At 40.5% G+C, this 57,671-nt stretch carries 22 protein-coding genes (1 of these 22 running past the window's edge); 6 read left to right on the forward strand and 16 right to left on the reverse strand.

What is annotated here, in order from left to right; genetic code table 11:
- The first annotated feature begins 617 nt into the window (after positions 1 to 617).
- Entirely contained in the window at positions 618 to 2,018 is a 1,401-nt protein-coding gene (locus tag H6G14_RS22025) for an AAA-like domain-containing protein (RefSeq protein ID WP_190569635.1), read from the forward strand.
- Positions 2,019 to 2,719: 701 nt separating this feature from the next.
- Complete coding sequence (locus tag H6G14_RS22030; protein WP_190569637.1) at positions 2,720 to 6,250, forward strand: WD40 domain-containing protein; 3,531 nt, start codon at positions 2,720 to 2,722, stop codon at positions 6,248 to 6,250.
- Here H6G14_RS22030 and H6G14_RS22035 read toward each other — a convergent pair.
- From H6G14_RS22035 to H6G14_RS22110, 16 genes are all read right to left on the reverse strand, one after another.
- A complete protein-coding gene (locus tag H6G14_RS22035; protein WP_190569639.1) occupies positions 6,247 to 7,935 on the reverse strand; it encodes a GUN4 domain-containing protein in 1,689 nt (562 codons plus the stop codon). The genes H6G14_RS22030 and H6G14_RS22035 overlap by 4 nt on opposite strands.
- 181 nt (positions 7,936 to 8,116) lie before the next feature.
- Positions 8,117 to 9,952, reverse strand: coding sequence for an ABC transporter ATP-binding protein/permease (locus H6G14_RS22040; protein WP_190569641.1), 1,836 nt, complete (start codon positions 9,950 to 9,952; stop codon positions 8,117 to 8,119).
- A 150-nt stretch (positions 9,953 to 10,102) separates the two neighbouring features.
- On the reverse strand, positions 10,103 to 10,510 hold the full coding sequence (locus tag H6G14_RS22045; protein WP_190569643.1) for a hypothetical protein: 408 nt from the start codon (positions 10,508 to 10,510) through the stop codon (positions 10,103 to 10,105).
- 154 nt (positions 10,511 to 10,664) lie between these two features.
- Complete coding sequence (locus H6G14_RS22050) at positions 10,665 to 12,755, reverse strand: patatin-like phospholipase family protein (RefSeq protein WP_190569645.1); 2,091 nt, start codon at positions 12,753 to 12,755, stop codon at positions 10,665 to 10,667.
- 86 nt (positions 12,756 to 12,841) lie between these two features.
- A complete protein-coding gene (locus H6G14_RS22055) occupies positions 12,842 to 13,819 on the reverse strand; it encodes an MvdD family ATP-grasp ribosomal peptide maturase (protein ID WP_190569647.1) in 978 nt (325 codons plus the stop codon).
- A gap of 7 nt (positions 13,820 to 13,826) precedes the next feature.
- The gene (locus H6G14_RS22060) at positions 13,827 to 14,810 is read right to left on the reverse strand and encodes an MvdC family ATP-grasp ribosomal peptide maturase (protein WP_190569648.1); all 984 of its coding nucleotides are present in this window, start codon (positions 14,808 to 14,810) and stop codon (positions 13,827 to 13,829) included.
- 285 nt (positions 14,811 to 15,095) lie between these two features.
- Positions 15,096 to 15,239, reverse strand: a complete 144-nt coding sequence (locus H6G14_RS22065; protein WP_104009901.1) for a microviridin/marinostatin family tricyclic proteinase inhibitor — start codon at positions 15,237 to 15,239, stop codon at positions 15,096 to 15,098.
- Positions 15,240 to 15,618: 379 nt separating this feature from the next.
- Positions 15,619 to 17,628, reverse strand: a complete 2,010-nt coding sequence (locus tag H6G14_RS22070; protein WP_190569650.1) for an ABC transporter ATP-binding protein/permease — start codon at positions 17,626 to 17,628, stop codon at positions 15,619 to 15,621.
- A gap of 203 nt (positions 17,629 to 17,831) precedes the next feature.
- Positions 17,832 to 18,662 carry a pyrroline-5-carboxylate reductase gene (proC, locus tag H6G14_RS22075; RefSeq protein ID WP_190569652.1) on the reverse strand — a complete coding sequence of 277 codons (831 nt, stop codon included), beginning with the start codon at positions 18,660 to 18,662 and terminating at the stop codon, positions 17,832 to 17,834.
- 200 nt (positions 18,663 to 18,862) lie between these two features.
- Complete coding sequence (locus H6G14_RS22080) at positions 18,863 to 19,969, reverse strand: zinc-binding dehydrogenase (protein WP_190569654.1); 1,107 nt, start codon at positions 19,967 to 19,969, stop codon at positions 18,863 to 18,865.
- A gap of 55 nt (positions 19,970 to 20,024) precedes the next feature.
- Entirely contained in the window at positions 20,025 to 20,822 is a 798-nt protein-coding gene (locus H6G14_RS22085; RefSeq protein ID WP_190569657.1) for a 2OG-Fe(II)-dependent halogenase WelO5 family protein, read from the reverse strand.
- Positions 20,823 to 20,947: 125 nt separating this feature from the next.
- Complete coding sequence (locus H6G14_RS22090) at positions 20,948 to 31,423, reverse strand: non-ribosomal peptide synthetase (RefSeq protein ID WP_190569659.1); 10,476 nt, start codon at positions 31,421 to 31,423, stop codon at positions 20,948 to 20,950.
- A 51-nt stretch (positions 31,424 to 31,474) separates the two neighbouring features.
- On the reverse strand, positions 31,475 to 35,746 hold the full coding sequence (locus H6G14_RS22095) for a type I polyketide synthase (RefSeq protein WP_190569661.1): 4,272 nt from the start codon (positions 35,744 to 35,746) through the stop codon (positions 31,475 to 31,477).
- A 136-nt stretch (positions 35,747 to 35,882) separates the two neighbouring features.
- Positions 35,883 to 45,830, reverse strand: a complete 9,948-nt coding sequence (locus H6G14_RS22100) for a non-ribosomal peptide synthetase (RefSeq protein WP_190569663.1) — start codon at positions 45,828 to 45,830, stop codon at positions 35,883 to 35,885.
- A 2-nt stretch (positions 45,831 to 45,832) separates the two neighbouring features.
- Positions 45,833 to 49,267, reverse strand: coding sequence for a non-ribosomal peptide synthetase (locus tag H6G14_RS22105; protein ID WP_190569665.1), 3,435 nt, complete (start codon positions 49,265 to 49,267; stop codon positions 45,833 to 45,835).
- Between the two features lie 98 nt (positions 49,268 to 49,365).
- Complete coding sequence (locus tag H6G14_RS22110; protein WP_190569668.1) at positions 49,366 to 53,607, reverse strand: SDR family NAD(P)-dependent oxidoreductase; 4,242 nt, start codon at positions 53,605 to 53,607, stop codon at positions 49,366 to 49,368.
- Positions 53,608 to 53,928: 321 nt separating this feature from the next.
- Here H6G14_RS22110 and H6G14_RS22115 point away from each other — a divergent pair, with 321 nt between their 5' ends.
- The 4 genes from H6G14_RS22115 to H6G14_RS22130 form a co-directional block, all read left to right on the forward strand.
- Entirely contained in the window at positions 53,929 to 55,104 is a 1,176-nt protein-coding gene (locus H6G14_RS22115) for a sigma-70 family RNA polymerase sigma factor (RefSeq protein WP_190569669.1), read from the forward strand.
- Positions 55,105 to 55,229: 125 nt separating this feature from the next.
- Entirely contained in the window at positions 55,230 to 56,393 is a 1,164-nt protein-coding gene (locus H6G14_RS22120) for a DUF1822 family protein (RefSeq protein WP_190569671.1), read from the forward strand.
- Positions 56,394 to 56,464: 71 nt separating this feature from the next.
- Entirely contained in the window at positions 56,465 to 56,932 is a 468-nt protein-coding gene (locus H6G14_RS22125) for a DUF4870 domain-containing protein (RefSeq protein ID WP_190569673.1), read from the forward strand.
- Between the two features lie 343 nt (positions 56,933 to 57,275).
- A protein-coding gene (locus H6G14_RS22130) for a DNA polymerase III subunit alpha (protein ID WP_190569675.1) crosses the window boundary here: on the forward strand, positions 57,276 to 57,671 show its 5' end (the start). Its footprint extends 2,238 nt past the window's final position; only the first 396 of its 2,634 coding nucleotides appear in the window; its start codon is at positions 57,276 to 57,278; the stop codon falls past the right edge of the window.

Genomic DNA, 57,671 nt, shown 5'->3' on the forward strand with positions numbered 1-57,671 from the left:
TGCAAAGGAACTTATTCACTTTAGTTTTGCGTGATTACATTGTAGAAAATCTTACCCATACTTGTGTTGCTTAGTACACATGAATGAAATTTTTTGTCAATGCGTAAGTCCTATAGTCATTATTATTCCCTAACTGTAAAAATTATGACAAGAGGGAACTGTTATTGCAGGAAATAAATTGAAATAGAAAATTTGGAGCTAAACAAAGACTAAAGTAGCTTAAATATTCACTATCAAGGTTTTTAAGGATTAGTGAAGAACTTTCAAGTAAAAAAATATTCTATTGGGATTGCTGACCGTTGACAGTTAACAGCCAATGGTCAAAAAAATTTAAACGGAATAATTTATTTTTTGGAGTTCTCTGAAATTAAGTGTTTATTTAAATTTCAGCTTTTTAGCTTGTTTTGCTACCATTTTTTTGCATAACTGAACTGAACCAAATTTATTGAGTTATTTCCCGCAAATAATAATTTGTTTAGGTTCAAAACATAAAATTTGACTCTTTGATGATAAATGCTCAAGTTTAATCAGTTGTTACCTGAAAATATCGGCGTAATTTAATGATCACAGCCAGCTAATTACTGCTGTGAAAGCAAAACAACATTGTCACAAAATTCATGAAATTAAAGCAAAATAAAACGAAGAGAAGAAGAGGAGTTATCTTAACTCCCAAGGGATTAAAACGGTTACAAGAAGCGATTCTGTCTTGGGAGATATTACAAAATAAAGGCGATCGCTTAACTTTAGAACAACTGAGCAGACAAATCAACGTTTCTACTAAAACTCTGAGTCGGTTGTGGTCTTTGAGTGCTAGTGTAGATCACAGGACTTTAAAGCTGTGCTTTGGAGCTTTTAACTTAGAAGTAGATGAAGAAGACTACACAATTTTAACAGAAGAAAATGAAACAGAGATGTCTGATTTGCTGACAGATGTTGTATCTGAAAAAGCAGAACATTTATCTCCGTTGTCTACAAAACAAGTAGGAAGTTCTTTGTCATATCCAGATGGGGCTGTACCCTTAAATTCACCTTTTTATATTGAGCGATCGCCCATAGAAGAACTAGTATATCGAGAAGTAACTCAACCTGGTTGCGTAATTAGGATTCGCGCCCCCAGACAAATGGGTAAATCTTCTTTGGTACTGCGTCTTTTGTCCTTTGCAAATACGCAAAACTATCACACGGTTAATCTCAAATGCAACCAGATTGATGAGCAATGCTTCACTAACTTAAATAAGCTTTTACGTTGTATTTGTTGGCAAATCGCCACACAATTAGGGCTTGATCCTAGTCTTGATGACAAATGGGATGAGGAAATTGGTTGTAAGTTGATCTGTAGCTTATATGTGCAAAACTATATTCTTAAACAATGTCATAATCCTATAGTTTTAGTCTTGAATGATGTTGATCGCCTGTTTGAGTATCCACACATTGCTAATGATTTTTTTGCTTTATTGCGTTCTTGGTGCGAAGAAGCACGGCAAAATCATAATTGGCATAAATTAAGATTGGTAGTGGTTTACTCTACGGAACAGTATATTTCTCTAGATATCAACCATTCTCCGTTTAATGTTGGGCTACCTATCCGCCTGCATGAATTTACCCAGCAACAGGTAGAAGATTTAGCCAGACGATATGGACTAAAGTGGACGGATGGTAAAGAATCGGCTCGGTTGATGTCTCTTGTTGGCGGTCATCCGGCACTGGTGCAACTGGCATTATATTATCTTAGTTCTGGGACTATGACTTTATCAGAACTGATCCAAGAAGCGATCGCCAATGGTGGGATTTATCGCCATCACTTACAGAGACACTGGGCAAAGCTACAAGTTAATCCTCATTTAGCTAGAGTATATACTGAGCTGGTGACAACCAAACAAAGCACTCTTCTTGATCCTATGGATGCTCATAAACTCGAAAGTTTAGGATTGATTTGTTTTGAAGGCGATCGCGTACTACCTCGTTGTGAACTCTATCGCACCTATTTTGTCAAGCAATTATCCACAACTGCTTCATGAAATCACCTATTCAAGTGGATTTAAAAGTAATAAATCTACTTGAATATTTCTTTGATTGTAAATTTAGATAATTTCTTACTTCATGATTGCCAGGAAGTTTTCTAACGATTCACTTAGTAATATCATCCTATCTGTTGATGATGAAGTCAAGGACAGATAAGACACTTAAAGATTCATTGAAAAAATTGATAGACAATTAAGAATTTTAAGACATTTAAGATATTTCAGCCATAAAAAACGGCAGATAATACGCCAAAATTATCATAATTTTCTAGTAAGATGCTAATGTAAATATTTTATTACTCACTCTTACACACAGGACTACTATTTGATTTCTGAAATATATGTAGTAGGGTTGGGCATTGCCTACCCTACAGATACTTAAATATTTTCAATAATCAAATTTTATGCCTATATAAGAAGTAATTAATGCCGTGTACAACTTGCTCTCAGACCTAACCCCCAACCCCTTCCCTACAAGGGAAGGGGAGTAATAATTAAAGCCTCTACGCCACTTGCTACAACGCGGGGAACCCGCGCAACGCAGTGGCTCCTCCTTGCAGGGGAGAGGTACCCTGCGGGTACTCCTACGGAGAACTCGTAGAGTAGCAAGCTATGGAGAGGGGTTTTAAGAATAAGTCGCACATCGCGTTAATTATAAAAATCATAAACTCTCTTCTGTTAAAGCTGCCTAAAGTAACATGAAATATCAGGTTGGTGGTAGTCTCCCTAGTGATGATCCTAATTATGTTATCCGTCAGGCGGACAAACAACTCTACGCCAGCCTCAAAGCTGGTGATTTTTGTTATGTCTTAAATTCTCGCCAAATGGGGAAATCATCTCTACTACATCGCACAAGCAACCATCTGACAAAAGAAGGTCATATTTGTATCTATATAGATGTGACACGCTTGGGTAGTGAGGATACAACAACTGAACAATGGTACAAAGGGATTATTATTAGTATTTTTTACAGCTTAAATTTGTCTGAAAAAGTTAATTTTCAGCAATGGTGGAAGATGCAGTCTGGTCTTTCCCCCATACAGAAGTTAAATCAATTTGTAGAAGAGGTGCTATTGCCGCACAATCAAAGTGGGCGTATATTTATTTTTATTGATGAGATTGATAGTTTATTGAGCTTGAACTTTTCGGTTAGTGACTTTTTTGCCTGGATTCGTCATTGTTACAACCAAAGGGCCTATGACCCCAAATTTCAACGTTTAGGATTTGCCGTATTCGGAGTGGTGAGTCCATCTGAACTGATTACCGATAAGCGTCGTACACCCTTTAACATTGGTACAGCAATTCAGTTGTATGGTTTTACACTCGATGAAGCAACACCGTTACTCAAAGGGTTAGAAGAAGTAATTAGTCAACCCCAAGCAGTATTACAGAAGATTATTGATTGGACAAGTGGACAACCATTCCTAACCCAAAAACTTTGTCAATTAGTGGTGCAGACTGCATGGAACACACCAAACCGCAAAATTGATTTACCTCCAGCCACAGCCGGGTATTGGGTAGAACAACTGGTACAAAAGCAGATTATTCAATATTGGGAAGCAAAAGACGAACCAGAACATCTACGCACCATTCGCGATCGCCTCCTGTTTAACGAACAACGCGCCGGCAGGTTGTTAGGCATTTATCAACAAATACTCCAAGCTGAGTCCGGTCATTTACCCGTGGAAATCGATGATAGTCAAGAACAAAAAGAACTATTATTATCTGGTTTAGTTGAGAAACAGCAAGGCTATCTCAAAATTAAAAATCCCATTTATAGGTATGTTTTCCATCATGAATGGGTAATCAGACAGTTAGATAATCTCCGCCCTTACTCACAAATTTTCAACGTTTGGGTAGCCTCTGGTTATCAAGATGAGTCTCGTTTACTGCGGGGACAGGCGCTCAAAGACGCTCAAGATTGGTCTCAGGGCAAAAGTCTGAGCGATTTGGATTATCGTTTCCTCACAGCCAGCCAAGAATATGAACAGCGCGAAATCCAAACAACATTAGAAGCAGCACGAGTCAAAGAAGTAGAAGCAAGACTAGCGCAAGAGAAAAAAACTGCTAAATTACAAAGATTGCTGTTGATTGCTATGTGTGTGAAGTTTCTGCTCTCTAGCAGTTTGGCTATGGGAATTTACATTTTGTACCGCCAAGCTAAAAACAGCGAAATTCAAGCCAAAAACAGCGAAATTCGAGCGTTAATATCTTCTTCTGAAGGAATGTTTGCCTCAAATCGCCGATTAGATGCACTCATAGAAGCAATTAAAGCCAAAGATCGGCTCAAAAAACTAGAAAAACCGAACGCAGATATTCAAAATCAAGCAAGCAACGTACTGCGGCAAGCCGTTTATGGGGCAGATGAGTACAACCGTTTTTGGGGACACACAGCAGCCGTGATGGCAGTAGATGTCAGTCCCGATAGTTCTCTAATTGCTTCGGCTAGTATAGATAGAACCATCAACATTTGGCGACGTGATGGAACTAAAATTGCCACGCTCAAAGGTCATCAAGGAGCAGTGAGATCAGTTAAATTTAGTCCTGATGGTCAGAAGGTGGCTTCAGCGAGTGAGGATGGTACTATTAAACTTTGGAAACTCAATGGCACTTTGCTGAAGACCTTTAAAGGTCACACCGCCTCAGTCTGGGGAGTAGCCTTTAGTCGGGACGGTCAATTTCTCGCCTCTGCTAGTTGGGACACAACGGTCAGACTGTGGAAACGGGATGGTACTTTACTCAACACTTTTCAAGAATACACAGAGGGGTTTTGGGGAGTTGCATTTAGTCCAGATGGTCAAACTGTGGCAGCTGCCAATCTAGACGGGACAGTAAAACTCTGGCAAAGACAGGGTTCTGGGTGGCAGAAAGCCAAACCTTTACAACCGCTCAAAGGTCACACAGCTTGGGTTGTAGGAGTAGCTTTCAGTCCTGATGGACGGACACTTGCTTCCAGCAGTGAAGACAAAACTGTCAAACTTTGGCGGCGAGATCCCATAGATGGTAATTACCGCCTTGATAAAACTTTCAAACAAACGGCTGGGATTGCCGGAGTCGCTTTTAGTCCCGATGGTCAAAAGATCGCCTCTGCCAGTCTAGACAAAACCATTAAACTGTGGAACATTGATGGTACAGAACTGAGGACACTGAGAGGACATAGCGCTTCTGTTTGGGGTGTTACTTTTAGTCCAGATGGCAGTTTTATTGCTTCTGCGGGTGCTGAAAACGTTATCAGACTCTGGCAAAGTCAAAATCCCATACAAAAGAGTGTAATTGCCCATAGCGCGGGTATTTGGTCGATAGCAATTACATCAGATAGTTCTACCATTGGCACAGCTAGCCATGATAATACTGCTAGACTTTGGAGTCGCCAAGGCGGATTGGTGAAGACTTTCACCCAAGAAAAGGGGGGAATTATCGCCATTTCTTTTAGTGCGGATGGCAGGTTAGTTGCCCTCCCCACTTATAATGAGACAGTTTTACTCAAAAAGCCAGATGGTTCTGATGTGGCGAGTTACAAAAATACTCAAGGCAAAATTACAGCCGCCGTTTTGAGTCCCGATGGTCAAGCGATCGCGATCGCTAATGTTCACACGATTGCTCAAATATGGCGGCGCAATCAGCCTACATCCCAGGTTCTCAAAGGTCATCAAGCTGAAGTTTGGCAGGTGGCTTTCAGTCCTAATAGTAAAATCGTGGCTTCAGCCAGTGGTGATAGTACAGCTAAGTTATGGACTCTCGATGGTAAGTTGCTGACAACCCTTGCTGGACACTCTTCGGTAGTCTGGAGTGTCGCCTTCAGTCCTGATAATAAAATGGTAGCTACTGGCAGTGGTGATAATACAGTTAAGCTGTGGACTATTGATGGCAAGCTTTTGAGAACATTTACAGGTCACACAGCTGCGATTTGGGGAGTAGCATTTAGTCCCGACGGCAAAATACTAGCCTCTGGTAGTGTGGATGCTACCGTCAAGCTGTGGAAAATGGATGGTACAGAACTAACAACTCTCACCGGACATACAGCAGCCATTAGGAAAATTGCGATCAGCCGGGATGGCACGATTCTAGCTTCTGGGGGTGATGACAACACCCTAATTTTGTGGAATTTACCCCAGATTCTCAGTCTAGATGCCCTAACTTATGGTTGCAATCTAGTCAAAGATTATTTGCAAACTAACACAGGCTTGGAGGAAGGCGATCGTCATATATGCAATCATCTCGAAAATTAAACTATGGGAAAGTTTTCACGACAAATTTTTACACGAGTAAAAAATAAGTGCATCTGCCATACTAGCCAAGAACCGACTCGCCAAGCCCCCATTGACATCGGTTCCGCCGATAAATTTGGGCAGATATCAAAAATATCTCCGTCGTAATGTAACCATTTGACTGGTAGGTGTCCTATCGGTGTATTTGGTGATAATTTAAAAGTTATTTGGTCGTAATTTAACCAGTTTCCCTCTTTTCTCCAACCCAGGCGATCGCCAAGTCTCTTTTCCGTTTCGTAATCTATTTGTCCACCCATTTCTTCCCAAATACTTTGCTGAACACTAAAGCCAAAATAGCCATGACTATATTGTTGCCAAAGTTGATCAATTTTATGTAATTCTTGACAAGAAAAAGCGAGAATATCTGCTTTATAAACTTCATGCCAATAATTCTTACCCATCACTCGCAACATTAATTTAGCAGTTTCCATATCAGCATCTTGCCACTTATATTGTGCGAGGAGATTTTGCAGTGTGCTGTAATCTATATTTTTATTACTTTTAAATTCACTGAGATAATCAATATCATGATTATCTGGTTCTGTCCCTGCTGTGTGTTCAGCAGTAACTTGAGAATCGGAATGCACAACATCTATTTCTACTATCTCCAGTACTTTTTTTTGAGCTACCAGTTGAGTAGACATATAATTGGATATTAAACAAATTGCTTGATTTGCAGTTATGTCATCTTGACTAAAATCCGAGTCTTGAACTCGCCAATCTAATATTTGTGACTTTAAAAAAGCTTCATTTAGTCTATCTTTTTTTTCATAACTGGCAACCAATAAGTTGAGCAGATTATGGGAAACAGTATTATTGTCTTGTATAGTGAATAAATTTGGTTGATAATTTAAATCATTAGTAGCTAAATTTTGAATCTCTCCTACAGTTGCGTAAAAATCCGCATCAATTTTGACTACCTCATCTATTAAAGACTGAAACGGATTAAAGCAATCTTTCAGAGAGTTTTCAACATTCATTGCTGTTTCAGCTATTTTCGCTATTTCTTGACGAACTTTTGTAGCTCTGATTTGATATTCATAAACTTCTTGATATACATTTAAATCCTTAACTATTTGCTCAATAGATTGCCTTTGATTTTGCGTATCTTCGGCTAGTTGCTTAATACCCTCACTAAGCAACTCTATCTTTTCTAAAATCAAAAGGTTAGTTTTACTCAACAATAAAATTGATTTTAAATTCTCTTGTTTCTCCTGTGTTAATTTTTCAATAATTTGAGTATTACCATTATGTTTTATTTCTAGCTTGTTTCTTTCATCATTAATCTTTCTAATTTCAATGTATTTCTGATTAAATAGATTTTTCCAGTCATCTATGAATTTCAATAAGAAACTTTGATAGCTATCTTTATAGTTATCTAATGAATCAATAATTTGAATATATTCACTAATTAATAATTTAACTTCTGCAAAAACTTTTTCTTGAGTAACTTCCTGTTTTCGCTTAACTATTCCCCAAAAATAAGAATTAGATTTACCACCTACTTGAATTAATTCTTGACATTTGATAATTTTTTTTTGAACTTTTTTTAATTTGGGATTTTTAAAAATAGGAAATCTATAAGTTTTTTCATAAATCGTAATTGATTCATAAGTAATTAATTGTTTGTGCTTTCTAGCTAGCATCACTGATTCTATCTAAAAAATTCTTATTATCTGTAGGGTGCGTCAGTATGAATAATTTCTGAGTATAGTTAGGTTCTATGGCACTGACGCACCCTACTAAACTTTAATTTTGAATTTTGAATTGCTAATTTTTGTGGTTCCCTAGTTACTAAGCCTTTTCTCATAGGAAAGTCCTATAATTTTACAACTTGCTAATGACGGTTCTTTTTTTTGTCGGTAGGTTATTTTCGGGAGAAATATCTGCTGTCTTTATTCCCTTTTGCCGGCGATAATCTTCTATAGACACAAGTTGCCAACCAGATTCTTGTGAAAGTTCTAATACCCATTGATGATAATTAAACAAGCTTTCTCTATGACCAACACTGATGAAAGTTGTTTTAGTTGCTTGTAGTTGCTGATATAAGTTGCCTTCGTTATTTAAATCTAAAGCACTGGTCGCTTCATCTAAAATAGTGAAACTAGGATGTGTAATCAATAGTCGCGCAAAAGCCAGGCGTTGTTGTTCCCCTAAAGACAATATGTTTTCCCAAGGAACTTCTGTATCAAAGCTATTTACGCGGGTAAGCAAGTGTTGTAAGTTAACTTGTTGTAAAATTTCCTCAAGTTGGCGATCGCTCATTGTCCGTTCTGTATGGGGATAGAGTAACTGTTGACGCAGAGTACCCAAAATGATGTAAGGCCTCTGGGGTAAGAATAAAATGTCTTTTAGGGGAGGACGCACTAAACGGCCAGTTCCTGTGTTCCACAAACCTGCGATCGCTCTTAACAAAGAACTTTTACCCCTACCACTCGGCCCTACAATTAATAACCCTTCTCCAGGCTGAACGGTAAGCGACAAATCTTCAACAATTACCTGCTCATGATTTGGTGTTTTTAAAGTAACATTCTCAAAAGCCAAGCGTTTCTCTTCTAAAACTTTAATAGTAGCTAGATTCTCTGTTTTTTTACTAACATCCCTCAAAGCATCTGAAAACTCAGCTAAACGCTTTACATAGCTAGAAAATCGCCCTGAAGCGCCAAATTGAGCTATTAATTCTCCCAGAGAATTAGAGAACATAAAGCAAGCAAAACTAACTTGGTTAATTTCCCCAAAATCAATTTTGTCTTGAATAAATAAAGGAGTCAAAATAAACATAGAAAACACCCCAATAGCTGACTGATATGCTCTGCCAAAAGCATCTTGTCCCCTCTCCCAATTCAGCCGGCGTTCAGCAGTTTTTATAACATTATTAAATCGGCGCTGAATTATATTTAATTCTTCCTCCTCTCCTTGAAAAAAAGCAATCGATTCCGCATGATTACGAACATGAGTTAGGCAATAAGCAAAATCTGCTTTAAACTGTATTTCTTCTTGATTAATTTTATTTAATGCTTGGTTTAAATAAACAGCTATCAAATTACCTATAATGGTGTAAATAATTAAATAAATTGCGATTTCTGCGGAAACAGTCCAGAGAATTATCAAAGCACTCCCCATTTCCAGAACTTTTTCTAGAAAGGTCGTAGAAAAACTCAAAGCAATACTAGTAATAGGTTCTATTTCTTGGGATAGGCGCTGATCTGGATTATCTATATCAGATTTAAAATTGATTTTATAATAAGCTTGATTGCTTAAATATTTTTCTAAAATATGACTATTTAACCATTTATACCAGTCAAGGGTGATTTTTTTTCTGATATACCTCAAAGAAGTAACTAAAATCACTATTGTTACAACAATGAGACTAGATAGCCATAAGGTACTATTATATTTATCAATATCTCTCTCTTCAATTACAATATCAAGTACATAGCGGTTCCAGTAGCTATTTGCAGCACTTAAACCTACAATTCCAGCTATTAATGATACTAAGAGAATGAGCATTCCCCATGAGCGAATGACATCTACAAATGCTCGTCCTTCTGCTTTTGTAGGATACCAATAAGGTTGAGCTACTACTTTCACATCTTCCCAAAATTGAGTAAAGACTGAAAGAGGATTTTTTGCGTTTTGTTGATGCACAGACGGAGTTTGCATATTAAAAAATACAGCCGTTATTAATTAGACTAGTAATTTGAAAATGGCCTTTGAGAATTAGATTAGACTCAGAGGCCATTTTTACTTTTAGAGATTAAAGATGTTTTAATATCCCTAAAAATAACTGTTATGAGAATTACATCGAATAGACTAAATTATTGGTTCTTCATCAACAATTTCGATGTTTTTTGGCACAGGAGGTTCTTCTCCAAACTCGGTAACAACTACTGAATCAAGATGATGTTCGAGTTTGAGTTTTAAGTCATCTGTAATAGGTAATTCTTTAATTTCTTTGAGCAGAAATCTCACAGATTCAGTTTTGCTACGTTCTTTATAAATGAGCTTGAGAACGTTTTCAACTCCAAATTCTGCAATATATTCCCCTAGAATACCTACCAGACCAAGTATTCCCAAACCTCCTAATAAGCCGAATGGCCCTCCCAACGATGAGAGTAAAGTTACAACGGCGGCGACACTACCCCCTGATGTAGCAGTTGCAACTACAAAAATGATCCCAGGAAGACCTAAAGCAGCAATTTTTTTGACTAGTTCATCCATTGTATTTACCTACGATCCTTATAAGGTGAAAAATGACTAAGAAAGTCATGACTAATTTCTTCAAAAAAGAAATTACAATCTTACTTCCCGCACATAACATTGGCAATTACAAAATGTATACCAGTTGTTTAGTGCAAGATATAAGAAACCTGATTTAGCCCAACAAAAGCTCACAAAGTTCATCGATTTGTTGACTTTTTTCAGAAATCATTCTGTGGGCTACAGCTTGTAGCTGACGAGTATTTTGTAGTTTGGTATTATCTATTGCTTCTAGCTCACTATCTAACAAAGTTTGAAAGCGATAATAAAAACTTTTAGCTTCTTTATTGCTAGGTTCAAACAACTGTTCTAATTCTCCAGATACCGCTCCGCTACCACCGTCAAACACAATATTTAAAAGTGGTCTTCCCCATTGTAAGAGTCCCCAATTTTTGACTTCTTTATAAGGGTAAGCACTTGTTGGTGAACCTGTACCTAAAGAAACTACTAAAATATCTTCTTGATTGAGGACTGTTTGGGCTTTTCGTTTACTACTAATTTGCGCTTCTAAAATAGCTAAATGGGCCGGATTATTCGCAAATACTCCACCATCAATTAAAGTATAAACAATAGCACTATTTTCGGGACTAACAATACGATGAGGCGCAAAATAAGTCGGGGTGGCACTAGTGGCTAATGCTACATCTAAGAGGGATAAATTACCACACAATTTATGAAAATTCTTAGATTCTATTTGCTGTTTTTCTAGTTGGTTTGTAAAAAATACCGGAATTCGCTGCTCAATATCGTAACTAGTTACAAAAACTTTTTTAAGATTATTTTCTAGAGGGGTGTTCCCCAAATATTGCCTTAAAATTTCTTCTTTGCTTTTGGAAGGATATTTTGGCTGGAGAAATATATCCTCTAACGGGCCAAGTAGTCTTTCAAATAATGGCTCATAAAATATTTCTACTCCATACTCAAGAAATAACTGTACAAGGTCTTCAGCAGTATATTCAGATAATGGCAATTCTTCAGATGAATTTAATCGGGGTTTAGTTAGTCCCAGTGCTAAAATTCCGCCGCTTGAGGTACCAGCAATTAAATCAAATAAACTAAATATAGGCTGTTGTGTCCGCCGTTCAATTTCCGCTAGGAGTAATGCAGGAATAATGCCCCGAATACCGCCTCCATCAATGGAAAGTATTTTATATTTGGGACTTGATTTTGTATTCATAATTTCTGGTGATTCTGCCTGAATGAATGTTTGTAATTGTTGGCTATTTACAAGCACTTCATTTTGGTCAATTTTGCTTGCTTCTTCAGGTGATGGAAGATTGATTAGAGTTGCAATAATTTCTGATTCTTCGCTGTTTATTTCTGTCTGTTGAATTTCTGTTGTTTGGTCTTCGTTGTTACTAACTAACGGTACTGTTGCTGCCAATAAATCTGTGGTTAATGTTGAAATACTTGTTTCGGCAATAATTCCTATCTCAAATTGGACATCTTCCTGGATATCGTCTTGACTGGATAATTGTGCTGCAAATGGAACTGGATTAGATGATGGTGTTGCAAATGGAATTTGCGCTAAATCCCAGCTAGGATTACCCCGAAAATTTCCTTGATAGGATTTTCCAACTCTGTTTTTAACAGTTGTTCCTTGCCCTTCATCTAATTTCCAATAAGCCACTAATCCTTGTTCATCCCCGACGATTAGCCCACAATGATGGGTCTTAATTTGTGTCTGAGTACATGGATAATTCCAGACACTAATGTTTGCTAATTGCCCTGTAAAATAGACTTGCTTGTGTAAGGTTGCACCCAAAGTTATGGAGCTTGTTGCTTTGTTTAAAGATGAACCTCTCAGAGAGTCATTGTACTCATGATCATCAAGATATACTGTGATTTGACCGCTATTAAAAACAATGGCAAAAAAGTGCCATTGTCCTATGGTTAATTCTCCATTACCAAAGGTTTTGATACCCTTGCTAATAGTTTCATCAATAAAGATATCTAAACTCCCTGTTTCACTGATGCCGAATTCAAAATTATCACTGTATCGATCTGAAGAACGAGCAAAAAATACATTCCGCGTTCCATAGCTGGTGAATTTTTCTGTTAATTTATGAGGATTTATCCACCCTGAAACTGTAAAGGCTGAACTCCCTTGAGCAAAAACGCCGCCAATATCGTTTCTGCCAAAATCTATATAATCATCTACCCCATCAAATGTTAAAACTGTTTGTGTATTTGCTAGGTTTGTCACAAGTTTTTAATCTCCAAATATAAATATATACATATAATTTAAAAATCATTTATTAGTATCAATAACAAACATCAACAATGCTCATACTAACTTTTATTAGTTAGTAATACTTCGGCGATCGCCTGGGAAATAGGGTAGTATGGCGGATATATCTCCATCCAGAAAAACTCCCCGACTGGGTTCACTTCTAGGAATACATGGCGACCATCAGGGGTAACAATAATATCAATTGCTCCGTACTTTAAGCCAAAGTTAGCCATCAATTTGAGTAGTTTTTTCTCAATATCTTCTGGTAAGCTATAAGGCTGCCAATTCTTAGCTAATTTTTTCCCTTCTTTGCGCCAGTCATAAGTAGAGCCTGGCAAACTTTGAGAGTCTACTGCGGCAGTAAATACGTGGTGTCCAACAATAGTTGTCCGCAACTCCAGCGCCTTCGGTACGTTTTCTTGAAACGTCATGGGGCAAAAACACAGTCCTTCCATATCCTCCAGATCATCATCTGTAATTGGAGTAGTAAATACGACATTTTCTCGCCCTTGGTCATCATAGATGGCGAAGGAAGAAAGCATTTTAGTAATGATGCCTTGCGGACAATCTTGAGCGAATTTCTTGACAGCTTCGGGATTGTTGGAAGTTAAGGTACGGGGAGTTAAAAGTCCAACTTCTTTGGCAACTTTCAACTGTAGTTGCTTATTATTAGCCCGGTCTACATTTGCCATTTGATCAAAGTGAAATCCTGGGAGGCTGGCAATCATACCCCTGACAGTAACGCGACATTCTTGAATTGACGCATCTCTGTATTGCTTGTCCATTGAATCGGGGATTTTCTGCCCGTAGCGCATCCGCCGATACCAAACTGATGATACTTCACTCAAATCAAGCTTTTGTTCGCCATCAGTAATAATTACCTGTTCAGTATCACCGCAGTAAATATCTAGCTTAACTTCGGTGGGATATCTATCTGTATCAAAGCGAAATGCTTTTTCTCCCCTGGCTTCTATTTCTTTGATTACTAAAGGAATACTTTCGTTATCATGACTAAATGTAACTATTAATACGGTCATAAAAGTATCAATTTTGAAGTAAAGTATCTGCGATCGCCTCTGCAATGGGTAAGTCTAAATCTTTCTCCAGCATTCCCCACTCGCCTATCGGGTTAACTTCCAAAAAGACGTATTCTCCTGATGGTGTGAGGATGAAATCTAACGAACCAAATAACAGCCCGAATTTCCCCATAAAATCTTGCAGGCGACGAACCAATTCATCAGGAAGCTGGTGATGTTGCCATGCACCCACTCCAACACCTGGTTTACGCCAATCAGCTTTGGTTGCTGCATACACATCTGCATTCAGCGCCCCCACAAAAACCTTGCCATTTACATACACCACCCGCAACTCCATCTGCTTGGGGATTTGCTCTTGAAAAACCATTGGACAATAACGCAGTGACTCGGCATCTTCTAAGTCTTTTTCTTTAACGACGCTGGTGTAAAGAAAAAACGCAGAATTAGCTTCCATACTCCGGGAAAGAGTGGTTAAAAGCTTGCTCACCATTTTGCCATTCACTTGTCCAAAAAATTCCCTGGCTGCTTGGGCTTTGTTGGTGACAAGAGTCTGGGGAATGACAAAACCTACCTCAGACGCAATTCGCAGTTGACGCAGCTTATTATTTGCATAATTTATCCGTTCTAAATCATCTACCCATTTAGCCCCCTTGAGGCTGTCCCAAAAAGCATCTAAAGTTGCTGTTGATTCTCTAATGCAGGCTTCTTGGAACTTTGGCGCTAATTCTTGACTCAGGCTTGGTTCCCAAATACGACGCAACCACACAGATTGCACCTGCTCTGTGCTGATATAGTGGTTGTCATATTCTATAGTGTGGTAGCTTTTAGACTTGTCAAAATGTGCTGTTAATTGCACTTGTAGAGGAAACTTGTCTGTATCTAAACGAAACGGTTGCACCCCTTTTTTTGCCAAGGCTTCTGCTACTCTATCTATTGTGAAAAAATCACCACTGTGAGTGATTAATAAAACAACATCACGAGACAGGTGCATAAAATATTTGCTTTTAAAATTTCTTCTAGATACCCGACTTTCTAATAAGTCGGATATCTAAAATTTTTATCTTAAATCGCTGATCATTTCTACTAAATATTAGTATGGATGTTCAGCAATTTATTCTGCCAAGAAACGAACAAATGATGGAAATTTTCCCATATTTGCTGCTTTAACTATGTTCTTCAACACAGAATTATTTCTTGGTGTTGGTTGTTCTCAGTCAGTAACTATCAAACAATTGATAACTACTATTCCCTTAATTTCAGATACAAAATAGTGGAATTATTGGTCTTCCAAATCTGAAGGATACTTGAAAGTCCAAGGGAAAGAAGGCGGATCTGTACCTTCTGTAGCTTGCTCTTCCAAGAAACGGGCAAAGAACGGTACCACTGCAACATTCACTGTTTTGACGGTGTTTGTAGACATGGTGTTTTTTCCTAAGGAAAATTCTTTTAGCAACTAAAGATATACCAGTAATTAAATACGTGTGCAAGGACATTTAAGACAGTTAAGAGGTAATTGTATTAATTTATTTAAGACAGTTAGGACATTTAAGATAGTTCAGTAGACAGTTAAGTGAATTTGCAAAAATTAAGGGTTAAATATAATTTACTACTACACAAAAAAATCCGCCCACACGGACTCTTAATAATTCAAAATTCAAAATTAAAGAAGGTTGGAGTTGGGGATGTTTTAGCCCAACTCAACTGATACTACCTGTAGTTGGACAATACTCACCAAAGGCCGGATATGGTGGGCATTGCTACAAATACTTATGTTTGTTCAATTTTCTATCTGTAAGTCCCTAAACCCTTACCCATTTCAAAACCTTAGGATCTTTATCATAGCGATAGGTAATACCATCCCTAGTAGTGATAGCATCTCCTTTACTTGCCTTACTTCTAATAGTAGAAACAGAATAGTATGTTAAGGCGTTCATTTCCTTATGACTTAGCCTTTCATCTGTATTAATTGCTGGCTCATTGGGAGATTCATCTTCAGATGAAATATCAATTGTAACTTGAGTGTTGACTATTGGTTTAGTGATACCCTGTTTTTGATTTCGATAGTCCTCAACTCTCATAAGTTGCCAACTGGAATCTTGCACAAGTTCGAGAACCCATTGATGATAATCAAATAAACTTTCTCGATGTCCAACACTAATAAAAGTTGTTTTTGTTTCTTGTAACCTTTGATATAAACTGCCTTCATTTTTCAAATCTAAAGCACTGGTCGCTTCATCTAATATAGTGAACCTGGGATGCGTCACTAAGAGGCGTGCGAAAGCGAGGCGTTGTTGTTCTCCCAGCGATAATATATTTTCCCAGGGAACTTCAGTATCAAAACTGTCAACTCGACTTAACAAGTTTTGCAGATTAACTTGATGTAAAACTTCTTTGAGTTCTGCATCACTCATTTGACGATGAGTTTTAGGATAGAGTAATTGTTCACGCAAAGTTCCTAAAATTATATAAGGACGTTGGGGTAAGAATAGAACTTCTTTGAGGGGAGGTCGCATCAAACGACCTGTTCCCGCATTCCACAAGCCAGCGATCGCTCTCAATAGAGAACTTTTACCCCGACCACTAGGCCCGACAATTAATAAACCCTCTCCAGGTTGGACGTTTAATGACAAGTTTTCGACTATCACCTGCTCATAATTTGGTGTTTGTAAAGTGACATTCTCAAAAGCAAAATGATTTTCTTCGATGGTTGTAATCGTACCGACGTTTTCTGGTGGTTTGGCTACCGCTTGTAAAGCATCTGAAAACTCGGATAAACGCTGGACGTAACTAGAAAACCGTCCAGAAATGCCAAATTCAGCGATTAATTCCTCTAAAGCACCAGCAAAGAAATAACAAGCCGTAGTCGCTTGTCCAACTTGTCCAAAATCAATGTCGCCTCTGATATATAAAGGCGAGAGTACTAAAAGGGTGAGGAGTTCAATAGCAGATCGATATCCTCTGTTGAAAATTGCCTGATTTCTCTCCCAATTAATTTTGTGTTTCATATCATTGATGAGAGTACTAAATCGGCGTTGAATTATATTTTGTTCTTGTTCTTCTCCTTGAAAAAAAGCTACTGACTCAGCGTGATTGCGGACATGAGTGAGAGAGTAGCTATAATCGGCTTTAGATTCAAGTTCTGCTTGATTAATTTTAATTAATTCTTGATTTAAGTAAACAGCAATAAAGTTACCTATAAAAGTGTAAATTAACAAAGCAATAGCTATCTGTTGAGAAATTGACCAGACAACTAATAAAAAAGTGATCATTTCCAGAATTTTCTCTAGGAAAGTAGCTGAAAAACTGAGCGCACTACTAGTAATTGGTTCAATTTCTTGAGATAACCGTTGATCTGGATTATCAATTTCAGGTACAAAGTTAATTTTATAATAAGCACGATTGTGCAGATATTTATTTAATATATAATTATTTAGCCATTGATACCAGTCAAGGGAAATTTGTTTTCTAATAAATTTAGTAAATCCTACCAACAGTGTTATAAAGACAAGTCCAACACCATAAATTAATATGGTGTCAACAAATTTAGGATAATTTCTTTCTTGAATAATGACATCAATTAAATAGCGATGAATAAAAGTGTTAAAAGTGGTGACACCGACGAGAGCTAATATTGACAATATGAGGAGAATCAGCATTCCCCAGGCACGAATAACGTCTGAAAATGCTCTTTCTCCTGGCTTAGTAGGATACCAGTAAGGGCCGGCGATCGCCCTTACATCTTTCCAGAATTGAATAAAATCTAAAAAAGCATTTGTTGCAGGTTTAGCTTGAACAACTTGAGTAGGCATATTTGAAAATTGGATATACTAATTTTTAGTATTGAATAATCAGAAATAATTACCGAAAAATTATTCTAGTCACTAATAAACTGTTACGCATTTAAATCGTATATTTCGCACTCAGGTTGTCAAAAGTCCAAAGTCCACAGTCCAAGCGAGCCTTTAACTCTAGACTATTGACTGTGGATAGCCCTGACGCAAGAATATTTGATTTAGCTGCATATCACCTTATTACCTAATTGTTGAGTGCGGCTTAAAGCAGTTAGCACGGCATTAGAAATTGTAGTTCGCATCCCACCTTTTTCTAACTCGTAAATACCAGCCGCAGTCACTCCCCCAGGACTAGTTACCTTGTTGCGTAAAACTGCTGGATGTTCGTTAGTTTGCAACATCAGTTCTACACTGCCGGCAATTGTATGTAATGTTAATTCTTGGGCTTGTATGCGAGTTAAACCCATCTGAACACCAGCATCAATCATTGCTTCAATGTACAGAAATACAAATCCTGTCCCAGCACTACTCAAAGCTGTTGCCATATCTAGGTAATATTCATTTTGGGTGATAAATTCCTTACCTAATGCTTGTAATATGATTTGAGTATGCGATCGCTGTATTTCTGTCACATTTGATGATGCGCTCCAGACTGTAGTTCCATGACCAACTTGTACTGCAATATTGGGCATTGTCCGAACAACAGCACCATGATTTAAGCCTTGGCAAAGAGATAAAACACTCGCCCCACCCACAATGCTAATTACTAAAGCATCAGGGGGAATTTTATCTTTTAGCGCAGCCATCACCTCTGGCAAAACCTGGGGTTTCACTGCCAAAATGACAATTGATGCACCTTGCACACCTTCTATATTGCAGTTGGTGGTATTTACTCCATATTCCTTTTCTAAATAAAGGCATCGTGTAGAATATGGCTCACTAACAATAATTAGCTCAGATTTTTCAACAGTTTTTGTTGATAACAATCTACTAATTATCATTTCGCCCATCGTACCACCACCGATAAAGGCAATTTTTAAATCTCCCAGCATAGCTGCCACTCCCGATTTTTTTTCAGATAAATTAACGTGAGTTCGACGGAACCTAACCCCAACCCCTTCCCTACAAGGGAAGGCTGCTCAAAATCTATAACTGAGTGAAAAAATCAGGGTTTTGAAGCCTCTCTCCTTGTAGGGGAGAGGTACCCTGCGGGAAGCAAGCTATGGAGAGGGGTTTTTAAAATTCGTCGAACTCATGTTAAATTAGGCTGAATTACTGCTTTTAATACAGAACCACGTTCTACATCTGTAAGGGCTTGATTAATCTCATTTAATGTATATGAACGACTAATTAAATTTTCCCAAGCAATATTTTTTTTCGGATCACTATGGCGTTTGAGTAATTCAACCATTCTATAAAAATGACTAAAATCAATGCCCCAAGTCCCGCGAATATCAATATGTTTGAGATTAATTTCTAGGTGGGGATTGATGAGAATTTCCCCTGTGTTTGTGTAATGCCCAACAATTACATAACGACCACCATTTCTGGTCATATTCAAGCCTTCTTTCACAGCGATGGGAATACCTGTGGCTTCAATAATCACATCAGCACCGTGACCGTTAGTTAATTCCAAAACTCGCTCAATATGTTGTCGTGGATCATCAGCTTTAATGGCTAGGGTTTCATCTACACCGAAGGATTTGGCAACGGCTAACCGACTCTCAAATTTATCAATAACAATGACTTTGCCTGCACCTGAGAGTAAAGCTAAAATTGCCGCACTCAAACCTACAGGCCCGCAACCCTGTACTACTACTACATCACCAATTTGAATTTGCGCCCTATCAATAGCGTGTAGTGCAGTGGGTAAAGCACATCCCCCAGCAATGAATTGCTTTGGTGAGACTTCTTCTGGTAGGGTGAGAACTTTCACTCCTGGTTTGAGGTAAATTAATTCAGACCAACCACCAAGCAAACCCTCTTTAGCTGAGTAGGTGACACCATAAACCTTACGTTGGGGACAACGGGTGGATGCTTTGGCTACTAGACAATACCAGCAGTTGTAACAGGTTTCGTGAACATCCAAAAAAGTGGCGATCGCACCAGGCTGAATCAAGTTACCATTAACATCACTAACAGCTCCACCTGTTTCTACCACACGACCGACGGAGAAGTGTCCAGGAATAATGGGATAGGGTACCCCCTCTAAACGCCCGTGTAGTAAATGTACATCAGTGCCACACACTTCACTATATAAGGTTTCAACAATGATTCCGCCCTTTTCTAGAATCGGGTCTGGTAATTGTTGCACTATAACTGGTTGGTTAGGTGCAGTCATGACAGCAGCCTTGGGCATAAATTACTTCCTTACTCTGTTTACCAAATTGCTTCCTATCTTCTCAGGTTCAGCTTTAAGACCACAAAATAATTTCACCGTTAGGAAGTAATCCCATCGCCGAAGTGAAAGTTATACGTTGTCCATCCATCGGCTCAACAATGTGATAGTTGCGCGTATTAAAAATGAACACATCTCCCACAAGAGGTTGGAAAGTAATCATGTCTGCATCTGCAATGACTGTATCACTATAGCCGTAGGAATCGAGCTTATATTGGTCATCTGCTGGTTGCAATTGGCGATCGTAAATACGCGTTTTGCCATAATTACTGGCAGTTTTCTTCAAATACAAATTCCAAGAAAGTTGAGCAGTAATTGTACAAACTTCCCATCCAGATTGCTCGTATGGAGCATAATCAACATGAAGTTGAGTACCCTGCTCTATCTTTCTGATCAATCCTGCATAATAACTACCATACAATGGCTCGGAAGCAATGCGTACAGTTGCACCTGTACACTCTCTAAGTTTCACCATTAAGCGTTCTAAGGGATTAAAAGAGGCTGCCAAAATCAAGTCTCTTAATTGAGTTGCTTGTTCTACTGCTTGAAAATAACCAGCCTTACTAATGTGATTGTATTCAAACACTGTGATGCCAATTCGCTCAATTTTGGGATGCACATCTTGATAACTGTCAAAGTTAAACAATTGAGCTTGAGAAACTAAGCTTTCACACTCTTGGGGTGTAGCAAATTCCTGGAGTCGAATTAAAGGAATTTGGTTTTCCCAGAGCATTCTTAAAGATTCCGTTGTTAAGGAAGATTCTTGATTATTTTTCCATACTTTGGACTTAAGCTTTTGAGAAGTAGCAGTCATAATAAATTGCCTCACATTCTAGGAGAAATCAGATTTTTTTGAGATGTTGGTTGACAACTTGGAAACGCTTAATTTACGTCTATAGTTGTTTTTTAGTAGATATCTATTGATGTAATAGTAGGTGTCTATTCCAGAAAATCTTGAATTTTCTGCACTAGTATCTGGATATGGGGTGGTGACATCATGCTGATATGATTACCAGGAACTACAACAGTTTCTATCTGTTCTACTAGTTCCTTCCAGCTAGATTCAAAGTCTTCCTCAGTCTCAGCAGCTTTTAAGAGAACAATAGAGCCTGAATAAAATTGAGGTTGGTAATCTTGCAGTGCCTGAGCATTGATCTGAAGAATTTTCAGCAGATGAGGAGCTTGATCAAAGTCAAAAGTTTCGATATATATATTCTTCTGTTTAGCTTGTTCTACAACATAAATAACTTGCTCTTCTGGTGCCAATTGTCGCAATTCTTCTAAACAGATTTCTAGCCGATCTTTAAATAACTCAACTAATAGAAAAGCATAGTCTATTTCTCCTTGATAACTGAGAGCAGGGGGAGTAGTGTCTATTAGGGCTAATAAAGCTATCTGTTCACCTTGACGAGAGAGTTGTTGCGCCATCTCAAAGGCTACCAAGCCACCAAAAGACCAACCAGAGAGAAAATAAGGGCCGTGGGGTTGAACAGTTTGCAACTCTTTTATATAGTGAGTTGCCATTTGTTCAATGCTGGTATGAGGTTGATTTTGGGGATTTAAACCAACACATTGCAGTCCATAAAATGGACGTTCTGGATGCAAATAATAAGCAAGATGGTGATAGCAAAGAACATTTCCCCCGCCAGGATGTACACAGAATAAAGGTGATAAATTGCCCTTGATTCTGATAGGAACTAGAGCAGACCAAGACAAGGTATCTGTTGGAGAATCTAGAAAACTTGATAGTTGTTCGATGGTAGGATATTGGAACAAAATAGATAAAGGTAAGTTTATCTGGAAGTGTTTTTGTATCCGGGACACGAGACGAACAGCGAGAAGAGAATGACCCCCAAGTTCAAAGAAATTATCTTGTACGCTGACAGGATGAATGCCTAGAATGTCTTCCCAAATTTGCACCAATTGAAATTCCCAGAGATTTCTTGGCGCGTTAAAGGCTTTTCGTTGTTCCTTGTGGATAAGTTTTGGTAGCCCTCGAACTTGGGGAATTTGTTCTGACGAAATCCTATCTATCAGGGTTGCCAAAGACTGTTCTGGAAGGTCAACAATGCTATTCAATAAAGCCTGAAAATGTTCCAAGATTAAGTTTATAGCTGGATGATCATAGCGCGATCGCTGATAGATGATGCGAAACTCTAGCTGTGAAGTCGGACTGACGAGAATGGTGAGCGCATATTTTGTTTGCGCTCCTATAGAACGATCTTGAGATTGATTGTTTTCATAATTTGCAGATTGTATGGCTGATGAATCAACTGGATAGTTTTGGAAAACTAAGAGACTCTCATAAAGGGGTAGTGAGCCAGGTACTTCGCTCCATTCGTGAATTTGTCCTTGGGAGCAGTATTCATAATCGCGTTGGGTGAAGTTTTGCTCTTGGATATCTTTCAGCCAAGACCAAAGTGATGCTTGGGAAGGAACCAAAAGCCGCATCGGTAAGGTGTTAATAAATAAACCCAACATGGATTCAGACCCTACCAATTCTGGCGGACGACCAGAGAAAGTCGCGCCGAATACTACATCTTCCAGACCGCTATAACGACTCAATAGCAAGCCCCAAACCCCTTGAAGTAGAATATTTAAGCTCAGGTGATGTTGCCTGACCAAAGACTGTAATGCTGCTGTTGCTGAAGCTGACAGTCGGGCTTTTTGTTCACCATAGCGTTCTTCCCCGTCAGAAAAAGTCATAGGTTCAGCTTCTATTCCCAATGGAGTCGGGCTTTTGAAACCTTGGAGTTTGTTTCGCCAGAAGTTTTCAGCTTGGGACAAATCTTGCTGTTTGAGCCAAGCAATATAATTTCTGTAGGGATGACTGGGTTCCAATGATAAATCTTGGCCTTTGCTAAATGCTTCGTAGAATGCAAAAACCTCTTTGAAGATGAGAGGTACGCACCAGCCATCTGTAAGAATGTGATGAGAAGTCCAGACGAATTGATAAGTATTAGTACTGACTTGGAAAAGTGCAAAACGCATTAGCGGTGGTTTACTCATGTCAAAACCACGCAGTCGGTCTGCACTTAGATATATGTCTAATTGCGCTTGCTGCTGGGACACAGAAATTCCACGCCAGTCTTGCTGTTCTAGTGAAATCTCCACTTCCTTGAGTACAACTTGCAGTGGCTCATTTTGATTTTCCCAAGTAAAGGCTGTTCTCAGAATTGAGTGGCGATTAACAACACTTTGCCAAGCTTTGGCAAAAGCTAACAAGTCAAATTCTGCAATTTGCAAGTTTAAAATGCTCTGCTCAAGATGTATCCCTGACTCAGAAGCAGCTAGTGTCTCGAATAGCATTCCTTGTTGTGAAGGAGAAAGCGGATAAATTGATTCAATATTTTTAGTGAGAAACTGAGTTAATAGCTCATCCACTTGTAATTGATTTAACTGTGCATCGGGGAAATCGCTTGGTGTAAAGCCTCTATTTTCTGCTAGTTGACAATGTTCTATGATGGAGGCGATCGCTTGAAGATAGCTTTGTGCTAATTTCTCGACTGTGGAACAACTATGAGCATAACTATTGTAAGTCCATTCAATTCGTAATTGACCATCTATTACCAAAGCATTGATATCTAATAGATGGTCACGAGTTTGCTTTAAACTTTGCATATCCCCGGTAGGTTCCGGTGCAAATTTCCAACCTGTTTCTGATTGTACTTGGTCAAATTGTCCCAGGTAGTTAAAACTAATTTCTGGACTAGGAATTGTCTGTATTTTTTCTTGAACAGTCCTATCTTGACACAAATAACGCAATATACCATAGCCAATTCCCCGATGAGGAATTGCCCGTAATTGCTCCTTGATTGATTTGATAATTTCTCCCGTTTGGTTGAATGCGGGGAGTTGCAATAATACAGGAAATAAACTGGTAAACCAACCTACCGTCCGCGATAAATCTACATCTGTAAACAGTTCTTCTCGTCCATGTCCTTCTAAGTCAATTATTACCGCTAAATTTCCCGCCCACTCTGCTATGGAAATTGCTAAAGCACTCAGCAATATATCATTAATTTGTGTGTTGTAAGCTTCATTTACCGACAGCAAAAGAGTCTGGGTTTCTTGATGGCTTAATGTCACCGACACACAATCAGAACTACCCACTGTGTTTTCTTGTGGAATGTCAGCACAGTCTAATGGTAGTGGTGTGATTTCAGACCAGGGTTGATTCAACCAATAGTCTAATTCATCTTTGATAGTTGCTGATTGGGCATAATCATTTAATTTTTCTGCCCAATCAATAAATGCTGTGGTTTTTGCACTTAACTCTACAGGTTTTGGTGTAATTAATTGTTGATATATTGCTTCTAAATCTGATAATAAAATGCGCCAACTTACACCATCTACAGCTAAGTGATGCACAATAATGAGTAATCTGGCATCACTGTCATCACCCAAATTAAACATCACCGCTTGCATTATTGCCCCTGTTGACAAGTTTAAACTTGCCTGATATTTGGCAGCAATTTTCTCTAGAGCTTGTGCTTGTTCATCTTTAGGGATGGATGATAAATCAACTACGGTAAAAGGTACGCTATCATCTAACCCTTGATTTATTTGTTTGTATTCATCTGCCACGGATGTGAATTTTAAACGCAAAGCATCATGATGTTCTAGTAATTTCTGCACGGCTATGGTAACTAATTCACTTTGCAGATGATTGGGAACTTGTAATAAAACTGATTGATTATAGTGGTGTGAATCTTGCTTATTTTGCTCAAAAAACCAATGTTGAATTGGTGTGAGGGGCGCTACTCCAGTAACTACACCTTGCTTAGATTCAACATTTACTGTTGTATTCGCCACCTGAGCAAGTCCGGCGATAGTTTGGTTTTGGAATATTTGCTTGGGAGTGATTTGTATTCCAGCATTTTTGGCACGGGAAACTACTTGAATACTCAAGATAGAGTCACCACCAATTTCAAAAAAGTTGTCATGGATGCTAACTTTTTCTTTTAATAAAAGTTGTTGCCAAATATTAGTTAAAGTTTGCTCTATAAGTGTGCGTGGTGCTACGTATTCATTTTCCCGGTTAATTTCCCCGTCAGGTGTTGGTAGTGCTTTGCGGTCTATTTTGCCGTTGGGTGTTAATGGTAGTTTGTCTAAGGTGACAAAGCCACTGGGTATCATATATTCCGGTAGCTGTTGCTTGAGGAATTGACGCAGTTGGTTATTGCTTAAAGACTCATCACTAGTAACTACATAAGCCACTAATCGTTTATTACCGGGAATATCTTCTCTGACAATGACTACAGCTTGTTGAATTTCGGGGTGAGTATTGAGGACTGCTTCGATTTCTCCGAGTTCGATACGGAAACCACGAATCTTCACCTGGTTATCAATGCGATCTAAGTATTCAATATTACCATCAGGTAAATAGCGTACTAAATCCCCAGTTTTATAGAGGCGACCATAACCAAAGGGGTTACTGATAAATCTTTCCTGTGTCAACTCTGGACGGTTGAGGTAGCCTTTTGCCAAGCACATACCACCAATGTACAGTTCTCCTGGAACACCAAGGGGAACAGGCTGTAAATACCTGTCAAGAATATATACAGTCCTGTTAGGTAGTGGACGGCCAATAGGCATTTTCCTCAGATTACCGTCTTTACTCCACTGGGGAGGAATTTCAAACAGCGTGGCGGTTATAGTCGTCTCGGTGGGGCCGTAAGCGTTAACCAGACGAACGCAAAACATTGGGCTGCGTTGCCATTTAGCAACATATTCTGGCAAGATTGCATCTCCACCAACAAGCACAAGTCTCAGTTGGCTGTTGGAATCTAGGGCTTGTGTTTTGACCCACTCTTGAGTTAATTGTTGCCAATAGGCTGTTGGCAGATTAACAACAGTAAGTCCAAAATCAGAAATGATTTTTTGGAACTTTGTCGGAGTCCATACATCTGAGCCTCTCAGTACCAGAGTTGCACCAGCTATGAGTGTGGGAAATATCTGTTCTAATGAAGCATCGAAGTTAATTGAGGCAAACTGGAGTACCCGATCGCTCTTTTCAAGTGCGTAAGCTTGTTGAATAATACAACAGTGGTTGGCGATCGCGCCATGTGAGATCATCACCCCTTTGGGTCTGCCTGTAGAACCAGAGGTATAAATCACATAAGCCAAATTACTTGCCTGCACGCCAGCTCTCGCATTATCCCCACTTGACTGAGAAATCACTTGCCAGTCAGTATCTAAACAAACAACCTTCGCTTGATGTTGAGGTAAATTTTCTAGGAGTTGCTGTTGTGTCAGCAGCACTGGAACTTGAGCATCTTCCAGCATAAAGCTCAAGCGTTCTTGAGGATAATCTGGATCAAGTGGCAGGTATGCCCCACCCGCCTTGAGAATACCCAGTAGTCCTACTATCATTTCTAAAGATCGCTCGACACACAACCCCACCAGCACATCTGGTTTGACACCCAATGCGTGTAAGTAGTTTGCTAACTGGTTAGCCCGATGATTTAATTGCTGGTAAGTAAGTTGTTGATTTTCATATACAACGGCTACAGCATCCGGAGTGCGCTGAACTTGCTCCTCAAACAAATGATGGATGAACTTATTTAGTGGATAATCAACCTGAGTAGCGTTCCACTCAACAAGTAACTGTTGTTGTTCTACTGCTGTCAACAGTGGTAATTGGGAGATTTGCTGTTGGGGATTGGTCACAATGCCTTCCAGCAATGTCACAAAATGCCCGGCCATGCGCTCGATAGTGCTGGCATCAAACAAATCCGTGTTGTACTCCCACGCACCCACTAGACCGGTGTCAGTGTTCTGCATTGATAATGTCAGGTCAAACTTAGCCGTTGAGCCTTTTATAACCAATGGAATCACCGTTAACCCAGTCAACTCTATGGGGGACATGGGGGTATTTTGCAGAACAAACATGACCTGGAACAGTGGTGTATGGCTGAGGTCACGTTCTGGCTGTAATGCTTCCACCAGCATTTCAAAAGGCAAGTCCTGATGGGCGTAAGCATCCATCGCCATATCTCGAACACGACCCATTAACTCATAGAAACTCGGATTACCAGCCAAATTGGTACGCATGACCAAGCTATTGACAAAAAAGCCAATTAGCCCTTCAACCTCTAGGCGATCGCGGTTAGCAATTGGCGAACCCACCAAAATATCTGATTGTCCTGTGTAGCGATAAAGCAGGGTATCATAAGCTGCCAACAGAGTCATAAACAGCGTACAACCTTGCTCTTGGCTCAGTTTTACCAACTTCCGGGTTAACTCAACCGACAGCGCAAACTCCTGATATGCCCCAGAGAAAGTCTGCACCGATGGTCTAGGTCTGTCTGTGGGTAGGGACAACAAAGTAGGAGCATTTGCCAGTTGTTGCTGCCAGTAACTCAGTTGCTTTTGTAGTACATCTCCCTGCAACCAGTCTCTCTGCCAAATAGCAAAATCTGCATACTGAATCGCTAATGGTGTTAACGGTGACTGCCTATCTTGGGAATAAGCATCGTACAGGGCGGCTAGTTCTTGGACAAACACACCCATTGACCAACCATCAGAAACAATGTGGTGCATACACACAAATAAAGCGTGTTCTGTTTCTGATAACACTACTAATGTCACTCTGATTAATGGTTCATTGGCCAAATTGAAAGATATTTGCCCTTGTTGTTGCGCCAAGTCCTGTAAAACACGTTCTTGTTCAGTTGTAGGTAAATGCTGCAAATCAACAACTGATATTACTCCCAGTCCCCAATCCCCAGTCCCCAGTCCCCGAATCACTTGAGTCGCTTTTTCATCAACCGTGACAAAATTGGTGCGTAAAGCTTCATGACGATGAATAATTTCTTGTAAGCTTTGGAGCAAAGCTGCTTGATTGAGAGTTCCCGCTAAACGCAAAGCTACAGGAATATTGTAGGAGGGGCTATTCGGCTCAAACTGGTCTAAAAACCATAAACGCTGTTGAGCATAAGACAGTGGCAAGTCTGTATTCTTGGTTCTGGGGACAATTGGCTGTGCAGACAATTCTAAGTCATGTTGTTGTAACTGCTCAAGCGATCGCGCCAATTCGCTGATTTTTGCACTGGCAAACAACTCACGCAAAGGGAGTTCTACTTTAAAAACGTTGCGGATACGTGAAATGAGTTGCGTTGCTAGTAGGGAATGTCCCCCAAGATCAAAGAAGTTATCATGAATGCCTACTTTCTCTACTTTCAGTACTTGCGCCCAAATTTGGGCTAACAGTTCTTCTGTTGGGTTCCGTGGGGCAACATATTTGTCTGTGATTTCGTTGTCTAAATCCGGTGCGGGTAAGGCGCGACGGTCTACTTTACCGCTAGGCGTTAGAGGTAAGGCATCCAACATCACAAAAGCGCTGGGAACCATGTAATCTGGTAACTTGGCTTTGAGAAATTGCCGCAGTTCGCTCATTGTGGTTGGAGAATCCTGATGTGCTACCACATAAGCCACTAGGCGTTTATCACCGGGGGTATCTTCACGGGGAATGATACAAGCGGCTTGCACATCCCTATATTGACTTAATGCTGCTTCAATTTCCCCTAACTCAATCCGGAAGCCTCGTATTTTTACTTGATTGTCAATACGCCCAAGGTATTCAATATTGCCATCTGGCAAGTAGCGGGCTAAATCTCCAGTTTTATATAACCTGCTTCCTTGTCCCTGCTCAAAAGGATTGGGGATAAATTTTTCCTGGGTCAACTCAGGGCGTTTGAGGTAGCCTCTGGCTAGAGAAACACCACCAATGTACAACTCTCCCGGCACACCGATAGGTACAGGCTGTAAATAATTATCTAAGATATAGATTTTTGTATTAGTAATTGGCTTACCAATTGGGGGAAGTAACGGCCAAGTTTCCACTGAATTATCTAACGTAAAATTAGTGGCTACATGAGTTTCCGATGGCCCATAGTTATTGTGTAATGTACAGTGATTTAATTGACTGAACCATTGAGCGATCGCTGGAGTAATCTGTAACTGTTCCCCAGCTGTGATGATTTCCCGCAGGTGACTATTGACTAATCCACTATCCACAGCGACTTCAGCTAATTGCTGTAACGCCACAAAAGGAAGGAACAATCTGGCCACAGCTTTTTCTTGAATCAAACCCAACAAAGCCAAGGCATCACGGCGTAATTCCTCTGTAATTAACAACAACGTCCCACCAGAACACCAAGTAGAAAAGATTTCTTGGAAGGAGACATCAAAGCTAATAGGTGCAAATTGCAGGGTTTTTGCCCCATGAGAAATTGTTGTATTTTGCCGTTGCCATAAAATTAAGTTGCACAAGGAAAGCTGATTCATGGCTACACCCTTGGGCTTACCTGTAGAACCAGAGGTATAAATTACATACCCTAAGTTATCTGCTTGTACATCTGTGATGGGATTTTCCTGACTGGAGTGAGAAATTAATTGCCAGTCAGTATCTAAACAAACAAGCTGTGCTTGATAAGTTGTAGGTGATTTTTCCCCCTGCTCCCCTGCCTTTTCGTAGGACGGTAGTCTGTCGAGGAGTAGCTGCTGCGTGAGTAGCACTGAAACTTGAGCATCTTCTAACATAAAACTCAAGCGTTCAGTGGGATACTCTGGGTCTAGTGGCAGATATGCCCCACCTGCTTTGAGAATCCCTAATAGCCCCATAACCATTTCTAAGGAACGCTCGACACACAACCCTACTAATACATCGGGTTTAACGCCTAAAGACTTCAAGTAGTTCGCCAACTGGTTAGCACGGCTATTTAATTGGGAGTAAGTCAGTTGTTGATTGCCAAACTCCACCGCTACAGCATCGGGTGTACGCTGCACCTGTTCCTCAAATAACTGAGGGATAGATTGATGAGGGGGATAATTGACCTGAGTATTGTTCCACTCTACTAACAACTGCTGTTGTTCAACTTGTGTCAGCAAGGGTAATTGGGAAATTTGTTGCTGTGGGTTGGCAACTACACCTGCAAGTAAGGTGACAAAATGACTCCCTATCCGTTCTATGGTGCTGGAGTCAAACAAGTCTGTGTTGTATTGCCATATAGCTAATAGCCCAGAGGAAGTATTTTTAATAAATAAAGTCAAATCAAACTTAGCCGTTGTCCTTTGTGTCCCTAATGGACTCAGGGTAAGCCCAGTCAGTTCTGCCTCAGATGTTGGCGCATTTTCTAGGACAAACATCACCTGAAACAGTGGTGTATGGCTGAGGTCTCGTTGTGGCTGCAATGCCTTAACCAACTCTTCAAAGGGCAAATCTGGATGAGTGTAAGCTTGCAGCGTCACCCGTCGCACTCGACTCAGCAACTCCTGAAAACTGGGATTGCCAGATAAATCAGTACGTAGCACTAAAGTATTGACAAAAAAGCCAATTAACCCTTCTAGTTCCAGGCGATCGCGGTTAGCAAGAGGCGTACCCACCACAATGTCATCTTGTCCTGTGTAGCGATAAAGCAAGGTGGCATAGGCTGTAAACAGCGTCATGAATAGGGTAGCTCCCTCTTGCCTACTGAATTGGGTTAGGGCTTGACTTAATTCATTTGATAATTGCACATAGTGAATTGCACCCCGATAAGTTTGAATGGCTGGTCTTGGTCTGTCTGTGGGTAACTCTATTAAGTTGGGAGCATTTTTGAGTTGTTGCTTCCAGTAGTCAAGTTGGGTTTGCAGTACTCCGGTTTGTAAAAATTGCCGTTGCCAAATAGCAAAGTCAGCATACTGAATTGGTAACTCAGGCAAATTTGGGGATGAACTATTACATAATGCTGAGTAAATTGTTGCTAACTCGCCCATTAATACGCCCATTGACCAACCATCAAAAATAATGTGATGTATTGTGATTAGTAAAGCGTGTTCCACCTCTGTAAGTTTAATCACAGAAGCTCGAATTAAAGGAGAATTAACCAGGCCAAAGGGGTGATTAGCTTCTTGTGAAGCTAATTTTTGGCAAGCAATTTCTCTTTCATTTACAGGTAAATGAGTTAAATCTACTATTGGCACACTTAAGGTTAAACTATCAGCAATTACCTGGACTGGTTGCTCATTGATGGTGGGGAAGTTAGTACGCAATACTTCGTGGCGAGCGACAACTATATTGAGGCTTTGTTCTAGTGCCACAATGTTCAACTGACCATGAAGTTTTACAGCAATTTGTTCATTGTAGAAAGGGTTATTTGGTTCCAACTGGTTTAATAACCAAAGTTGTTCTTGGGCAAAAGAAAGAGGTAAGTGCTGAGGACGTTCGGTTTTGATTAAGGATAAATCTTTGTTGGTGTTAGTAGTTTTATCGTGCAGTAACGAAATAATTTCTGCTTTATTTTTGGCTAATAAATCACGAGTTTCTATGGTTAATACTCCCTTGGGAGCATTAGCGCGCAACTGTTCACCTTCAACCCACAACTTCACACCCTGTTTATTTAAATCAAACACCAATTTTTCAATATTCACAGCAACATTACCTCCACTCCAGCTAATTCGTAATTTAAAATTATTTTTTACTCAAATTGCTATTTCTTCTCGATCAAATGCGCCCAAATTAGTATCTATTTCCAGCGTTTTTCCTAACTTCGGCGCTATTTCCGCTATCGTGGGGGATGCAAACAAACTTGCCACATTTAAGCGAAGAGCAAAAGTATTGCGTAGTCTTGAGAGAATTTGAACAGCTATGAGGGAATCTCCTCCTAGTTCAAAAAAATCGTCATGGATTCCCACCTGATTAATTCCCAATAATTCTTGCCAAATATCGGCAATTTTTTGTTCAATTTCATCACGGGGAGCTATATATGAATTGGCTAAATTAGGTCTGGAATGTAGATTAGATAATTTTTCTGGCTGCAAACTATCCGGCTTTGTTGGTAATGAAATATCTGATTTAGTCTTAGTCTGTTTCTGCCCAGATTTGGCACTAAATGCAGTTGATACAGCAGCTTGAGCCATAATAATCTGATGCTCAAATGCTTCAGTTTCAGGAAACGCAGCAACTTGAACAAAATCTTGGTCTTGTAGTGCTGCAAACCACTGTTCTTTGATAATAAAAGGCTGACCAGGGTCGCGTCTTTGATCATCTAAAGGTTTCAATAGCAAACCCCAACTAATATCAAAATCGATTTTAGGTTGAGTTATTTCCCATACTAAAAGGAAACCCCCAGGAGCTAATAAAGAGCGTACATGATGTAGGGTTTGATCAATGTTCTGAGTTGCATGGATAACATTAGTAGCTATGATGACATCAAAGCTATACTGCTCAAATCCTTGCTCAATTGGGGGCTTGTCTATATCTAATAAGCGATATTCAACAAATGGATATTCCTGAAACTTTTGTTGGGCTTGAGTCAAAAAGCCGCTACCAATATCAGTAAAAGTATAGTTGGTTTGTTGAGGCGGCAACAAAGGTAATAATGCTTGTGTAGATACACCAGTAACCGCACCAATTTCTAGAACTCTCAGATGAACGGATGATGGTAAAGATTTGACTATCTGTTCTAAGCTTGAGCGCAAGATAGAGTTGTAGTAATTAATTAAAGGAGATTCTGAATATGAACCTTTGTTTTCTTTTTGGTAAACCAGTTCATTGAAAATCTCTAATGGCTCTTGTTCACCAGTGACAATAGCAGCTAAATTTTCTCCACATTTCTGCACTAAATCTAAATCTACTAAAGATGAAGCAGCAAACCTCGCTTTAACTTCTGCTAAATGTTCATTAATATAATTTTGTGAACATGGCACTAACCCAGTAAATAAACCATCCTGTTGTTGTAATTGACCTTGTTCTATTAATATTTGCAACCATCTAGAAAACAATTGTTGATAGCGGGGAGAAATATGATATTTCTCCCACAAATTATCCAAAGAATACTTTTCTTGGGGATGATGGAAAGCGCCTAATTGTCTAAGTGCAGCGTTGATGTAAGCTGTACATAAATGTCCTAACCATTGTTTGTTTTCTTGATAGGTAGACTCGTTAAGTTCTGCATTTCTCACACTAGCTTGCTTCTGACCTGCTTGTGTCAGCAAACTCCACAATTGTGATGTTGGTGGTAAGGTTTGCAATTGTCCCCAGACTGCCTTTTGTGGGGTGTCAATCCAATAACGTTGTCGCTCAAAGGGATAGGTAGGTAAGGGAAGACGATAATATTCATCTTGACTATAAAATCCCCACCAATCTACCTTGACTCCAGCCAACCAGAGTTGACCAAATGTGTTGAATAAAACCCGAATATCGGATTGCTTTTCTCGTGGATGGCGTATTGAGGTTAAGACTGTTTGTGTGGCTACTTTACTGGGATGTCTTTTCACTAACGTAGTTAGTGTGTGTCCTGGCCCTACCTCTAATAAGACTTGCTTAGGTGTTGCTAATAATTTTTCTACACCTTGGGCAAACAGCACTGTAGAACGCAGATGTTGAGCGTAATACTCAGGGTTGGTGGCTTGGGTGACTGTAATCCAAGTGCCAGTCAGATTGGAGATATAAGGAAGTTTGGGAGGATTTAAGGTGACTTGTTGGACTCGCTCTGCAAATGCCTCTAAGATGGGTTCCATCATGTGAGAGTGGAAGGCATGGGATGTATGCAGAAGACGACATTCAATTCCTTGAGCAGCTAGCTGATTTTGTAGAGTATTTATAGCTGCTATGGAACCAGAAACTACACATTGCGATCGCACATTAATCGCCGCAACAGCAAGTTCTGTACCTAACAGAGATTGTACCTGATCGGCGGGTAAAGGAATAGAAAGCATTGCCCCAGTGGGGAGTTGCTGCATCATCTTTCCCCGTGCTGCTACCAAAGATAAGGCATCTTCTAGGGAAAAAACCTCTGCTAAGGTTGCGGCTACATACTCGCCAATACTGTGACCGATGGCAGCCTGTGGTTTTACTCCCCATGACTGCCATAATTGAGCTAAGGCGTACTCAATGACAAAAATAGCAGGTTGAGCAATTCCTGTTTGTTCCAATTGCTTTGATGCTGCATCAATCTTGTCGTCACTGGGATAAATAATGTCACGCAAATCTAATTCCAGCAAGGGTTTAAGAAACTCCGAACAATAATCAACTTGTTCTTTAAATACTGCCTCAGTTTCATAAATCTCCCGCCCCATGTTCACATACTGAGAACCTTGACCAGGAAACATAAAGACCACAGGCCGTTCTGTAATCTCTGTATAGTTAGTAAATACTTGTTTTGACTCTAGACCTTTAACAGCATCTTCTAAATCTTGACAAATCAACATCCGTCGATAATTAAAACCCCGGCGACCACTATTGAGGGTATAAGCCACATCCCCCAAGTTAACTTCCGGATGCTCTTTTAAATAAGTAATTAAATTACCCGTCGCCTTCTCCAACGCACTCGCCGTCTTAGCCGAGAGTACCAACAAGTGTAAAGAAGGTTCAATTACATCTTTATAATTTTGAATTTTGAATTTTGAATTTTGAATTTCTGCTGGTGCTTCTTCCAAAATCACATGAGCATTAGTACCCCCCATGCCAAAGGAACTAACACCAGCACGGCGAGGAAAATTATTTGTTTCCCATTCCTTGAGGGTTGTATTCACATAAAAAGGACTGTTGGCAAAATCGATTTTGGGGTTAGGTGTCTCAAAGTGCAAACTAGGAGGCAGCATTTTATGTTGCAGGGCTAATACAGTTTTAATCAAACCTGCCACACCTGCGGCTGTATCTAAATGTCCTAAGTTGGTTTTGAGGGAACCAATAGCACAAAAACCTTTTTTATCGGTAGTTTGATTAAAAGCTTGAGTTAAAGCAGCAATTTCAATGGGGTCGCCTAAAGGTGTAGCTGTACCATGAGCTTCGATGTAGGAAATGGTTTCCGCATCTACACCAGCGATAGCTTGAGCCTCACCAATGACTGCGGCTTGTCCACTTACACTAGGTGCTGTGTAGCCAACTTTTACCGCCCCATCATTATTAATAGCTGAACCTTTAATAATTGCACAGATGTGGTCGCGATCGCTGATTGCGTCCTTTAATCTTTTCAAAACCACAATCCCCGCACCACTACCGGCAATTGTTCCTTGTGCTTGAGCATCAAAAGCGCGGCAATGTCCATCAGGGGAAAGAATCATGCCTTCTTGATGCAAATAACCTATTTTTTGAGGAACACTGAGAGTTACACCACCCGCTAAAGCCATGTCACACTCACCATTGAGGAGACTTTGACAAGCTATATGAATAGCCACTAAAGAAGTAGAACAGGCTGTCTGTACATTGACGGCGGGGCCAGTCAAATTAAGCTTATATGCAGCTCGTGTAGGTAAAAAATCTTTATCGTTGGAGAATCCTAATTGGATAGGGTCAATTGTTGCTAGTAATTGATGATGAGGATAGAGGTTATTGAGAAAATACCTATTCATCCCCACACCACCATAAACTCCGATTAAACCATGATAAGTTTGTGGGTCATAACCAGCCGTTTCTACAGCTTCCCAAGCTAATTCTAAAAATAGGCGTTGTTGTGGATCTATTAACTCAGCTTCTTTGGCACTATAAGCAAAGAAATTAGCATCAAACAATTCAATATCTGATAGTACACTACCAGCTTTGACATAATTAGGGTTATTTAATAAATCTGGAGAAACGCCATAATTGAGCAATTCTTCATCTGTAAACCAGGAAATAGACTCTACGCCATCTCGTAAGTTCTGCCAAAATGATGCAATATCTTTCGCGCCCGGAAATCTACCTGCTACAGCAATAATGGCGATTTCCGAATTATTTAATTCGTGATTGTCATACCCTGAATCTATGGTCATATAACAGTTCCTAAGCAAGTGAAGTACAGATGAGATTGATTGTTTTTAAACGCGGCAAAAAGTTCTGAAGGAGGGTTAGCCCGACCTAGAAAACTTTTCAAGGCAGAGGGGCGCGGAGATTGGTAAATGCGATGTTTTATCTTTTTCTCTGAGCGCGATGTTGTTGTCTGGATTGTAATTGTCTGTTCTTTAAGTCTTTGATTTCGCTATGGGATTGAGGGCGAGAATTATTTTGTTGTGTAACTGTATTTTTTTTGTGAATATTATTTAAATGTTGGCTTAAGCTGTGTACCGTCGGGTAATTAAACATATCAATTATTGATAGTTCTAAGCCAAATTCTTCTTGTAATTGCTGGTTAATTTTTACCAGTAGTAACGAATGACCTCCTAGCTCGAAGAAGTTATTGTAAATACCTACCTTTTCTACTCCTAATACTTGCTGCCAAATCCCTGCAATAATCCTTTCTAGTTCTGTATTTGGCGTGACATAATCTGATAGTTCTTGATGTAAATTTGGGTTAGGCAAAGCACGGCGGTCTACTTTACCATTAGGTGTTAAAGGTAAGGATGGCAATATAACAAAAGTAGCCGGAACCATATACCCAGGCAGTTTATCGGCAAGGAACTGACGCATTTCTCCTGTTGTGAGTGTCACGTCTTTTTGCGGCACTACATAAGCGACTAAAATCTTATTCCCTGGGGTTTCTTCACGAGCAATGACGCAACATATCTGCACATCATCATGTTGGCTCAAAACGGTTTCGATTTCTCCTAATTCAATGCGGAAGCCCCGAATTTTTACTTGATGATCAATGCGTCCTAAGTATTCAATCTTACCGTTTGGTAAATAACGCGCCAAATCCCCAGTTTTATATAATTTTGACTTTTCAAAAGGATGAGGAATAAACTTTTCCTGGGTGAGTTCTGGACGGTTGAGATAGCCTCTGGCTAGTCCCACACCACCAATATGTAACTCTCCTGGTACACCTACAGGCACTGGTTGTAAATTTTCATCTAATATGTAAATTTGTGTATTAGCGATCGCACGACCAATAGATATTTTCTCGTTATTATGGCATTGTGCGTTCGCCTTCGGCGTGGCTTTGCCAATCGTGGCACAAACGGTAGCTTCCGTTGGCCCGTAGGCGTTGAAAAAGTTTCTGCCAACCGACCATTGCCTAATTAATTCAGCAGCACAAGCCTCTCCAGCGACGATGATTGTTTGCAGTTCTGGCAATTCCGACACGGGCATAACGGCTAAAGCCGATGGTGGTAGGGTGACGAGGGTAATAGAATAATCACGCAATCGCTCAATTAAGGGCTTCCCTGGTAATAGAGCGTCTTTTGTTGCCAGATACAACCTCCCACCTGACATTAAAGCCATGACAATTTCCCAAATAGCAGCATCAAAACTGAAGGAAGCAAACTGGAGGACGCGACTATCTGGAGTCAAGCCAAAAGTTTGTATCTGAGCTTGAGCTAAGTTGCACAGTCCTTTATGCTCAACCATGACACCCTTCGGTCTACCTGTTGAACCAGAGGTGTATATCAAATTCGCTAAATGACAGGCTTTGACTCCACTAGTTGGGTTATCTTGACTGTTTTGGGCAATTTGTTCCCAGGTTTCATCTAAACAAACAAGTTTTGCTTGATATTGAGGCAACCTCTCGATTAAATGTTGTTGAGTCACCAACACAAAAACCTGAGCATCTTCTAACATCAAGCTCAAGCGTTCAGGGGGATACTCTGGGTCAAGTGGCAAATATGCCCCACCCGCTTTGAGAATCCCCAACAGTCCAACCACCATCTCTAAAGAACGTTCTACACAAATACCCACCAGCACATCTGGTTTTACACCCAATGAGCGCAGGTAATGAGCCAACTGGTTAGCACGACAATTTAATTGCTGATAAGTCAGTTGTTCATTGCCAAACACCACAGCAACAGCATCGGGAGTACGTTCTACCTGCTCCTCAAACAACTGATGGATACATTTATCAGAGGGATAATCTGCTTGAGTATTGTTCCATTCCACAAGTAACTGCTGTTGTTCAACAGTTGCCAGGATTGGCAATTGTGAAATTGGCTGTTGGGGGTTAGCAATCACACCTTCCAGCAAGGTGACAAAATGACCAGTCATGCGCTCAATGGTACTAGCATCAAACAAATCAGTGTTATATTCCCAGACTCCCACCAGTCCAGAGGCAGTATTCTGCATAATTAAAGTTAAATCAAATTTGGTGGTAGTACTTTTTACCTTGATGAGACTTGCTGTTATCCCAGTTAACTCCAGTTGAGAAGCAGGCGCATTTTGGAGAACAAACATCACCTGAAACAGTGGTGTATGGCTAAGATTTCGTTCTGGCTGTAATGCTTCCACCAGCATTTCAAAAGGTACATTCTGATGGGCATAAGCTCCTAAAGCCACTTCTCGGACACGAGTCAGCAATTCACTAAAACTGGGATTGCCTGCCAAATTAGAACGTAAAACTAAGGTATTGACAAAAAAGCCAATTAGCCCTTCTATCTCAGAGCGATCGCGGTTAGCAATTGGTGTCCCCACCAAAATATCTGATTGTCCGGTGTAGCGATAAAGTAAGGTATCGTAAGCTGCCAACAGCGTCATAAACAGAGTACAACCTCGCTCTTGGCTGAGTTTGACCAATCTATCAGTTAACTCCCCGGAGAGTACAAACTCTTGATATGCCCCAGCGAAAGTCTGCACAGCAGGTCTAGGTCGGTCTGTAGGCAGAGATAACAAACTTGGTGCATTTGCCAGTTGTTGTTGCCAGTAACTCAGTTGCCTTTGTAATACATCGCCTTGCAACCAGCCCCTCTGCCAAATGGCAAAATCTGCGTACTGAATCAGCAGAGGCGTTAAAGATGGGGATTGACCTTGAGAATAAGTATCATACAGCGCTGCTAGTTCTTGAAAAAACACACCTATAGACCAGCCATCAAAAACAATGTGATGTATACAAACTAATAGAGCGTGTTCCGTCTCGGACAGTAAAACTAATGCAGCCCTGACCAATAATTGTTTTGCCAGTTCAAAAGGTTTTTGTGCTTGTTGTTGCGCCAAGACTTGTAAAGCACTTTCTTGTTCAGTTGTAGATAAATCCTGCAAATCCACCACTGATACTATTCCCAATCCCCAGTCCCTAGTCCCCAATTCCCAATCCCCAGTCCCCAATTCCCTGATTACTTGAATTGGTTGTCCGCCAACTGTCAGGAAATTAGTACGCAAGGCTTCGTGACGACCAATAATTTCTTGTAAGCTTTGTTCTAAAGCAGTTCGATTCAAGGTTCCAGCCAGACGCAAAGCTATCGGTATGTTGTAGAAAGAGCTATTGGGGTTTAACTTGTCTAAAAACCATAGCCTTGTTTGGGCATAAGACAGGGGTAACTCCGTATTTCTTGTCCTTGGTAAGATGGCTGATGCTGTTAGCTCTAAGTCTTGTCGTTGCAACTGTTGAATATTTGCCGACAACTCCGCAACCGTTGGTGCAGCAAATAAACTCCGCAATGGTAGTTCTATGTTCCAGCTGGTACGTATGCGGGAAATCAGTTGGGTTGCCAGTAAGGAATGTCCCCCAAGTTCAAAGAAGTTATCATGTATTCCCACTTGCTCTAATTTCAGCACTTGCGCCCAAATCCCTGCGAGCATTTCTTCGGTTGGGTTCCGTGGAGCAGCATATTTGTCTGATAATTGGCTGTGTAAATCAGGGGCGGGTAAAGCACGGCGGTCTAGTTTACCGTTGGGGGAAAGGGGTAGAGCATCCAAGATAACTATGGCACTTGGCATCATATACTCTGGTAATTTTTCCTTGAGGAAGTCCCGTACTTCCCTCACCGAAAGTATCTGCTGTTTTTCTGGTACAACGTAAGCAACTAGGCGTTTATTTCCAGGTGTATCTTCACGGACAACTACACAAGATGCTTGCACATCCCCATATTGGCTCAGTACTGCTTCCACCTCACCCAACTCAATGCGGAAACCGCGAATTTTCACTTGATTATCAATGCGTCCTAAAGATTCGATGTTACCGTCAGGTAAATAACGTGCTAAGTCTCCGGTTTTATATAATTTTTTCCCTCCTACTTTCTCAAAAGGATGAGGAATAAATTTCTCCTGGGTTAACTCATGACGGTTAAAGTAGCCTTGGGCTAAAAGCACACCAGCAATATACACTTCTCCTGGTACACCAATGGGTACAGGTTGTAAGAACTTGTCCAGAATATAGATTTGTGCGTTGGCAATAGGGCGACCAATGGGAGGAAGCACAGGCCAAGTCTCTACTGCATCACTCAAAGTAAAACTGGTGGCTAAATGGCTTTCTGATGGCCCGTATTGATTGTGCAATGTACAATCAGTTAATTTATGGAACCACTGAGAAATGGCAGGGGTAATCTGTAACTGTTCTCCAGCCGTAATGATTTCCCGCAAATGAGTATTAACACATCCATTACTAACGGCAACTTCCGCCAGTTGCTGTAAGCCCACAAAGGGGAGGAAAATTCTTTCTATGGCTTTTTCTTGGAGAAAGTCTAACAAAGCTGATGTATCTCTGCGTAGTTCCTCTGTAATTAAGAACAATGTGCCGCCAGAACACCAAGTAGTGAATATTTCTTGGAAAGAGACATCAAAGCTAATGGAAGCAAATTGCAGGGTTTTAGCTCCACGGGCAATTTTCAAATTATCCTGATGCCACAGGATATGATTGCCCAGGGCAAGCTGATTCATCGCTATACCCTTGGGTTGACCTGTAGAACCAGAAGTATAAATTAAATAAGCTAAGTTATGGGTTTGTACGTCACAAATCAGATTTTCCCGACTGTTGTGAGTAATCAGTTGAGCATCGGTATCCAGACAAATCAGCTTGGCTTGATGCTGGGGTAATCTGTTAACGAGTGACTGCTGTGTTAACAAAACTGAAACTTGAGCATCTTCTAAAATAAAACTCAAACGCTCAGTGGGATACTCTGGGTCAAGGGGTACATAAGCAGCACCAGCTTTGAGAATCCCCAATAGTCCAATGACCATCTCCAAAGAACGTTCTACACAAAGCCCCACCAGGACATCTGCTTTCACACCCAAAGATTGCAAGTAATGGGCTAATTGGTTAGCACGACCATTCAATTGCTGATAAGTGAGTTGTTGATTTTCCCATTCCACAGCCACAGCGTTAGGTGTACGCTCTACCTGTTCCTCAAATAATTGATAGATGCACTTATCTAATGGATAATCCACTTGAGTATCGTTCCACTCCACCAGTAACTTTTGTTGTTCTGGTGGTGTTAGCAGTGGTAATTGTGCGATTGGCTGTTCTGGGTTAGCAACAATACCTGTCAGCAAAGTCACAAAATGAACAGTCATTCGCTCAATGGTACTAGCATCAAACAAATCAGTGTTGTATTCCCATAGCCCTATCAATCCAGAAGCTGTGTTCTGCATGATTAAGGTTAAATCAAACCTAGCGTTTGCCCCTTTCATGGGGAATGGACTGACAGTTAGCCCAGTTAATTCTACTTGTGATGTAGGGGCATTCTGCAAGACAAACATCACTTGAAACAGTGGTGTATGACTCAAATCGCGTTCTGGCTGTAATGCTTCTACCAACATTTCAAAAGGTAAATGTTGATGAGAGTATGCCTCCATTGCCATTTCCCGGACACGAGTCAGCAACTCACAAAAACTAGGATTCCCTGCCAAATTAGAACGCATGACTAAAGTATTGACAAAAAAGCCAATTAACCCTTCTATCTCAGAGCGATCGCGGTTAGCAATTGGCGAACCCACCAAAATATCTTCTTGTCCTGTGTAGCGATAAAGCAGAGTATCAAAGGCTGCTAACAGGGTCATAAACAGGGTACAACCATGCTCTTGGCTCAGTTTTGTCAGTTCATTAGTTAGCTGCCGTGACAGTGCAAACTCTTGATATGCGCCGTTGTCAGTTTGTACTGCTGGTCTTGGTCGGTCAGTTGGTAAGGACAGTAAAGCTGGTGCGTCTTTTAGTTGTTGTTCCCAGTAACTCAGTTGCCTTTGTAATACATCCCCTTGCAACCATTGTCTTTGCCAAGTGGCGAAATCTGCGTACTGGACAGGTAGTGGTGCTAAAGGTGTTCGCGTAGCGTCTTGCAGAGAAGTTTGACCATGAGAATAAGCATTATATAGTGCGGCTAATTCTTGGATAAACACACCTATCGACCAACCGTCAGAGACAATATGGTGCATACACAGCAACAAAACCTGTTCTGTCTTGGACAAGACAACTAACGTCACCCTGATTAATGCTTGTGTTGCCAAGTCAAACGGTTGAATAGCTTGCTGTTTGGCTAATTGCTGTGCGGTGATTTCCTTTTCATTTGTGGATAAGTGCTGCAAATCAACAACTGATACTATCCCCAATCCCCAATCCCCATTACCCAGTCCCCTAATAACCTGCATTGGTTGTCCATCAACTGCGATGAAGTTGCAGCGTAAGGCTTCGTGACGATGAATAATTTCTTGTAAGCTTTGTTCTAAGGCAGATATATTCAGTGTTCCGACTAGACGCAACGCTGTAGGAATGTTGTAAAAGGCGCTGTTCGGGTTGAACTGGTCTAAAAACCACAAACGCTGTTGAGCAAAAGACAGTGGTAATTCTGCATTGTTTACCCTTGGGACAATGGGTGCTGTAGAAACTTCCAAGTCTTGTTGCTGTAATTGCCCAATTGATGGCGCTAATTCGGCAACTGTGGCATTTGCAAACAACTCACGCAATGGTAGTTCCACTTTGAAGACATTACGGATGCGTGAAACTAGTTGCGTTGCCAGTAGGGAGTGTCCCCCCAGTTCAAAGAAGTTATCATGTATGCCTACTTGCTCAACTTTCAGCACTTGCGCCCAGATTTGTGCCAGCATCTCCTCAGTTGGTGTACGTGGGGCTACATATTTTTCGAGTTGTGTGCTATCTAAGTCTGGTTTCGGCAAAGCGCGACGGTCTAATTTACCGTTGGGAGTCAGAGGTAGATACTCCAGCAATACAAAAGCACTGGGAACCATGTACTCTGGTACCTTTGCCTTGATAAATTGTCGCAGTTCGTTGATTGTGGGTGTACAGTCTGGATGTGCTACTACGTAGGCAACTAAGCGTTTATCACCGACATGATCTTCGCGGACAATGACACAAGCTGCTTGCACATCGCTATGTTGGTTTAGTGTTGCTTCAATTTCGCCCAACTCAATGCGGAAACCACGTATTTTTACTTGGCTATCAATACGTCCTAAGTATTCAATATTGCCATCAGGCAGATATCGAGCTAAGTCTCCTGTTTTGTAAAGGCGAGAATCGGGGTCAGCGCTAAAGGGGTTAGAAATGAATTTCTCTTGTGTCAATTGTGGGCGGTTAAGGTAGCCTTGTGCTAACCCCAAACCACCAATATGTAGTTCTCCAGCTACGCCTATAGGAACTGGTTGTAAGAACGAATCTAAAATATAGATTTGTGTGTTGGCGATGGGTTGCCCAATAGGCACTGTTCTCAGATGAGTATCTGGTTTACATTGCCAGTAAGTAACATCAATTGCCGCTTCTGTAGGCCCGTAGAGATTATGCAGTTCGCAGTCTAGGCGAGCAAAAAAGCGTTCTTGGAGTTCTAAAGGCAGAGCTTCGCCACTACAAATAACTCGTTTTAAACTACTGCAACTTTCTAAATTTTGTTCTTCTAAGAAAACCTGGAGCATAGAAGGAACAAAATGTAGTGTAGTAACCTGCTCCTGTGAAATCAAGTTGACCAAGTAAGCACTATCTTTATGTCCACCGGGTTTAGCCACAACTAAACGCGCTCCAGTCATTAACGGCCAGAAGAACTCCCAAACTGACACATCAAAGCTAAAAGGGGTTTTCTGTAAAATGCAGTCGGCTGGTGTTAATTGATAAGCTTGCTGCATCCACAATAGACGATTGCAAATGCCTAAGTGGGTGTTCATGGCTCCTTTGGGTTTGCCCGTAGAACCAGAAGTATAAATCACATAAGCCAAGTTACTGTACTGCACACCAGCAATGGGATTTTCTTGGCTCGATAGAGCGATAGATTGCCAGTCAGTATCTAAACAGACAATTTGTCCTGGATGTTCAGGCAACTTTTTGAGGAGTTGTTGTTGTGTTAGCAGTAATGGAGCTTGAGCATCTTCTAGCATGAAAGTCAAGCGGTCTTGAGGATAATCTGGGTCGAGTGGCAAATATGCCCCACCTGCCTTGAGAATCCCCAATAGTCCTACCACCATCTCTAAAGAACGTTCTACACAAATCCCCACCAACACATCTGGTTTTACACCCAGTGAGCGCAAGTGATGAGCCAATTGATTAGCACGATTGTTTAACTGCTGATAAGTCAGCTTTTGCCCTTCAAAAAAAACTGCGATCGCATCTGGGGTACGTTCAACTTGCTCTTCAAACAACTGATAGATAAACTTATCCTGGGGATAATCTACTTGAGTGTTGTTCCATTCCACCAACAGTTGATGATGTTCTGCTGGACTCAAAATTGGTAATTCTGCAATTGGCGCTTTGGGATTGGCAACAATTGCTTGTAATAAAGTTTGAAAATGTTGGGCTATGCGAGCAATTGTAGCCCCATCAAATAAATCAGTACTGTAAGACCATACACCCTCTAAACCTCCTGAAACTTCCCAATAGTCTACTTCCAGGTCAAATTTGACTGTTTCATCTATGGGTAGGGAGATGTTCTCAATAGTTACACCAGGTAAATTCCAAGTCTCCTGTGAGGCATTCTGGAGGGAAAACATCACCTGTACCAGGGGATTACGGCTCAAATCTCGCTCTGGCTGGAGCTTTTCCACCAACACATCAAAGGGTAAATCCTGGTGGGTGTATGCTGACAATGTTGTTTGTCGCACTTGTGCCAAGAAATCGGCAAAGCTGGGATTCCCAGACAGATCACCCCTTAACGCTAAGGTGTTGGCAAAAAACCCCATTAACTGCTTGACTTGGGGATTGTTGCGGTTGGCAATGGGAGAGCCAACAACAATATCTGATTGACCAGTATAACGATGAAGTAATACTAAAAAAGCAGCCAGTAGAGTCATAAACAGTGTTGTCTCTGACTCTTGGCTCAACTGCTTGAGGCTTTGTGTGAGGTTGCTATCTAGTTGAAAACGCTCAACTGCACCCCGGAAGGTCTGAACTGGTGGTCTTGGTTTATCAGTGGGCAGTTCTAGTACCCCAGGAACACCTGCTAATTGTTTTTGCCAGTAAACTAGTTGCTGATCCAGAACTTCGCCTGTCAGCCATTGGCGTTGCCAAAAAGCAAAGTCAGCATATTGGATGGGTAATTCTGGTAGTGGGTTGGGTAATCCTTGAGTGAAAGCTGTATATAGCTGTGATAACTCACTAAAAAAGATGTTTAAAGACCAGCCATCATAGATGATGTGGTGCATCTTCAACAGCAGTATATACTCCTGGTGACTCAGTTGCAGTAGAGTGAGTTGTACTAATGGGCCCACAACTAAATCGAAGGGCTGGGATGCTTGAGAATTAGCTATTTGCCGAATTTTGTCAGTTTGTTCCTCATCTGACAACCCTTGCAAATCATACACTGGCAAAGCTAAAGCAGTCGGGGCAGCAATTACCTGGACGGGTTTGCCATCTACTGCGGGAAAGGTTGTTCTTAATATTTCGTGGCGGCGAACAAGTTCATTCAAGCTTTGCTCTAATGCAACTACATTCAGCGACCCATTTAGTCGCTGAATCAGGAGCATATTATAAGAACGACTGTCGGGGGAGAGCTGGTGCAGAAACCAGAGGCGCTGCTGTGCAGAAGATAGGGGCAGATCACCATCCCGTGACGCTGGTTGAATCGAAGACTGATGAGCCGCTTTCACCTGCTTTGCTTGCTGTAAAAATAGAATAATTTCTGTTTTACGAGCAGCTATTTCCTGACGCATGGTGGGAGTTAATACCCCTTCAGGTGCATGACAACGCAAGCGAACCTCTTCTAGAGGCGCTCCGCTAACGCCATCAATTTCTATTTCAATTTTCAAGCTTGTCAGGTGACGAACGAATTCAACAGTGCTGTTAGTCATTCTTAAAACTCCACTACCTCGCTACTGACTTCTTTATTTGATAAATTTTGTGTGACTAAATTCACTACTTCTATATAGGCTGCTATCCCAGCTACGGTGGGAGACTCAAACATAATCTGTATAGATAAATCCAATCCAAAGGTTGAGTTGATCTGTGACAGGACTTGGGTAGCGAGTAGGGAATGACCACCAAGCTCGAAGAAGTTGTCTTTAACGCCAATGGTTTCCACGCCCAAGACTTCACTCCAGATTTGTGCCAGTTGAGCTTCAATGGGAGTCCGGGGTAAAACAGTACCAGTTGACAGATTTCTAGTGGCTATATCAGGTTGTGGTAGGGCGCGACGGTCTACCTTGCCATTGGGTGTCAAGGGTAAGGTATGGAGGAGAACAAAAGCTTGCGGCACCATGTAATTTGGTAGCTTTTGTTGGATAAATTCGCGTACTTGCGGCACTAGCTTCTGGTTATCATGAGTGTAGTCATCAAGAACAGGAACTAAATAAGCGACTAGACGTTTATCACCAGGGGAGTCCTCCCTTACTACCACAACACTTTCCTTTAATAAGGGGTGTTGACTCAAAACGGTTTCGATTTCTCCCAATTCGATGCGAAAACCGCGAATTTTTACCTGATGGTCTATCCGACCCAGAAATTCAATATTGCCATCACTCTGGTAACGTGCTTTATCTCCCGTTTTGTAGAGACATGAATGGGAATCAGAACTAAAGACGTTGGGAATAAATTTCTGTTGTGTTAACTCTGGTCGGTTGAGATATTCTCTGGCTAAACCATCACCCCCGATGTAAATTTCTCCTGGTACACCAACGCCCACTGGTTGCAGTTGGGAATCTAGCAAGTAAATTTGCGTGTTGGCAATTGGTCGCCCGATAGGAATGGTTGTAGCATCTGGGGGAACATTCTGTACTAAGTACCAAGAAGTAAATGTGGTATTCTCTGTGGGGCCATAGACATGGAGTAGTTGCTGGGGCGCACCATTATTTAGTACTTCTCTGACCCATTTGACATCAACAGCCTCCCCACCAAATAAAAGATAGCGTAGTGAATTGAAAGCAGAGGGAATTTCCTGAGCAATTTGATTGAATAAGGCAGTTGTTAAGAATAATACGCTGATACCTTGCGATCGCACAAAGGCTGCGAACTGTTTGGGGGAAAGTGCCAAATCCTTGCTCACTCCTAACAACCGCGCGCCATTAAGTAAGGCTCCCCAAATTTCAAAGGTTGCAGCGTCGAAGGCGCAATTCGCCGCTTGAGCAATGACATCTGTTGGTTTGATGTCGATGTAGTTTGTGTTGATCACCAAGCGGTTTACTGCTTTGTGGTCAACAGCAACTCCTTTGGGTGTCCCTGTTGAACCTGAAGTATAGATGACATAAGCGAGATGATCGGCTGTGACTTCCACCGTGGGGTTTTGCTGACTCTCTAAAGCGATCGCCTCTAGTACGGTATCAGTATCAATGCAGACAATGCACCCTTGATGTTGGGGCAGAGTTTCAACTAGTTTCTGTGTTGTCAACAGCACTGATAGCTGTGTGTCTTCGATAATGAAAGCCAAACGCTCTTGAGGATATTCTGTATCCAAAGGTACATAAGCCCCGCCTGCCTTGAGAATTGCCAACAGCCCAACAATCATAGAGACAGAACGTTCAACACAAATACCCACCAACACACCTGGTTTTACACCCAGTTTTTGCAAATAATGTGCTAATTGATTTGCCTGTATATTCAACTGGTGATATGTGAGTTGTTGTTCTCCATATACTACAGCGATCGCATCAGGAGTTTTTTCGGCTTGGGCTGCAAATAAATGATGGATACATTGATGACGGGGATAATCAGTATCAGTGTTGTTCCACTCTATTAATAATTGCTGTTTCTCCTGTGCTGTAAGTAGGGGTAATTGGTTGACTGATTGTTGTAGGTTAGTGACAATATTTGCCAACAAATTCTGGAAATGTTTCATCATGCGGGCGATCGTTGCCCCATCAAATAAATCACTACTGTAATAGCAAATACCCTCAAGACCTTGGGGAACTTCCCAGAAGTGAACTTCTAGATCACACCGCACTGCATCAAGCTCCCAAGGCATTTCCTCGACCTTCAAATTGAGTAGATCCCAAGGATTGCTAGGGGCGTTCTGAAGCGCAAACATCACTTGTACCAGTGGGTTACGATCTAGACTTCGCTCAAGGTGTAACTCTTCGATTAACATCTCAAAGGGCAAATCTTGATTCTCATAAGCGTCTTGAGTAACCTGTTTTACCTGCTCTAGTAAGGTATTAAATGTCTTTTTTGGGGACAGATCAAATCTCAATGCCAAAGTATTGACAAAAAGTCCAATTAACCCTTCAATTTCTTGGCAGTTACGATTGGCAATGGGAGAACCGACAACAAGATCCCTTTGCCCACTGTAGCGAAACAGCAACACAACAAAACCCGCCAGCAGCGTCATAAACAACGTGCTTCCTGAACCTTGGCTGAGTTTCTGGAGTTGTTGCGTCAGCTTACCATCTATTTGAAATCTTTCTATACCCCCTCGAAAAGTCTGTATAGCCGGGCGGGGACGGTCTGTAGGTAGTTCTAATACAGGTGGCGCTCCTGCTAACTGCTGTTTCCAGTAGCTTAACTGATGCTCTAATGTCTGATTTGTTAGGTGCTGGCGTTGCCATAAGCTAAAGTCTGCATACTGCACAGGTAACTCTGGCAATACCACCGAATCCCCCTTGACAATAGCTCGATAATAGGCAGAAAGTTCGTTTATGAAAACACCTTTTGACCAACCATCAGCAGCAATATGGTGAATAGCAAACAATAGTGCATACTCATCTTGAGAAACTCTCCAAAGCATCACCCGCAATACAGGATCATTCGCCAAATCAAATGATTTGCAGGCTTCTTTTATTGCCAGATGCTCGACTTGCTTCCAGGGATGTTCCACATTTTTTAGATCCACTACTGGCAATGCTAAAGTTATTTTGGGGTCTATTACTTGTACTGGTTTGTTATCTTTGATTTCAAAGCGAGTACGCAGAACTTCATGACGCTGCACTATCTCCCCGATAGCTTGTTCCAAAGCTTTGATGTTGAGATTTCCCTCCAGCCGTACAGCAAAAGCTATTGTATAAGCACCACTTTCACCTTCCAATTGATGCAGAAACCACATCCTTTCTTGACTAAAAGATAAAGGTAAATGGTGATGACGCTCAGTCAGTAAAATAGGCTCAAGGGCTATTTTTTTGGCATTAATCGCTGGTTGAAGACAATTAAAAATTTCTTTCTTGCGCTTGATTAATTCCTGCCTGATGTTTGGAGTCATCCCTCCCTGGGGAGCGCGATAACGTAGTTGGTCATCTTCAATCCAAATTTTTATACCTAGATTGTTTAATGAGGATATAAATTCAAATACTGTCATTTTATCCATGACTTTTACAATATTAATAATAGAACTTACTATTCATTAATTGGCATTTAATAAAGCATGATTTATCTATAGAAATATGCAGATCATTTACCATCACTTTATAAATAACCCTCCTCATATTCTTCTGATATGTTGTCAATGGGCGTATATTCATTTTTCATGAAGATTTCTAGAATTTCTATATTACTAGCCAACTCAGCTACAGTAGGAAATTTAAATAAACTCTGTAAAGAAAAATCAATAAAGAAAGTATCCCGTAACCGAGAAATTACTTGCGTTCCCAACAAGGAATTTCCGCCCAGTTCAAAGAAGTTATCATGAATACTAAATACTGCTCTTCCCAAGACTTGTTCCCAAATATCAGCAACTTGCTGCTCTAACTTATTGCGGGGTGCTACAAAAGTTCCTACTCCCTGATCAATAAATTGCCGAATTAATTTGGTTTTATCAATTACACCACTCTCAGTTAAGGGTATTTCTTTCAGCTTGATTAAGCTACAAGTGCAGGAATTACCAAAGCGGTCTTCCATATTCAATTCTAGTAATTTACAAATATCCTCACTACTGTGAGTAGTAAAATAAGCAGATAATTTTTGTAGATTAAAAACTTGAGATTGCCAACGTTGAATGTTTGGTTTGCTCCCATCCAACCCTATTAATAAATGTGTTTGCTGCTGTTGTAAGCTGGCAAGCATAGAAGATATTGCTTGAGCGGGAGACATCACATAAAACCCTTTAGCGCGGGTCAAATTCTTTAGCTGATATCCCTGGCTCATGCCTATTTCATTCCACATACTCCAACTCAAACAATAGCTTGTTAATTCACTGTGTGAGTTTTGGTAATGAGAAAAGCCGTCCAGAAAACTATTAGCAGCAGCATAAGCCCCCGCAGCAGTACTGCCAAAAAAACCGTTTACCGAAGAAAAGTTGATAAAAATGCTGCCTTGATTATCTTTGACCAATTGATGTAGTGTCCAAGTACCAAACACTTTAGGACGTAGTGTTGCTGCTAAGTTCTCCTGAGTTGCTTCTAGTATCATTTGCTCATGGGAAGTTCCAGCTAAATGAAGCACTCCATCAAGATTTTTACCCCAATGGGATTGAGCTTTTTCAACTATTATTTGCAACTGTTTTAAATCACATATATCAACAGCTTCGTAAATTACTTCTCCCCCAAGCTGTGTTATTTCTTGGTAAGCTTTTTGACGTTGTGTAAGAACATCTTCTTGTTCTTGACCAATTAAAGTAGTTCTGCCAACTAACAGGAGCCGAGCTTGGTAATGTTTGAGTAAATAACTGGCAATTTCAACTCCTATACCACCCAATCCTCCAGTTATTAAATAAGTGCCTCCTTGCTTGAAGACAATAGGAGATTTAGGTTTGCTGGTAAAATCTATTTTTTCTAGGCGAGGCATCAAACGTTGCCCATGTCTATAAGCCACCTCTCGCTCTTTTGAGAAAACCTGCATTTCTTGTAATAGATGAGTTCCATTTTTCTCAACTTCAGCGAATGGTAAATCTATATGGCGACAGTTTAACCAAGGTAATTCTTGAGGAATGGTTTTCAGTAGACCTAAGACTGGTGATTTTTCATAAGCTATGGGGTCATCTGAGGAAATAGACTGAACAGAAGAGGATATAAATAGTAATTGAATAGAATTATCAATAACCCGAACTTTTGCTAAAGCTTGAGTCAGGAACAATAAACTATATATTCCCTTTTCTTGTGCTTGTTCGAGAGCATCAATACCTTTGATTTCACCAAGATATTGGTCATAATTCCATAAATGAAGAATCTGCCCGATGATAATATTATCGGTTGCTAGAGATTGGAGTAATAATTGATAATCTTTGGCTTGTCCTGGGGTAATTGTGTAGTGTGAGCGATTGATTTTGCGGAAATCTTCCCCTGGTGAAACTGTTATATATTGCAGGTTACGCTCTGATAATCTCTGACATAAATATGTACCCAGACCAAAAGCATCTAGAAATACTATGGTGTAATTAATAAGGGTTGAAGAAGAATTAAAAATAGGGGGATTTTTAGGCTGCCATACTTGACGGTAGAACCAATTAGGAATGGTATTGGCGTTACCGAGTAATATATCAACGTGTTTAATAACTGATTTAAATTCACCTGTATTGAAGCGCCGACTCAGTTGCGATCGCTGAATTTTTCCAATGGCAGTTTTAGGAATAGCTTCTGGTTCTACTGGCAGCAAATAATCCGGGTTTATGCCCACTTTATTGACAACGGAGGTGCGAATTTCCTTGAGCAGAGTTAATAAACTAGTGTCATCAACGATCGCCGTATGGAAGAAGATCGCTAGTTTATCAGTATTAATTCCTGGTTGTCTAACAGCACAAGCAGCTGTATAAGAAACTTCTACTCCTTTAATTTCCTCAACTGCGGCCTCGATTTCGTGGCAATAGTAATTTAGCCCATTAATGATAATTACATCTTTCTGTCGTCCAGTAATAGTTAAACGCCCTTGATGGAGAAATCCTAAATCTCCGGTGTTAAACCAACCATCAAGAGTAAAAACTTCTTGGTTGGCCTGTGGATTTTGATAGTAACCAGAAGTCACAGATGCACCTTGAACCTGTAAACGCCCAATCGTACCTTCTGTAACTATTTGTTCATTTTCATCAACAATCCGCAGTGAAGCCCCAGCAATTGGCAGCCCCAATTCTACAAATAAACTGTCATCTGATGAAGATTCTAGAGAAAAACTATCAGAGTATGTAATCCCAGAAGAAGTTTCGCTCATCCCAAAGGCTGGATGAATCGCATTCGTTGGTAAACCATAAGGGCGCAGCAGTTTTAAGAAATTCCTGGCTATCTTGGTAACGATGGGTTCTCCTGCGTTGATCACAAAACCCATAGATGATAAATCCCAGTGCTTTTGCTGAATATCGTTCGCACGATACTGGAGGTCGCTAAAGGCATCGCATATCAACGAAAAGGCAAAGTTAGGGGCCCAACTAATTGTGGCTTGATGTTTGTCAATTAAATCCAGCCACAAAAGCGGGTTCTGCACAATCAAGTTAGTAGGTACATGGATTTGTTGGCAACCTAAACTCACAGCCATAATACTGAGAGAAACCAGCGCACCGACGTGATCCAGAGGCATCCAATTTAAAACACTTTCCTGGATGGAGAAATGACCCATTAAAATTAAGCCAGTTGTCATGCTCAATAAATTATGCTGATTGAGCATCACACACTTGGGTATACCAGTGCTGCCAGAAGTCAAGAACAAAATCGCTAAATCCTCTGGCTGACTTTGATGCAGATTTAAATCCGGTTCACACTCACGCAACTGATCAATAATTGCAAATTGAAAGTTTTCTAATTTTAAAAGCTTAGATAAGTCATCAATTTTGGGGGCTAAAGCAGCATTTGTTAGTACAAGCGGCTTATCCAAAATCTGCCAAGTGTTTTGCAGTTTGCTGGCAATACTATTAGCTAATTCGTAGGTTGGGGCGATGGATATGGGTACTGGAACGAAGCCACCAAGCACGCAAGCCCAAAAACCACAAATGAAATCTTGATTATCTTCTAGTTGAAAAATTACTTTATCTTGGGGCTTAAGTCCTAGCTTTCTTAATCCAGATAGAATCCGTTGAGCATCTTGCCATACTTCCCGATATGATTGGAATTTTTCACTACCATCCGGTTGAATATAAATAATATTTTTAGTCGAATTTTGAGCAGCTTTTTGTAATAATTCTTTTAAAGTTTTAGGAGCATTTTCGGGCTGTGGCAGAGGTTCTCCTTGACTAATAGCTAAATTTTTTGATGAAAATATCTCCTTGTTTTCTACTTCCTGTTTAGGTATGGTTGCTTGTACATTTTGCTGACTATCTTCAGAGGCGATCGCCTCAGTCTCACCTAGCAAATCTTGCAAATGCACACGAGGAATATTTGTCACCAATGGTTCAGCCACCACTGCAACACGTTCAATCGCTGACAATGACTCTAGTTGCTTCTCTGCACGACGTATTAAGTCAGAGTCAATAACTTCTAAACGAGCTAGAGTAACTTCATCTACCTGACCTGTATTTGTTAGGGGTATAGTGGAGATTGTGACTATGGCTTTAGGTATTAATTCGCTAGGTAGAGTTGCTTGTAGGTGAGACAATAATTGTTCTGGTGCAAACAAACCTGATGGAACTATATAAGCAACTAATTCTGATTCTAGATTTTTTGTTTTTTTCTCTATAACTACACAATCATCAACAGTTAAACTCGAAAGAATCGCAGTTTCTATGTCTCTATATGTCAAAGTTTTATTGTTTTGACTGTTTATGTTTTGACTATAATTATCTAGCTGCATGAGCTTTTATATCCTTATTAAACTCGATTGTTTATAAGTTAAAAATTCTTCTTAATAAGAAAGCATGATTTTTATTTATTATTCTTAAATTATTCAGTAGAAAGATATTCTCAGCTTTATCAATGAAATGCAATAGCATTTAAGACAGTTAAGATAGTCAATCAAATATTTAAGTGGACAGTTAACATAATTGAATAGACAGTTAAGACAGTTAAGAAAATCACTTGACTGGCGCAAAGGTAATCTTTGTTGCTTATAGTAAAGTTTGTGCGGGTGTCGTTTAACGCCTTCATTCTTCCTCTAGGTCAGTTTCTAGTTCTTATGCAACCTCGGCAAAGCGTTACTGAAATTTTTTCGACTTTCGTGCAATTTGATGCCGATCGCTTCAGTGGTTGGGCGACGGAATCACGATTGCGTCGTAGTATCCTTAGTTGTCTGAAGCACACGCCAAAGGAAACTTCGGAATATTTTTGGGCTTTGTATTGGTATAAGTTTTGGCAAGTTCCGGAAACTCAACCTCTGGCGAAGCAACATCTAACTGCTTATCTGCAAGAACCTTGTTATTGGATATCCCAAAAAACAGCCGCTAGTTTTGTCAGTACCCAATACAGGTTATCGGACTGTTTCCAAGTAGCGATCGCCCAAGTTGATCGAGTCCTCAAAGGTTTCGATCCCAGTCAAAGCAGTACCCTGAAAAACTACGCTAGTCTGATTTTTGGTAGTACAATCCGCGAAACTTTACGCCAACGTCAAGAAGTCGATATCTGTACTGATTGGGGTCTGTTACGCAAAATTAGCCAGAAGCGTTTAGATGAGTCCCTAAAAAATGCGGGTTTATCGTCAACGGAAATTACCGCTTATATCCTCGCCTGGAATTGCTTTAAAACTTTGTATCTCCCCACCAAAGCGGCTAACTCTCGCCAACTGTCCCGACCAGATGATGCTACTTGGGATGCGATCGCCAAAGCTTATAATTCCCAAAGTAACCAACCCGCTAACCCCCAAGATATCGAAAAGTGGTTGTTAAATGCAGCAAAAGCAGCCCGTAAGTATCTTTATCCCACCCCAGATTCTCTCAATGTCTCCAAAGGTGCGGATGATTCATTTGAGTTGCTAGATAATCTCCCAGGAACAGAACAGCCATCCCTAATTCAGGAAATTATTGCCCAAGAAGAAGAACAAGCCAGAAATTCTCAACAAACAGAAATTTATCAAGTTTTAGTTGAAGCGATCGCCCAACTTGACGCGCAACTACAACAAATACTGCAATTGTACTACCAGCAAAAACTCAATCAAGATGGCATTGCTCAACAATTAGACATCAAACAGTACACTGTTTCCCGGCGATTAACCAAAGCCAAGGAAACTCTACTGCGGTCTGTAGCTGGCTGGAGTCAAGACGTACTGCATATTTCCCTGACTTCAGACATACTCAAAGCTATGAGTACATTAATAGAAGACTGGTTACAGAATTACTACAATGTCTCCAACGCATAAAAAATGCTAAAACAGTCGAAAATTAACTATTAATAAAGAATTGGAGATTTTCACGTCTGTTCGGGAAACAGCAATTTTCCCAGCTTGCCCCAAACCCAGCCAAAGAAATCCCCGGAGTAAACCTTATGACTGCTAACCCCACCGTATTCACCTTTGCTGACTCGACAGACCTGATTTTAGAAATCCCTGACTCCACAACAGCAAATATTGACAGCCAGTTATTTTCTCATCCTTACTCACGTTATCAAGCTTATCTCAACGAACTTTGCCTGAAAGCAGTCTTGCCGTGGTTACAGGAAGACTTTTCCACACAGACAAAGGTGTGGCCATCAACCATAACTCTAGCCAGTCTTTGGGAACTAGTGAACGGAACCGCAGTCACAATTGACGGCAAGAGATTTATTTTGGTTCCCAGTGAAAATATTGATCACAGCGAATTACGTGTACAGCAAGAATGGGTAGATTTACCAACTTGGGCTGGGGATTATTATTTAGCTGTGCAAGTATATGGGGAATATGTAAAAGTCTGGGGCTATTGTACCCACGCACAACTGAAGCATCAAGGGAAATATGATCCAGGCGATCGCACCTATTCGTTAGACATAACTGATATTGTTAACGATATGAGCGTCTTAGCTGTAGCGCGGGATTTATGCCCTGATGAAATTACCCGCAACACCCTAGCTGCATTACCAACCCTAACCCCAGAACAAGCTCAAAATCTCATCACCCGTTTAAGCAATCCAGAAATCATTAACCCCAGGCTAGCCATCCCTTTTCAACTATGGGGCGCATTAATTGAACATGGCGGTTGGCGACAAAGCTTATATGAACGTCGTTTGGGACTACCGGAACAAAGATCAGTGCTGGAATGGTTACAAAGTGGTGTGTCTCAAGTAGCACAGACTATGGGTTGGGGACGCTTGAATTTACAATTAAGTGCGGCTGGGGCTAAAAGTGCAGAAGATAGACAAACAGGTGTCACCCTATCACGTCGATTAACCATTGCTGGTCAACTATACGAACTGTTGATTACACCACAAGGTGAACCAGACGCACCTTATTGGCGTTTTGAATTACGGAATGCAGCCGTAGGCGCAGTTATTCCCGGTGGCTTTAAACTCCGACTCCTCACAGAAGACCTACAGTCATTTCCCAACAATGAAGACATGGCCACAAATGCCGTAGAACAACTCTACGTTGAAGTTGCCCTAGAGGCTGGAGAAGGCATAGTATGGGAAATTGAGCCGCTACCGGAAAATTATGACCGAGAAATTCTCAAATTTTAAGCTGTTTCGGGGCTTTTTTTATTGATAATGTGGATAAGCATTCTTTCTCAATCCACATGAGATAAAAAACCATGAGATTACAACACAACAAACAAATGCGGGTCTGGGCGATGTTGTGTCATTTCTCAGCTTTAGTGGCGTGGTTACTTTTATTTTCTGTAGTATTTCTAGGCGTTCCTTTATTTTTACCATTAAATATTTTGATCCCCTTCCTAGTCTGGAAGTCTAGAAAAGTCAAATATCCCTGGGTTGATTTTCAAGGTAAAGAATCGTTAAATTTTCAGATTTCTTTGACGTTCTATATCGTCTTTGTTATAGCCATATCATTACTATTAGTTTTAGCTAGTTGTAGCGTTGCAGTCACTACTAATGGTGAAATAAATCAAGTTAGTACAGTTTTAGACAGTTTATTATTGATTTGGATGTATTTCACCGTAGCCTTATTATTAATGCAACTATTTTTAGTAACTTTTGCCGCCACAAAAGCTTACAACGGTGAACATTATCGCTATCCTTTTACAGTGCGCGTTTTAAGGTAAGTCGCAGGGATTGGGGACAAAAAAGTCAGAAGTCAAAAGTTAAAAGATGTTTTCTTTTGCCTTGGATTGGGGATTGGGGACATAATACCAATTTGAAAAAGAATGCAACAAATAAACCATTTGTAGAGACGCGATTCATCGCGTCTTCACCCAATCATGTGTTGCAATCATTAATTCAATTGGGATGAAATATCGTTCCCCAGCCTCCACTTGTCATTATTTACACATCCCCTGCGGAAGTGTAAATTTCCCAAAAGCGTTAATCTAAGATTCCGTTGCTAGATAAAATCTGGCTCACAAGAAATCCCAGGGGAAGATTGTGGGCTAGCGCTGGGAGAGATTTATGTCCTTTGTACCTTTACATATTCATAGTGATTACAGCCTGCTGGATGGGGCTAGTCAGCTACCTGAGTTGATTGATCAAGCGATCGCCTTGGGTATGAAAGCGATCGCTGTTACCGATCACGGTGTCATGTATGGTGCGATCGAACTACTGAAAATTTGCCGCAGTAAGAATATTAAGCCCATCATTGGCAACGAAATGTATATCCTTAACGGCGATCTGGCAAAACAAGAACGTGGTCGCCCTAAATATCATCAAGTTGTTTTAGCTAAAAATACTAAAGGTTACAAAAACTTAGTCAAATTAACTACAATCTCTCACCTCCAAGGTGTGCAAGGTAAAGGTATTTTTTCTCGACCTTGTATTAATAAAGATTTGCTCAAAGAGTATCATGAG

Origin of the sequence: Nostoc parmelioides FACHB-3921, assembly GCF_014696625.1 — a bacterium.
Taxonomy (GTDB): Bacteria; Cyanobacteriota; Cyanobacteriia; order Cyanobacteriales; family Nostocaceae; genus Trichormus; species Trichormus parmelioides.

Bases quoted from the DNA above. Each gene is read 5' to 3' on its own strand.
- H6G14_RS22025 (WP_190569635.1), top strand. From the start codon at position 618: ATGAAATTAAAGCAAAATAAAACGAAGAGAAGAAGAGGAGTTATCTTA.
- H6G14_RS22030 (WP_190569637.1), top strand. From the start codon at position 2,720: ATGAAATATCAGGTTGGTGGTAGTCTCCCTAGTGATGATCCTAATTAT.
- H6G14_RS22035 (WP_190569639.1), bottom strand. From the start codon at position 7,935: ATGCTAGCTAGAAAGCACAAACAATTAATTACTTATGAATCAATTACG.
- H6G14_RS22040 (WP_190569641.1), bottom strand. From the start codon at position 9,952: ATGCAAACTCCGTCTGTGCATCAACAAAACGCAAAAAATCCTCTTTCA.
- H6G14_RS22045 (WP_190569643.1), bottom strand. From the start codon at position 10,510: ATGGATGAACTAGTCAAAAAAATTGCTGCTTTAGGTCTTCCTGGGATC.
- H6G14_RS22055 (WP_190569647.1), bottom strand. From the start codon at position 13,819: ATGACCGTATTAATAGTTACATTTAGTCATGATAACGAAAGTATTCCT.
- H6G14_RS22060 (WP_190569648.1), bottom strand. From the start codon at position 14,810: ATGCACCTGTCTCGTGATGTTGTTTTATTAATCACTCACAGTGGTGAT.
- H6G14_RS22065 (WP_104009901.1), bottom strand. From the start codon at position 15,239: ATGTCTACAAACACCGTCAAAACAGTGAATGTTGCAGTGGTACCGTTC.
- H6G14_RS22070 (WP_190569650.1), bottom strand. From the start codon at position 17,628: ATGCCTACTCAAGTTGTTCAAGCTAAACCTGCAACAAATGCTTTTTTA.
- proC (WP_190569652.1), bottom strand. From the start codon at position 18,662: ATGCTGGGAGATTTAAAAATTGCCTTTATCGGTGGTGGTACGATGGGC.
- H6G14_RS22080 (WP_190569654.1), bottom strand. From the start codon at position 19,969: ATGCCCAAGGCTGCTGTCATGACTGCACCTAACCAACCAGTTATAGTG.
- H6G14_RS22085 (WP_190569657.1), bottom strand. From the start codon at position 20,822: ATGACTGCTACTTCTCAAAAGCTTAAGTCCAAAGTATGGAAAAATAAT.
- H6G14_RS22095 (WP_190569661.1), bottom strand. From the start codon at position 35,746: ATGACCATAGATTCAGGGTATGACAATCACGAATTAAATAATTCGGAA.
- H6G14_RS22100 (WP_190569663.1), bottom strand. From the start codon at position 45,830: ATGACTAACAGCACTGTTGAATTCGTTCGTCACCTGACAAGCTTGAAA.
- H6G14_RS22105 (WP_190569665.1), bottom strand. From the start codon at position 49,267: ATGGATAAAATGACAGTATTTGAATTTATATCCTCATTAAACAATCTA.
- H6G14_RS22110 (WP_190569668.1), bottom strand. From the start codon at position 53,607: ATGCAGCTAGATAATTATAGTCAAAACATAAACAGTCAAAACAATAAA.
- H6G14_RS22115 (WP_190569669.1), top strand. From the start codon at position 53,929: ATGCAACCTCGGCAAAGCGTTACTGAAATTTTTTCGACTTTCGTGCAA.
- H6G14_RS22120 (WP_190569671.1), top strand. From the start codon at position 55,230: ATGACTGCTAACCCCACCGTATTCACCTTTGCTGACTCGACAGACCTG.
- H6G14_RS22125 (WP_190569673.1), top strand. From the start codon at position 56,465: ATGAGATTACAACACAACAAACAAATGCGGGTCTGGGCGATGTTGTGT.